The following is a 57,671-nucleotide window of genomic DNA, read 5'->3' as shown; positions in this document are numbered from 1 at the left end:
GAAAGCACCCCATCACTGGCACCAATGACAAACGGTGTTTGTGAATCGATACCAATCTTTTGGGCTAAATCTGGATTGCAGTTGCTAAATATTTGGGTGGTTGGTACGAGTTCAGATAATTGAGCTGGTGTTATACCAGCAATTTTTAAAGCTTCCTCATCCCAATCTAGTGTTTTTAAGTTCATGATACCCATGCATGAGGCGATGGAATGATCAACAACATATTGATCAAAGAATTGTTTGAAGATATATTCTTTGATTCCAATATATTTTTTCGTTCTAATAGCAATTTCCGGATGGTCATTCACAATCCATGTAATTTTACTTAATGGTGACATTGGGTGAATAGGTGTTCCTGTTTGTCTATAAACTTCATGGCCATTCAGTTCATCTTTGATTTTATGTGCCCATGCCTCACTACGATTATCTGCCCAAGTGATACAAGGTGTCAGCGGCTGATCATTTTCATCCATAGCAATGACACTATGCATAGCACTGCTAAATGAAATAAACGATGGTTTTTTATCTGAATGCTGTTTCGTTATATTTGATATCGCTTGTAAAACAGCTTGGAAAATCTCTTCTGGATCTTGTTCCGCTGTGGATATATCCGGTGTGCGAAGTGGATAACCAATATTCTCGGTTTGGATGACTTCGCCTTTTTCAGTAAATAAAACTGCTTTCGTACTTGTTGTACCGATATCTATACCTAACATATAGCTACTCATGTCCTTGCTCTACTCCTTTAGATAACATTTGTTGTGACATCCAGAGATCTTCAACTTTCCCTTGAACATCATCAAAGTTTTGATGTAAGGCCTCAATCATGAGGGCTCGATCTTTTGATTCGATTGCTTTTATATAAAGCTCATGATTTTTAATAACCCGTTCAAAGTCTTCGTACTTTTCCTTGAAACGAGTACGCATTGATAAAAGGATTAAGCTTTCCATAACAGGCTTTAAATTATTCCAAATCATCAGGATGTAGGAATGCTCAATGGTTCGAATAATCGTTTCATGGAATAAGAGATCTTGATAAGAAAACTCATCAGAATCATGATATTTAATGGCGATTTTCATCATTTCCATTATTTTATTTAGTTCTCTTACTAAATCATTTGTGTCCATCTTTACAAGTCGCTCAAAGATAAACGTTTCTATAAGTAAACGAACATCATATATTTCTTCGATTTCTTTCTCGGTTAAACCAATGACAACTGCGCCCATTCTTTCTAAGCGAATAATATTTTCAGAAGCTAGTACTTTTAATGCTTCACGAACGGGTGACCGACTTACAGAAAAATCGGCAGCTAATTTATTTTCCGATAGGATGGTACCGCTTTCAATTTCACCTGCAATAATGCGCATTCTCAGTTCGCTCGCAACACGATCACCTGTAGAAGCTTTTGAAAGCCATTTTTCAGGATAAAGAAATTCCATTGATTTCGTCATAAACTCACCTCGTGTTAATCAAGTATACTTGTATACAAGTATTATAACTCGGATTTTTAATTATGCAAGCGCTTTTATTGTTTGCTTTGGTTGTTTTAGAGGAAAGCCCCATAATTATCAAGCTAACAAATCGAGTCGCCCCAAAAACTATTATTGTTGATGAAGAAGATTTAGGGAATGGAAAACTGAAGAATACGATATCCAAGGACTTACATCAACATATTTAGCACTCGGGTTTACAATTTTTCGAATCAAAAATATAGATGTTAAGAATGTAACAGTAACCGAATTTGAGCATTAAAAACTTTTAAAAATTGAAATTGTATTGTAAAGTAATGATTTTACAAATAGAAGCAGTCTTATATAATTAAAGACAAGTAAAGAGAATTTAAATGATCCACAATAGAACGAGTAAAAATCAACAATTGTGCGGATTATTCAGATAACATTTCAACTTAAAGGTTATGTAGCCAACATATAGCTATGACGTTTCATAGTGTTAGGATTTAAATTATATTGGTTATTAACATTGTTAGGAGGTACTTAAATATGGAAAAAGTATTAGTATTGTTCAGTGATGCCCTCCTACTTGCTGCTCCAATTTATGAAGAAAACAAGCAGTTATGGGCCAAATGGAATAAATACTATAAAGAAGTACAAGAGAATCACGATAAATTAGTAACATCAGCTAATATGTCCCCTTCCTTTTCAACACTTGTTTCTTGGTTAGGTCAGAAACAAGAGCAAGGAATATCGTTGTTGAACATTTATGCCAATCTGGATAAATATAAAATTGAGATTCAAAATGTACTAAATAAGATCATTGAACAAGAATTCGGAGAAAAAGTTGAAGCAGTTGAACCAACTCAAATTTCAATTTTTGAAGATAGTCAGGTAACAGAACATATAGAAGATATATCGGATGATTACTATCCTGTAACCAATGACGCAATGTATTATCAACTACGTGATGGAATAGCAAAAAATCATTTTGAGGAAGATGAAGCAGTAGCAAAACAGGTACTGCCATTAGAAACAAAGAATTCAAGCGGAGTTGCACAACTATCTTCACATAAAGATGAGGATTTGAGATTAGTGAATACAAACGAAGCAGAAAGATGGTCTATATTGGTTGATGGAGTAATTAGTAATATGGATGATCTTACAGCAGACTGTTTGGATACCATTACAATACAATGGTTAAATCAAGCTAAATCTCCAGATGAATTCATAGATTTTAGTTATGAAAATGTATTGGAATTGTGTAATATGCCAAAAGCATCAGCTAACGGTGTAGAGTATTATCGTGCAGAAGATAAGATAAAGGTAGCGCAACGTATTGCAGCGCTGGCTAGTATCTTTATTTATTTGAATGATGATAATGAAGTCGTAGTACTGAATGATCAAGCAGAAACTGGCAAACAATTCGAAATGAAACGTGAAGTAATCAAAAGGCTGTTCGTACTTGATTCTGTAGTGCTATGGAGAGATAAGAATACTAATGAATACATGGGAATAGAATCCTGTAAGATTAAGCCAGGGAGTTTCTTATCAGGCTATTTGTATGGTTCTAATAGTACAACTGCTTTATTGTCAAAAAAAGCATTAGAGTATAATAGTTATAGACACAAGTTTCATAAACGTTTAATACGTTATTTATCCTGGCAGTGGCGAATTCGTCAACAATACAGCACTTTAAAAAGACCATACTCCATTGGTGGAGAAAAAGGTCTACTATCTGTCATCGGTATAAAAACAACTAAGGGTCGCCCAACTCGAATTCGTGAACAACTAGAAAATGTTTTAATTGATTTAGAAAAGGAAAATGTAATTTCACATTGGGCATATGCAGAGGAATTAGATGAAACCAAAATAGGAGAGCGTAATTGGTTTAAGAATTACTATTCAAAATTAGGAATCATTATCTTACCACCAAAAGAATTGATGAATAATATAGATAGTATGGTAAAGAAAAAAGCAATAGGTATGCAAGAGAAGCAGGAGGACCATTATATTGCAGAGACAGTAAAAAAAACTCCTGAAGGATCAGAAGATATGATACGAGAAAAAATTATGTATCAGCATATGCATCAAAACAAAACAATGCGTGAAATAGCGGATGAGATAGATCTATCCCCTGCTACGCTATCAAGATTCTGTAATAAAAAAATGAAGCGTATTTCAAAAAGCGTTAATGAAAAACTGAACAAGTGGTATGAAAGACAAATGATTATAGAGTCTATGTAAAAAGAAGCAGGTACCTTTACAGAGGTACCTGCTTCTTTTTAGTTTGTTCATTTTCTATATGTATTGCTCCATAATCGCGCCCGATTGTGGAATCACTTCTAATGGCTATTCCTAAAATCAGAAACCACTTATTTAATTCCCCCCTTTTAGTTTACGTGAAATTCGTTCAACTACTCGGGGGATACCGAGTGTACTTTTGTACATAATAAGATTGTTAAACGTTTAATTGAGGAGGGTTTGTATGGAACATAATAAAAAAGCTATAGAGAAGTCTGATTCAATTATGAAACCAAATTTTGCAGAAACTGATGCGCAAAAAGTAAAACAAGAAATTCAAAATGATGTAAGAGAAGGACAAGGAGCAATGACTTCCCGAGAAGCTGGGGCAATGCGAGATTAAGAAACCACTCCTTACTGGTTTTTTATTGTTCTTCTTTAAAATTTTAACCAGTAAGGAGTTATTCCGTATTGTTTAAAATTTTTCTTCGTTTCTTCACAAACTCATTTGAATTTTAGCATAAAGAACTAATTGTAAAATGATAATAAAGTTATTTGATTTTAAAAGCTCAAACAAGCATAACCCCGTTCTAAATATAGGACGGGGTTAAAAATATAGTTGCTTAATTTTGATATAAGATATTTCACTACACTAAAAAATATAATAATAAAGTCATTTAAAAATCTAAGTTTTATTCAACAATCGCGCCCGATTGTTGAATATTAAAGAATTCCAAAATAGTTACTCTATTAGTTGCTAAAGTCCCCGTTAGTACAAATAAAAAGGTTCACTTGTAACCAAATGTTACTATTATGACCCAAAATTACTAGAACTCATAAATAACAACCTAAAGAATTAATTAAAGTATAATACATTTATTAAGCAAAAAATTCACATCTTTTTATCATTATTTTATTATCAATTACTTTTTCAAAATAACCAAACTTGATTCGTACGATCCTTACGTTATTGAATCATGATTCCTCTTTTAGTAATAACATAATTCTCTGGTAAGCAATTTATGCCTGGATGATTTTCGCAACGTGAAAAAAGCTCTTTTAAATCTCGTTGAAAATCACTACGTGGACGCTTTGGTTCTGCAATTCCCCATTTATCCATGCACTCTAGAATCAAAGATTGAGCCTCCGGGTATATCCTTGCAGTTTCAAGAAGACAGCCGACCGCCACTGAGCGGGTAGGTTCCTCATATCTTTTCTTCAGTTTACCAACACAGCTTGTAGTCATATGCCAAAGCCATACGTGGTAAGTTAGATTACTATCAGGGATAGGTGTATCAAAGAATCCCCTGCGAATGCATGCCCATAAAGCTAGTATACTATTATTAGTGAGAGTAGAAGATTCTTGGTTATTAACATTGGTGACAAGTGAACTTATATGATTGGATATATTAATGCCTCTTTCAGCCAATCTCCGCCATATACTGCAAATGAACTCTTTTGTCGGTATATCATTTCTATAATAATCCGATAACACTAGCTCTACTACTTCCGGTGGCAACGAAACGTTTAAGGAAATTAATTCATCTAACATTACAGCTGCCCGGTACTGAACATATCGTTCAGAATCTAATTTATCTCGTTCCTTTTTGTCAATATACAATAATCGTGCGATTTGCGTAACGTATGGCTGCAGATCAGCGTCCCTACTCAGACTTTCATAAGCCACTTCTAATAAATCAGCAATTAATTCAGGGTTGTTCATTTGAGTGTAAACACCCTTATCATGCTTGTCATGACATAAGCTCTCGATATAGTTAACTATCCAATTTGCAGCTTTCGACGTTTCACCAGATGACAATATAAAATCAGCAAGGCTAGTCTTCATACTTTGGCGTTGAATAGATTCCCCAGAAACAAATTGCTGCAGCTTATCCAAAATAATATCATCTTTTAACATATCGAATACAGATCCCCCTTCACTGACCAGTAAAATTAGTTTTTTCAGATACTAAACTTATCGCTAGTCTCTCCATCCCTACACATTTTACCTTATTTTAGTAATTATTGCTGGAACAATTAAATAGTAACACATATTGGAACAGTCCTGCCAAACAACCCCATGAGGGATAGCACATCACCCAATGTTTAATTAAGACACTCCCTTGCTAAAACGTCAGTTCTTTTTCGCCAACAATCTGAAAAGATACCATTTTTCTTTCAAACTTTGGTTGATGAGGTTTTTGATGTTTTTTCACATTAAATGTATGTAGATTTAGCCGAAGACTAGTTTGACAAACAGAGACAGCAATCAATTATTCGACATTCATTCCGAAGATTACAAAGTCTTGGATACACAGTTACGTCGCAAGAACCTGAAGCTTCTTAATCTAGTCAACTATAATAATTGATCAATGAATTGGACGCTTTCTTTTTAAAAAAATTGAATGAGCTGCGTCTATTTTAGTTTTGCCTTTTTCCTTTAATTACAGAAGTTTTTTTTCATGTTAGTTTAGATACATTACTTCACAAACCTAATTAGATTTCAGCATGAATATCCAATTATTTCTTATTGAGTGCTATTCCATAAAATGGCCCGATTGTTGAATAAAATGACTTGCATTTTTTTAACAACTTTATTATTTTTTAAACGACTTTATTATAAACTAAACAACTTTTTTATCACTTAACACTAATCTCCTTTAGGAAATATATATATGAAATAATAAGAAGGTATGAGTTTGCAACCCACACCTTCTTATCCATAGAAATATTCAGTATCATATTTTCATAGTACATAGCATTTCAATCCTGATCTATGTCACCTTCGATATATTGACTGAGTTTATCTTTTATCGCTGCACTTTCTGGAGTCACCTCTGCAACTTTTCGTTTGTGAAGTCGTGAACCCCCTCCCATTTCATCTGAAGATAATGTATTTTCATCATCCTGAGAAACAGTAGCGGCCATTTGTTGTTGTAACCATTGCATTGTTAAGTTAGATGTTGTATTTTTACCGTTGATTTCTGCAGTTCGTTGTATTTCCTGTTCCTGCTGATTATGAGTGACAGTAGATGTATAAGCTGGCTCTCTATACTGTGGTGTATGTTTTGTCTTTGGCACTTCTATTGGAATTTCAGTAATAACTGGTGCTTTGTCGTTGAAATCAATAGGTTCTCTATGTGTTCTTGCTACTGTTACATCCTCTTTTTGAGTATTCACCACTTTATTAATTGTTATATGATCTGATGTATTGTTACCAGGAATTAATTCTGTAGTGACCTCTTTTTCCAGTTTAGGAGCAGATTTTCTTGAGTTATCTTGCACAAGTTGATTTTTTGTTAATTCAACTTCATGGTCAATTTCATCCTCGTTACTATAATAATCGTAAGTATCAGGATTTAACGTCGTTAACCAACTTTCAATTGCAGTAGGAGCAGTTGCAGGTGTGCCTAATTCTTCAATTACATTTTTTTCACTATCAACATCTGTATCTGTTACATAGTCATCATATTTAATTTCTGCGTTCAATGACTCTTCTCGAATTTTCAACCAATAAGCAGCTGCTTCTGCATCAACTTGAATTTTAGCTGTTTTAAACTCAATAGAAGGAACAAAGTTTGCATTTACATGTATTCCACCTTGTGGGGCGTTATCTTTTACAATTTTAGCAGCACACTGGAATGCTTTTTGAATTAAGATATCATTTTCAGAAAGAATGGGTACCTCTGTTTTCGAATAAGAGTAGGATGTTCTACGTGTACTTTGTGTTTTCGTTTCAGCTGTTACCATATCAATTTCTTGATCACCTTCACGTGCTTCATAAATTGTTTTCGTACCCATAAGCTTACTAAACAATTTAGCGTCTTCATTAGTAACATCACCATAAACAAGTTTATTACGAAATGTACCTAACAGGATATCCATGAATCTTGGGCCATGTTCAATTGCTAATTGACTAATTGTTTGTGCAATAACAATTAAAGGTGCTTTATATTTACGTGATTGAGCAGGAAAACTTTTAAATGCTTTATAAATGTAATCTGCAAACTCATCGACTAAAACAGGATGGTAAGGAGATACGTTAGGCTTACGACGGAAAACAGCATTCTGCACGGCATACAAACATAATTTACCGAATACATCAGATAGATCAGAAAGTTCCCCTTTCGCTGTATTGATTAAAAGGATACCTCCAAATTCCAAATGCTTTTCAAAGTCAAAATCTGATGGACCACATAATACACGACGGAGCAAAGGTTGAGCTGAAATATCATTTAATGTATTTCGTAAACCACGAACGAAGGTTTCTTGTTTATCAATAATCTTTGGCTGCCCATAGTATTTCCCTTCAGTATGATAAACAACTTCCCCTCCCCCACGACCGCCAGAAATTTCAGGCACATAGTTTAAATCAAACCATTCATCAACTTGTTTCATTATGCGCCAATGATTTCGCTCATCTCTATCAGGTATAGATTCAATATCATTTGGAAGTCGTTCTTTTAACTTGAGATGCATCTCAAAAACGAGATTAGCATCATTATACATATCAATTAAATGTTCAAATCTAGCTTCAAATTTTGAATCATGGAGTTTTAACAAGTAAATATGTTGTTTAAGATGGGAACGCTCAGATTGAACGAAGAAAGGATTTCCTGCTCCATTATCAGAGAGCCCCGTTAATACTGAACATAACATCTCAGCAACTTTATCAACTGGACCACGTACGAAATTTATTGAAGGGGTATCAGGATTTGTTGGATCTAAATAGAAAATAACACTTTCGGGAATCTTGTGTGCCAATACCAAGCTATATACCTTTTCGCAGAAGTCATTAGATGGCTCGATAACTGTAAGACCATTTACCTGCGTTCCTTTTACATCCTCTGAATGATAATCTTTTCTTGCATATAAGATTTTAAAGTTATTAATCATTGAAGCCATATAGTCAAGAATTTGATTAGCAATTGGTAAACCTAGTGCAGCTGATTTACCTGTACCAATGTTACCAATGATCATTATATTAAGTGTTAAAGACTTGCCCTGTATTACTGCCATTTCCCGTGTAGCACTGTTAGGGCCAAGAAAGATATCGGGTTCTGGCAATTTTGATGGATTTTTTTCAATGAAAAATCTGTGTAATGAAGTAGCAAGTTTTCGTTGACGATCATCATTCAAAAAGGAAAGCATCCAACCAGGTATTTTAAATACGTATTCCCATTTTCCGAATTCATCTAAAAGCTGTTTTTTATGTTCATAAAAAATCTTAAAGAGCCATAAGAGTACGAGAATAATAATAATTACAGGTATAGCAAATACAAGGTGCATGATATTACTAAAATTTGAAAGTATAGTATCCTCTAATCCTTTGTCATTTAGTGAAACTTCTCCAGCTTTCGAATGTAAGAATGGAATAAATATCTTAGCTAATGGAACACTAAACGCCCATAAGTACTGGGCAACTATACCAATTAACATCATCGAGAAAATAAACCATCTACGCTTTATCTCCTGATAGGTCTTAACCTTGGTTGATAGTTGCCAAGTATAAATTAAAATCCAAAAGCTAAAAAAGGTTTCAATGTAATAATTAGTTTCAAACGGATTACCGAAGATACTTAAAGTAGGTGATGGAGCACCCATTTGTATTAACCAGAAAGAAGCGTATTTATATATTCCTCTAAAAGCAAAATACCAAGCTAGCAGAAGTAGTAATGTCACAACATAGTAAGATGAGCGGGCTGCCAAACGATATTTCCAGCTTTTTGTAATGTCGATTGTGACTGTATAGGAATTTTTCTTACTCTTTCCAGTTTTAGGATCCTCCCCATTACCTGGTGCATTATTGAGTTCAGTATTCTTTTGAACTGCATTCTCCAAATTCTTGTTTCACCCTCTCTTTTAACGAATAAAAAGCAGCGGTGAAATTAAGCAATTCAGCAGAAGAAGCCAATAAAATATTCTCTGGTGCTATGGAGTTGTGATACAAGTCAGTAAAAATGGCCTGCTGTCCATGCTCTAATTCATCCGCTTCATATATCCCCAATATCTTAATTGGGTTTAGTGTTCGGTGTTGATTCTGCATAGCCAACAATCCTGATAATTGTTGTAATTTAAAGTGTGTGTTAACCTCCCCTACCTTAAGTATTGTTAATATACAAACTATTTCTAAGTAATCTAAAGAATTTTTTTCTTCAGCAGGTGATTTTTTTCGTAATACCAAAATGTCATCTGTTAGCTCAAGCAGTTTAGAATATTGAATTCCTTTCTCTTGCATTTCATTTTTATTAGATATCCACTCTACCGAATAAGAGAAAGAAGAATTTATGTTTAAACGTTCAGTGACTTTTTTGAATAGATGATCTTTGTTTGAACTACTAATTTCGCGAGCTTCTTGAAGTATATTATTTACTACAAGTGCTGAACTACCCATATTACATACATAAACATTTAGGTTGTTTACTACACTTAAACGTGGAATATTACCAAAAGCTTTTTTTAAATTTGTAACACGTGTGGTCCGTTTTTTGTAAGTAGAAATGGTATGGTAGGAATCATCAATAACAGAAAATAAAACGTAATACCGCTTAGATGGGTTAGCAGCAGCGATATCGAGATATTTTTTTAATTTATTTTCTAAAAACGGAATGTTTTCCGATCCTGTATCAACTTCAATATTGATAATAGAATTGTCACAAGTAATAACCCAATCCGGGATTATCAATGGATTTCCCTTTGAATCAGGATAAAATTCTTTAGATGGACGTAATGAATATACGAGTTGAGGTAGATCTGGTAGGAAGGAAACGGGTTGAAGTTCTGGCTGAAAAAATTCGCGGTATTCTTCATCTTCATATAAAAAGTAGACATCTTTTGAATCGGAATACATCAGGTTGGGCAATTGCAAGTTTTGCTTTACAATTGGGCTTAGCGGAAAGAGATAATCCCCATTACCGCCTACAATTGCACCGGCATGTTCATTGTTTGATTCTGCTTCAAGTAAATTTAAAACAAATTGCGTGATTGCTATATTGTGTTCATATTGCCTTTTAGTAACAAATGAGGTACTACAATCAGAAATCAATTTTAATCGATATAATATTTCAGCTCCTTTCAAAGAGATAGAAACAAAATCCAGTGTAAAGCCCCGCTTTTTTCTCACACTTATATTTTCCTTTTTTATTAATTTCATTTTTGTCCACTTAGTTAACTTTGATGAAAATGTAGTTCGACTTATAGGTTCCCCACTTATCAATTCATAAAATTTACGTAACTGAATTTGGGATACTGTTCGCTGTTCATATAAAAATAAAACTGTAAAAATATCAGAACGATTAAAATAAACTCCACGATCATTTTCCCCAACGATATATTTAACAGCATGATCAAATGATTTTTTCAAATTTAAACACTCCCTTGATATGGAAATAATATACGGAAACTTGCATAAAATCGAGTGCAATTATCATGAAAAGAAAGTAATTAATGTTGGATAAAATAAGCAGTTCAGTACATAAAAATGATTAATGCATATTTTAACTGAAATTTGCAAAAAAGTAACCCATTATCCCCTATGAACTCTTGGTTTAAAAACACATATTATTTCGTCAGGTGTGAGTAATAAAATTCAATATTCTCAAGTAGAAATTGGCTATTAGAGTTCGTCATATGTACTTCGACATAGATAAGAGAACATATGACGAACTCTAATGATGAAAAAAAGGGTTCGTCATATGTATTACGTCATATATGTGTAGAGTATCAAAAATAGATAAAATGTACAGTGAATATACTTTTGTATAGATGAAATTAAGTATTAAACAGAATTGCATCTAATTCTGTAGAGGTATTTGTTTATCAGAAGGAAAAATCACATCATAAAAGAAATAAGTAAATAAACATAATAAAGTAAATGAAAATTTTGTATATTTCATATTTTGCATGTTACAATCTGATTTAAGGGGTGAAAAAATGCGGAATTGGAACACAGAATATGGGTTAATAAAAAAGATAATAAAAAGTGAATTTGAAACGGACTTTCTTTATACCAAAGTAATCAACACATTAAGTAACGAACATGAGATAATCCCAATAAAGTTTGCAGCTCTAGATCCTTATAAAACGTATAATACCGCACAAGTCAGTAGAATTTTGAGGATAAAATCTAATCAATTAAGGTATTTAATCAACAAATACGGTGAATACATCCAATTAATAAAAAAAAGAGCTAAATATTCTATTTCATTTAAAGCTTTATACAGGATTTATTTAGTAAACCTATGTTTAACAAAGAAATTAATTAGTTTAGCTGAGTTTAGCAGCATCATGACTTCACATGTTAGTTATAGCGATTATATTGATATGAAATTGACAAGTTATACTGACAAGTTTGTAGAACTTAACTATAAAACTAGCCAATTGAATGAAAATGAATCACAATTTTATGTGTTATTCCTGCAAATATCAGAAATAACTACGGAATTAATAAAAGAAATAAATAAATATAATATGACATTAACAGCCCCTTTCCTTTCTGTTGACAACAGAGAGAGAAATGAGTTGGTAAATAAGAAACGGGATCATGAAGTTCTTTTCAATAAACTAAGTGTTTTATATAAAACTTTATAGTTAGAAGAGTAATACTTTATTAAGTATTACTCTTTTTTTATAGACTTATTTATACACTGTACATATAAGACTTATAAGTAAGACGTATAAAGATTTGTGATGATATTATATTGACATGAAATTAATATAAAAGCACATACAACCTTCATTTATAGGTGTTTTTATATAAGTCTTATATATAGTACGTACATATAGGCTGTATAAGTGTAATAGTGATACTAATAGTATCATATTTTAGGTGTATCATATGTTGAAAATATAAATCTAGATAGAGTTCTACATAAATACTGTCATTTTATTAAGTATCCGATAGTTATTGTTAGTTATATGAAATCTGATATTAACATGTTTTGTTTACTGCGCATATAAACGACTTACATATACGTCTTATATGTAAAGTGTTGATATGTAGGAGGTTAATGCGATTTTATAAAATGAAAATCATATATAAGTCTTGTATATAATGACCTTATACAAGACTTATATATAATGACTTGATATACGTCTTATAATGATGTAATATATTTTTAGGAATAATTAACCAACGTTTTAAGGGGGGGACAACTTGAACGAGGTATTAAGTGAAAAATATAAACAGAACAAATTTACCCATGAAGTTGTAGAAATGTTCGCAGACATTATTGAAGAAGACGAAATACTGTACAATGTATTTCATTACATAGGATCTCAAGTAAACAAACAATACCAAGAGACAAAGTATATGAGAGGTATTTCAATAAATGAGATAGTAGAAAATGTTGTTATTGATAGGAGAGTAAAGAAACCTAAGGGAAAATCCTATTCGCTAGAAATTGAAAGAACAAATATTTCAAGAAGGTCAGCAGAGGGAAGTGTTGGCACTTTAGCTTCTATGTCATTAATAACAGAAAAGATTATGCATCCATATAAGTTCCTGATTTCAACTATAAGAGGACAACAAATTTTAATTGAATTAGAGAGACGTAAAAATAATAAAGGAGAGATGTAAAATGGCAAAAAACTTTCTAAAAAATGAAGTCGCGGTAAAAATGACTATGGTTGGTTTTGGGCAAGCTGGTACTAGAATGGTAGATAAGTTTGCTGAGTATAAGCATACAGATGGTACAGCAGTATATAATTGTCTTGCATTAAATAGTAATGACGGAGATTTAGCTGAACTGAAGCATGTTCCAAAAAGCAATCAGGTTTCACTAAAATTAGGTGGTTTAGGTAAGAATCCTGAGCGTGCTGTAAAGGTTTTAGAATCTAATGATGATGCTAAAGATAAATTAAAGGAATTTATTACAGAACGTGTAAGACCATCTGATGAATTAGTGTTGTTTTTTGCTGGTTTAGGCGGTGGAACAGGTACATCTACAATTATTAAAGCAATTGAAGAATTCTCTGCTTTTCATAATAAGCCTGTTATCGCGGAAGAACTAAAAAGTATGGCAATGAAAATTCCTAGAGAAGAACTAATAGCAAATCAACAAAAGTATGCAAGAATTGCTTTCAATAATGCAATTGAACGTAAAGATTTCATTAAAATGGGTATTGTGGTTACACTTCCAGTTAGAGCAGATGGACCTGATGTACTAAGACAAGTAAATAAGTTCTCACAAGAAATTTGGAAGTTAGCAAATGATCCGGCTAAAGGCGTAGCATTTGTTGTGTTTGCAGATAATCAACATTTTTATGATGAGTTTAAAGGATTAAATGAAAATGAGAAAAAAGGTATTGCAAACTCACGGGACTATGCAAACCAGCGTATTGGAGACATTATTCATGAGTTAAACACAGCTGCAAACGGCTCAGGAACATCTGTAATTTTAGATTCCCAAGACTTTAAACGAATTCTTCTAGAAAGAAGAGGCTGCTTAGTAATTAATAAGGTTTCACGTAACATGAATCAAATTGAAAATAGTAAAGAAATTGTAGATATGTTCTCAGAATCATTGAAAGGAAGCTCATTCCACCATCCAATTGATCTAATGAAGACAAATGAAAATGGAGATTTAGAGGCATCAAAAGTTCATCATTTTGGTATGTTGGCAATTTTAGATGAACAAAAGAACATTGATGATTCATTTATGGATGACGCTAAGGTAGAAGTTACAAACAAACTACCAATCAATGGAACTGTTTTTAATGGATATCTAGTTAGTAAGAATGACTTTATGGGCAGCGTGTATACATTCTATAAAACAGATGCACTACCATCTCGCTTATCTAAAGGATTAGTCGAAGAATACAATGAATTTAAAGAAAAACAAAACCAAATCCAATATAAAAAGTCTCAAATTACAACTATTGAAGAACAAGATTCAGATGATGATTTCAACATTAATTTTGGTGATTACTTTGAAATAGAACCAGCTAAAGATGAAGAACAGAATGCACCAAATGATGAAGAATTAGCTGCATTTATGGATCCAGATAAAATGTTTGGAGCAAAATAAAAAATAAGCCTGGAATTTTCCAGGCTTATTTTTCTGTTTTCATTACATTTTTCATGTATTCAATCATATTCTCATCAATATAGTTTTCTATGAAAAGTTGTTTTTTCGCAAGATCTTCCTCTTTTTTAAACCAGCCAACTTTTTTAATACGAGTTTCTTCTGGTTGTGCGCTCCACTCTCTTTCAGCTTGTTTTCTTAACTCTGTACGCGCTCTATGTTGAATTATCATATTATCTAGTCTTTCTTGTCTTTGACGCTCTTTTACCATTTCAGGGTCTTCTGGTTCAGGTAGCACTGCACGTATAGCATCTTCAAATTTCCCTTGATACTCTAATTCAATGTTTTGTAAATGCATTTGAATCTTTTGCTCGACTATTTTTTCAATAGTCGCTGCAGCTTCCTGCATGTTTAATTGGGTTGAGACTTCACTGGCTTGATTTTCTGGAGAAACTGGTCTTAGTTCAAATTGATGTGGTAAAAGCTCAATAATTGCATCTAGCGACCATTTTTCATCCCTCTTTAGCTTGATAAATAAAGCTATGTCTAAATCCAGTGTGTTATATAGCTTTTCATTTGTATTATTGGTTCTTAATGTTCCGTGTAACCCCTTTTCCTCTAGGATATTGAACCAATTGTATACAGTGTTATGATGTCGGCCTACTAGTTTTGAAAACTCTGTTATTCGCCATGCTTTTTCAAACGCATCTTCATGGCTAGAGTTTGTATTATTTGGCTCAGTATGTTCAGTTGTATTTTGGTTACCTTGTTCAATCATTGTTATACCTCCTTGAAATATAATGGCGACAGTAAAATGGAATTAACATAGAAAGTGAGATTAACATGTTAAGTGTTTTTCGACGATATAAACCTAATTACCTCTATCGATTAACATTGACATGAAATATATCATTGATATGTAAAGTATCACTTATTAACATGACGTTGATAAATAAGGGTTAATAACTAACTATTGTTAATGTCTTGTTAATAATTTGTTAGTCATTAATGGTTATTGTTGCTATGAAATTAACAAATTAGTCTACAATATATTAATGATAAGAAAATATTAGTGATTTGTAAATAAATTATAAGGATATAGAATTAAACTTAAAGATTCAAAAGCTAAAAAGTATGTATAAATGTAAAGCGAAAAGCCCATACTAATAGTAAATAAAGGCCTATATTTACTATAATTTATGATACTCGGTAGTAGAAAACTAAGAACTGTATAGTTAATTGGTTTCAGTAGGTCATTAGAATGCACATGAAGGTTATTATAGGTTATTGAACTACTTTTAATGCGGTTTAATATAAACTCACTTTTTCTAGGGGTCACCGCCCTTTACAAGTGATCTCTATATAATCAAAATTGATTCATACAATGGCTACTTTTAAATCGGAAGTAATAAAAAACGATTTATTGTTTTTGGCTACTATCAAAATGCTTTTAAGAATGATATCTTCTCCGGTTTATCCAGTGAATTTTGCTATAGAAAAAAACATTTTAATAGATGTAGAATCTAAAACCCTATCTGTATGTATATTCTCAATTTTAGAATCGATAATTGTTAATGTCATGTCGATACGGATTGGTGATAGTTGATATGAAACTATCATTAATTGATAACTAGCCCTATTAACATGTCAATCTCAGGTTATATATCAATGATAAATAAAGAGAAAACTGTTGATTTTTTTGTGTTACTAATAAGAAACTGTCAATTGTATGGAGTTCTTGTTAGTTTCTAGCCAGAATTATAGTTCTTTTAGGGTGTTTTTTTAAATTTTATTTTGCAATAGAAATCTGTTGTGGTAGATAAACTTTTAACTAATGCAGATTGTTGATATGACATTAACAATATAGATAGCATTTCTCTATACGTATTGCTTTTAGATTATATATCAATGATAAACAAAGGGTGAAAACCATTGAATTGCTGTCGTCATTTATTATTACGATTAAATTTTAACTATGTTTTGATAGTATCGAAATATTTTCAAGGATAGATCATCACTAGATTCAATTCGAGAAAACCGTCACAGAAGAAAATTTTCACCAATATAGAATTTAAAATCTTGAAAGCTATAAACTCTTTTCCTTTTTTGATACATTATTGTTAATGTTATATCAATATCAACTAGAATAATATTGATAACAAAAGAAAACAAGCGCTTAACATGTTAATCTCAGGTTATATGTCAATGATAAACAAAGGGAAAACTGTTGATTTTTTGGTGTCATTAATAAGAAACTATTAATTGTATGGATTTCTTGTTAGTTTCTAACCACAATTATAGTTCTTTTAAAGTGTTTCCTTTTTATTTTTCAATAGAAATCTGTTGTGGTAGATAAATTTATAACTAATGCAGATATGGAAGACCCAAGATCTGCATCTATGCGTATTTCAACTACTTAATTGTTAATGTCATATTGGTGTTAAATACGAATTATTGATATGAGATTAACAATATAGACAGTATTCTTCTCTATGTGTTGTTTCAGACTATAGGTCAATGATAAACAAAGGGTAAAAATCATTGAATTACTGTCATCATTTATTATCCCGATTAAATTTTTAACTGTGTTTTGATGGTGTCGAAACATTTTCTAGGATAGCTTGTCACTAGATTCACTTCGAGAAAACTGCCACAGGAGAAAAAATCAACCGATATAGATTTTGAAATCTTGAAAGCTATAAACGTTTCTTCTTTTTTGACACCTTATTGTTAATGTTATGTCAATCTTAATCAAAATGATATTGATAACAAAAGAAAACAATCATCTAACATGTTAATATCGGTTGACATATCAATAACAAATAAGAGATTAAAAATCGGTTATCTTTTCATCGGTATCAACATGCGATTGATAGTTTCATGGTGTTTCTTTTTTTATGTATTACTAGCATTGAAACATTTTCAAAGGTAGTTTATTAATTAACTTACTTACTTCCTTCCTTACAATCCGTTGCAATGGACTAATATTCAACTAATATAGATCTTGAGGTTTAGATAGGTACAAACATTTTTGATAAGTACCAGATTGTCAATGTTATGTTAATGTTAATCGATGGATGCCAGTGATAAAGTTGGTGCGCCTTATTTGACATGTTAATCTCAGTTGATATGTCAATGTCAAATGTGGGTGAGATGTATTGATTTTCTGTTGGTATCAACATGAGATTGATAATTATATGACTGTTTTATAGTCCTTGTTCTAAATTGTTTTTAAGTAGGACTAGTTAATTTTGAACAAAATATAATGTTATGATGTTTGTTTACAAGAAATAGATTATGGTCAATAAGAATTCACTTAATAGCGCAATTAATTGGTTAGTAGAGAGTATACTGTACCAAAAAAGGTAAGTAGAAAAACATTAGTGAACGGTTAATAAGGGGTACCCTTATAGCTTGGTAGATATAGATTGCTAAAATAGTATCTAATTCCGAAGAAGTTCTCGCTTCAAAAGGTCCAAAAGGGGTTAAGCAGTGAGTTGCCCATGTATAATTATAGTGTGGAGTTTAATAATATTATAAGATTATTTGATTAAATAAAGAATATTATAATTAACCTCTAGATTAAATAAAGAATTTTTAGTATATTCTTATTATAACTTGTTAATTTTTTTATTTTCTAGTGATTACATAAAGCCCTTCGGGTTACGGATTAAATTACACGTTTGTGTGGTATTTAACCTCCGTATTCCAAAGGGCTTTTTTATTTGATCAAGGGAAAAGGAGATATGTGATGTCAATTGAAAAGTTAGCAGCGAGTAGAATATTAAGGCCAGTGAGAAGCATGAATAAGGGGAGTAATGAGAGATGGTTTGAATATTATAGAACAACGTGCCCTATATGTGGTAAGCAAGGATGGTGCATGGTTAATGATTCTGAAACTAAAATAATATGTGGACGAATTTCATCAGAAACAGTATTCGGGGAAGCAGGCTATTTACATATAATAGCTGAAGATCAAAAAAGGGGATATGACTTTTCTCAAGATCAGATGATTAAGGAACATAGGAAGAAAAATGATTACACCCTTGATATTATTTACACTTTATTCCTAGAATTTTTAGACGTGCGAGATGAACATATTAAAATGTTAATGGGATCAAAACGTAGGATTACAAGAGAAGTAATAAATGTTAGAAATTACAAAAGTTTTCCTATTAAACCTTGGGATACTACGAAAGAGCTAATAAAAAAAGTAGGGGGGAAAACAAGCTATATTGTTGGAATTCCAGGATTTTATGCAAAAGAAACAAAGGATGGAAGATATTTCACGTTTGCAGGAAGGAGAGATTCTTTATTAATACCGCAGAGAAATATATATAATCAGATATGTGGTTTTCAATGTAGAATTGATAATCCTGAATATATGACAGTTGTAAAAAATCATAAACCAAGCTTTAAGGCAGAAGTTATTGAGCAACCCAATACTATAGAGGTGACCTATAAAATCAATGGGAAGATAGAGTCTATATTTAAAGGTAAAATCGATGTTAAAGAATGGTATGAAATTAATTATGAAGGTGAAAAATTAGGTGAAGTACAATTAAAGTTAGAAAGTAAATATATTTGGATCAGCTCAGGTGGGAAATTCCATGGAACAGGAGCTGGGAACCCATTGCCAATACATGTAGCAGTACCTAGTCGAGAGTTGAAAAGTTTGGAACGTGGAGAACTAATAAAAAAGGATAATGTATGGATTTCAGAAGGGAGTCTAAAGTCTGATATTTCTGCTGAAAACCTAGAGGAGCTTCTAACAAATGAGGAAAAAGTAATGTATGGTACCACAGTTGTATCAATACCTGGGGTTAAAGTATGGAGAATATTAATTGAACCATTAAAAAAAATGGGAGTTAAACAGGCGACGTTCGCTTTAGATATGGATATGATTACAAATTCAGATGTTCAGCGGTCGTTATTAGAATGTGCGCAAGCGCTTTATCAAGAAGGGATAAGTATTAATTATGCAAGTTGGGATATTAATCTTGGAAAGGGTCTAGATGATTTACTGTTAAACGATTATATTCCAGCAATAGAGAAAGTGAGATAAACGCTATTTAAATTGTAATAAGTTAAAAAACATATTAATAAGCGATAGAAATGATTAATTACTTTTTTACACCATAACTAGAATGATTGTTTTTTATAAAATCGAAATTTCTATGTTAATTATACAAAAATTATATATGAGATTCGAGGAAATATAAATTTGGAAGCTTTAAAGGTAAATTTATTTTTTACTCTTTCTAAACGGATGTTTTGTATAGAAGAATACAAAACATCCATTATTTTATACGTGTTCTTGATAGTCATCAGGGTTTAAATTGTATATAAACCTTGATGATTATCAAGATTTATATAAATATAATTAGTTTAATCATAAGGAAATGATGGATATTTTAATATCTCAGTAATTTTTAAAATTTTCGGAATAACTTGTTTTACATTTTGTTATAATCCTATATCATATACATACAGGATAAATTTGGAAGAGTTTTAAGGTGAAGTTTCGTATCTATGTAATATCGATAGTAGTTTTAAATGACTAAATAATACTATTCATGTATACGAGGTGAAACAAATGGGGAGACGAGTAAGCGAGAAGAAAACAAAAGAGCAGTTTTTATATGAAAGAAGAAGACAATTAGAAATAATGGAAGGTATTAGTAGCATCTGCAAAGGATGCGATATTTATATAGAATTGAGAAAAACGAAAGCACATAAAGAAGTTGCCAATACATGCGCAAGGAATTGTAAGTTGATTAGTAACGTACAAAAGGAGACAAAGATGTTTTTAGAAACAATTCGTTAAAAATGAGAAGGGAGGAATAGGAATGAATCAATCATATAGCAGCTTGAATCGCGATGAGTCATTAAATAAAACTATAACACAAGATTCTAATGCAAGAAGTATTAAGCCAATGGCTAATCTAGAAGGAAACACTTTTAAAATTAAGGGAATTGGGAATTATAAGGTACTATCAAAACAAGAAAGTTTAAAATTATTTCAGCGGTACAAACATGGTGAAAAGGATCTACGTGATTATTTGTTTCATGTGAATGTAGGACTAGTATTATCTATTGCAAGAAAGTACAAAAACAAGCACCCTGATATAGAGTTTGATGATCTGGTTCAAGAAGGTAATGAGGGAATGTTACGGGCAATGGAAGATTTTAATCCGGCTTTAGGTTATTGCTTTTCCACGTACGCTTTTTGGTGGATACAAAAAAGTATGTTAGGAATTATATGTAAAAAAAAGTCTGGGCCTTTTAAAATCCCTAATTCTGTGAATCAATTTAATTTAAGATATGTCGAGTTAGAAGATAAATATCTACAAATGTACAACAGAACCCCTTCAGTGGAAGAAGTAGTAAAAGAGTTAAATGTAACTAGCGAAACAGTCATTAGGCACAACGTATATTATAAGCGAGCTACTAATATGACTTTGGATATAGATACAATAAATGAAGATATAGGTATATCAAATCCATTCTATGATGATAGTTCAGCAATTCCGTCAACAAATGAGATGGTAATTGAGGACTTAAATTACGAGATATGGTTAATATTTGATGAAGTATTAAACCCAAAGCAAAAGATGGTACTAAATCTATGTTTTGGTCTTCTAGATGGTAAAGTGTATTTGCATAAAGAAATTGCAAAAGCACTTATGATAACAACTGAAAGAGTGTCACAAATAAAGGATGAAGCAATTAACAAATTGAAGAAATGTGACTATAAAGATGAAATTTTTAATCTACTACATGAAAAGTTGAAAGTAATGGATGAACTTAATATGGCGTGAAAATATATATTCATATTTATCGGAATATACAGTATAATGAGCGAATTGTATCTTTTTCTATCTAAAATCTGGATACAAAGTGATGTATTAAGGGTATAACATGCACTTCGAACTACTCACCACTTAACGTCCTTACGGACTGTTTGAAGTGGGAGATTCCTGCGAACACCGATGTATCCACCGGTTATCTTAGCATGCTCTGCCCGTAGTCCCTACGGTGAAAACATAAGTATCTTGTACGTTGACTCACCACGCTTCCTACTTTAGCTTGGTTTTCGCAACTTCGGCAAACGTGGGGCGCAAGAACGTTGAAGATATGAGGTTGGTTGCAACATTTTTCTGCAACCAACCTCATATCTTCAGTTTTCAAAGAGCAATGTGTAAAAGTATATGGTAGCAAACATGTTGGCATATGCCAAGCGACATTCATCTCCCGCCTAAAATTGGTGTTTCACACTTTCACATTTTGAGGAAGTAGTTTTCTGTCGGAAAACGATAAACTCAATAGATGATAAATAAAAAGAAGGATANNTATCCTTCTTTTTATTTATCATGCTTAAAAAAATAATATTATCTCTAATTTCCCTTAGTTTTTCTGTAGAAATATCTCATGATTAAATATGAAGGATGAAAAATTTAATTACTCTCATTAATGAGGTACCAATAGAAAGGAGGCCATTGTTGTTATATGCAAAATAATAGAAAAAGAAACGTAATTAAGGAAAGGATTAGACAAGAAAAAGAACGACGAGAACGATTATTAGCAGAGGAAGAAGAACAATATGAGGATATCTATAAGGATCCTGTAAGTGAGCAAATGTATCAAGAGTATTCAGAACAACCGCTGGACCAACGTGAAGAAAGTGTAAATGTAAAAACACCTAAAAATGAATTTTCAAATAGTAATCCAGCTCTTGATTGGATTACTACAATTCAAAAACAGGCAAGCACTTCTGAAAGCGATTTTAATATAGAACAACCAGAAGCAGAAGAAGGTAGAAAAGCAGAGGAAGAAGCAAGGAAACGTAAAGAAGCGGAAGCACGTAGAAAAGCAGAAGAAGCAAGAGAACGTGAAGAAGCGGAAGCACGTAGAAAAGCAGAGGAAGAAGCAAGAGAACGTGAAGAAGCGGAAGCACGTAGAAAAGCAGAGGAAGAAGCGAGGAAACGTAAAGAAGCGGAAGCGCGTAGGAAGGCGGAAGAAGAAGCAAGAGAACGTAAAGAAACGGAAGCACGTAGAAAGGCGGAGGAAGAAACAAGGAAACGTGAAAAAGCAGAAGCACGTAGAAAGGCCGAGGAACAAACAAGGAAACGTGAAGAGGCAGAAGCACGTAGAAAAGCAGAGGAAGAAGCAAGGGAACGTAAAGAAGGAGAAGCACGTAGAAAGGCCGAGGAAGAAACAAGGAAACGTGAAGAAGCAAGGGAACGTAAAGAAGCGGAAGTACGTAGAAAGGCAGAGGAAGAAGCAAGGGAACAGGCAAAAGCACAACGGAAAGAAGAAGAGAAAAAACTTGAAGAAGTAAGAAAAAGAAGATTAGAGGAAGAAAAGAAAATAGAAGAAGCTCAAAAGAGACAAAAAATAATTGTGGCTAAAAGGGAACCAGAAAGTGATGAAATTAATTTAAATAAGGAAAGAAATCTAGCAAATGTAACTAAATTTGAACAGGATGAGAAAGTAGTAATCGATAAAAAAGGAATCTTAAATAATATGAAAAAATATAAGTACGCTATTATAGGAGTCGCATCAATTGTTTTATTAGTAGTAGCAGGTTTTGCCCTTAGCAATATGAAAAATTCACAGGCTGCATCTGCAAATAATGTAAATAGTTTGGAAGTTAATGCAAATTTAATAAATGGATTAAGGTTATCTGCAGTTCAAAAATATCAAGATGCTGCCTTGGAATTTGATAAAGTCGATTATAAAAAGTTAGGAAAAGAAGATAAAAAGGCAGTTTTATTTACGTATCTATTAAGTGGTAAAGCACAAAAGGCAATTGACTTAGAACAAGATTTTGCAGAATCAGTAGTTTCATATTATATAGCTGTAGATAATTTGAAAAAAGTAAAAGAATTAAAAACAAAAAATCCACTAATTAATTTTGAAATTGCTGCATTAGATAACAAACATGAAGAAGTTATCAAATTAAGAGATCAAGTGCCACTAGATGGCAGAAGAGAAGGAATTATTGTTAATAGTTATTTGAAATTAAATAAATCTGAGGAAGCTAAAAAGTTTGCTCAAAAGGTTGGAAATAAAGATTTATTTGAAAAAATTAACAATTCTGCACCTAATAGCTCTGCTACATCTGTAGCAACTATAAGTGCAGGTTAAGTAATGGGGAGGAATTGATTGTGCCTTTAGATTATTCGAAAATTTTTAAGAAAGTTTTACTTGCAACTACTGCTACTACCTTAAGTGTTGGGGTAGTTTCAGGCTGCTCGCTGTTTTCTTCGGAAAAAGAGAACACCAAAACAGCATCAGTATCTAAAAAGAAAAAAGATAGTGAAAAAGAAAAGAAGAAAGATGAAAGTAAGAATGAAACAACTGAAAATTTAAATACTAATGATTTTGATGAAATCATTGATAATGCAAAACGTAGCTCAGATCAAAATTTAGCCGGAATCATTGAAAATAACAAAACCAAAAAGAAATTTGATGATTTAACTGATTCAATTGCGACCGCGGCTATAAATTCAGATAGAAACTTAGCATCAGTTATTGACGGTGATAAATCAAGTAATCGTTTTTCAGATTTAAATACTTCAATAGCATTAGCAACAAACAATCCTTCTGTCTCGGATAATAAGGATAGTAAGAACTTTGTATTTGGTGGCGATCTAAACATCAATGATGGAGTTGCTATTGCAGATAATTCAATACCTCCAGTTAATAATGATAAAAAGCCACCAGCTTCTGGAGATTCTAGTGGCGGAGGAGATACAAAACCACCAACAGGCAGTGATGGTAATAATGGCGGAGAAAATACAAACCCACCAACAGGCGGCAATGGTAACGATGGTGGAGGAAATACAAAACCACCAACAGGTGGCGATGGTAACGATGGTGGAGGAGGTACAAACCCACCAACAGGCGGCGACGGTAATGATGGTGGAGGAGGTACAGAACCACCAACAGGCGGCGGTAACGATGGTGGTACAACAAAACCAGAAAAACCTGAAAAAGATACTGTGGCACCAGTAATTACAGCGAAGCAAGGTGTGACAGTACATGTCGGAGATAGTCTAAATGCAGGAGACTTAGTAGAAGTAAGAGATAATAAAGACCCGAATCCAATAGTAACAGTGGGAGCGTACGATACAAGTAAGGCAGGAGAAATTCAAGTAACAGTAACGGCAACAGATGCATCAGGAAATAGCTCAAGTACAACAGTAACTGTTAACGTAGTTGAAAAAGAAGAGGAAAAAGATACAGAAGCACCAGTAATTACAGCAAAACAAGGTGTAACAGTACATGTAGGAGATAGCTTAAATGCAGGTGATTTAGTAGAAGTAAGAGATAATAAAGATCCGAATCCAGTAGTAACAGTAGGAGCGTATGATACAAGTAAGGCAGGGGAAATTCAAGTAACAGTAACGGCAACAGATGCATCAGGAAATAGCTCAAGTACAACAGTAACCGTTAAAGTAGTAGAAAAAGATACAGAAGCACCAGTAATTACAGCAAAACAAGGTGTAACCGTAAATGTGGGAGATAAATTAAGTCCAGAAAGTTTAGTAAGTGTAAAAGATAATAAAGATCCAAACCCAGTAGTAACAGTGGGAGCGTATGATACAAGTAAACCAGGCACAATATCAGTTCAAGTAACGGTAACAGATAATGCGGGTAACAGTTCAACTGCAACAGTAACAGTAAAAGTAGTAGAAAAGGAAGAAGAGAAGGATACGGAAGCACCAGTAATAACAGCGAAGCAAGGTGTAACCGTACATGTAGGAGATAAATTAAGTCCAGGAAGTTTAGTGAGTGTAAAAGATAATAAAGATCCAAATCCAGTAGTAACAGTAGGAGCGTATGATACAAGTAAGCCAGGCGCAATATCAGTTCAAGTAACGGCAACCGATAAGGCAGGAAATAGCTCAACTGAAACAGTAAATGTGGTAGTTCTTGAGAAAGAAAAGCCAGAGCAGAAATCAGAGCAAAAGCCAGAGCAAAAGCCAGAACAGAAAACTGCAGGAACAACTTCTAAAGAGCAGGGTAATGGATTACTTGCATCAAATTCTAATGATGTAGCTAAATAAGATTTTAGCGGAAATTTATAATAGCGAAGATTTTAGAAGGTTCATCTATAAGTTTTTGTATCAGTCGAACTTAACTAATCAAAATTATATTGTAAAAAGCTCCGACTGTCCTACAGTTGGAGCTTTTTTATATGTTTAATTAATTGTATTAAAATTTCATAAATTTATCATTTTAGCCAAGAAGACTCCTTCTTCAAGGAACGCGAAGTGAGTAGGTGGGAGATGAATTGGCTTCGGACAAGAGATGGCAGGAAGCCATCTTAATTGTTCGACATACATAAACTGTTACTTCACTATCTATCGAATGTATGTTTGTTGTATAATAGACATATGCCGAACTGGAGGTGAAATGAATGATGATTAATAAAGCATATAAATTTCGTATCTATCCAAATAAAACACAAGCAACCCTAATTAATAAAACAATTGGCTGTTCTCGTTTTGTATTCAATCATTTCCTATCTCTATGGGATAACGCATACAAAGTATGGTACATGCTCTGCCAAACTTCCTGCCATGAAGAAAGAGTTTGTTTGGCTCAAAGAAGTGGATAGTATTGCGATTCAGTCATCTGTTCGCAACCTTGCGGATGCTTATACATGCTTTTTCAAAAAACAAACTAGTGCCCCGCGTTTCAAATCTAAGAAAAACAACGTACAATCTTACACTACAAAACAAACAAATGAAAACATTGCCATTGTAGGAAAAAAGATAAAGTTGCCGAAACTAGGTCTTGTTCGATTTGCCAAGAGTCGCGAAGTAAAGGGACGTATTGTAAATGCTACGGTTAGAAGGAACCCTTCTGACAGATACTTTGTGTCATTGTTAGTTGAAACAGAAGTGCAAGAACTTCCGAAAACACAATCTTACATTGGAATGGATGTGGGACTAAAAGATTTCGCCATTTTGTCAGATGGAACAACCTATAAAAATCCGAAGTTTTTTCGATCATTAGAAGAGAAGTTGGCGAAAGCACAGCGTGTTCTTTCTAGAAGAACAAAAGGATCTTCTCGCTGGAATAAACAGCGAGTAAAAGTGGCTAGAATTCATGAATACATGGCAAATGCTAGAAAAGATTACTTGGACAAAATCTCAACTGAAATCATCAAAAATCACGATGTTATTGGTATAGAGGATTTGCAAGTATCGAATATGTTAAAAAATCATAAGTTAGCAAAAGCAATTAGTGAGGTATCATGGTCACAGTTTCGAAGCATGTTGGAATATAAAGCAAAATGGTACGGCAAACAAGTCCTTGTCGTATCGAAAACATTTGCTTCCAGCCAATTATGTTCTTGTTGTGGATATCAAAACAAAGACGTTAAAAATCTAAACCTACGTAAATGGGACTGCCCTTCTTGTTGTACACACCATGATAGGGATATTAACGCAAGTATAAATCTAAAGAATGAAGCGATAAGGCTTTTAACCGCAAGGACTGTGGAGCTAGCCTAATAAATTAGAGTTCGATAGAACTCTTTACTTAGGAATCCCCCTCTTCTAAACGAAGTGAAAGTGGGGGTAGTTCAATGAATGGTTTATAGCGTAAAATTACCTTACCTTCAATATTATTCAAAGATATAAATCCTATTTCTTTAAATCTGCTGTCTAAGCTTTCTTCACGATTATCCCCTAATACAAAAATTGTATCATTCGGAACCCTTTCGAAACCATAAATATTTTTCAATGAAAAATCAGCTGTTTTACCTTTTGAGTATGCATCTTTTACCTGAAGTCCATTTATATAAAGCTGCTGTGATTTATATTCTATTGTATCTCCAGGTAAACCAACTACTCTTTTTATAATTGTTTTTTTATTAGAAGTGTTTTCTAGGGGGGAATTAACAACAACAACATCAAATCTCTGCAGATCTTCTATTGAATTGGTAAAGTGATTAATCAAAACCTTGTCATTATTAAATAAGGTGTTTTCCATAGAAACTCCAGAAACTTTATATGGAAAAAAAACGAACTGTCTTAGTAACAGTAAGGAAACACCAATTAGAAATATTAATATTGGAAAAACAGAAAGTAGACGTTTTTTCAATTGTAGATCAAACTCCATTCTGAGGGTTTATAGTATTCATCATAACATAAAATTAACAGATTAAATATTCTGAAGATTGTTGTTTTTACAGGTGTAATTTGTTAAAATTAAGTATACCTTTTTTAAATTTCAATTTTTTATATCAATAACTACTGTAGCCCTTTCGGGGTTTCGATTTTCAAAGATAGTTTAAGTTTTTTACTTTTACTTTCTTTTTAAATACAACTCCGAAAAGGGCTTTTTTGCGTTTTTTGGAGAATATCACATTGTGAAAGGATGAAGGTTTTATGAAGATTAAGAGATTATTTTTAGTGTTAGGCGTTTTAGCTATGATGTTTGTTTTTTATAACACCTTTATAAAGGATGAACCTCAAACAGATGCATTAACTCCTGTCAAAGTAGGGGATTTGAAACAAAAAGTTCAATACGATTATTTGTTTGAAGATGAATTATCACAAAATGTGATTAACGACTTAGGAGGGCAATTCAAATTAATATTTGATGATATTGATAAGAACGGCTACTTAACCATTTATCAAAATAAAAAAGAACTAGAAATGTTTTTAGGAAATCATGTAACTACTACAGAATTAGCTGATGAATTTACATCGGACTATTTTAGTACAAATAAGAATTACAAAGTTACTTATAAAAGTAAACCAAGTCTATTTAATTATGAAAGACCAAGAACTGTTACAAAAGTAAAAAAAGGATTGTTTTTGGTAAAACAAAACGACTTAATTCTGGAATTTAAATATGTACCAGAAATAGATGGATTTCGTATTTCTGAGATTACATATTTAAAATAACAAATTACTTGGAGGAATTCACTATGTTACAAATTAGAACTTTGATTGCTGATGCTTTAAGAATTGATGAAGAAGTGAATAGTTTTTTGAAATATTGTAATAATCAAGGGAAAATAGTTAAAGAAATAAAACCAAGTGGGATCATTAATCGTGAATATGATCAAGGCCAACCACTTGTAACCGTTATGGTTGTTTATGAAGGAATAAATTAACTGCAGTTATGAAAAAGGCGAGGATCAATTCCTTGTCTTTTTTATTTTCTAAGAAGGGTGGATATATCGACTATGAAAATAATAAAAAAAGTGGTCGCCTTTAATTACAAATATAAAGACGTAGAGGAAAAACAGGTAGCACTTGAGATACTGGAATTCTATATTCATCAAAATTGTAGTGTGATCTACAGCATAATTGATGACAGATTGAAAAAAATAAATAATAATCAGGCTTTCGAATTATTAGAAAGTGTAAAGGTATCAAAGAATTTGATTTGTTAACTTGAGAAAGTTAAATAAAAGAATTAATTTTCTGAATTGAAAGATAAATTGAGCTTCATTGTGATATAATTTAGTTGCATTTTTTTCTTTTTTATATCACAACTACGTATAACCTTTCGGGTTAATGAAATTACACAAAAAGGAACTTTATGTTGCTTTATTTTATTGTGTAAACATTTCATTTTCCTGGAAGGTTATTTGTTTTTGCCTGAAAGGGGTGATGCTATGTCATAGGAACTAATTATTAAATAGAAACTGCTGCTGCAATGTCAAAAGTTTTTCGAAAAGGGGTGCATATTATGTTGGTTACAGTAATTGTGTCAGTTGTGGCTGGTATGGTCTCAGGATTGGCTAGTCATTACATCACAAACAAAAAGTTTTTGTTGCCTCGTAAGAGCAAGCTTGCATTTCACCCGGGTTTCTTGGGAGAGATGTTTGTAGGCAGTATTGCTTCACTCGTTGGTGTTGCAATGTTTAACCCTGAAACAATGATGGATATTCTTAAGGTGAGTATTCTTGCTGGGATTTCAGGGCAAGCTTTCCTGCTGCACAATCGCTTGGCAACGGAACAAGTAAAAACCGACGAGATTCAGTCGATTTCAAAGAAATTGACCGAACTCGAAAAAAAGAATAAGGAATAAAAGAGGAGTAATCTGGTATAAATAGAAATAGAGAGATGAGGAGATTTGGTTATGTAACGGCCAAATAAAGAGAGTTGAGTTGAGGTGAGCCCGATGTCTCGAAAGGAAGTTTTTGATTATCTAGATGATCAAGAAAAGGAAGATTTAGCAGAATGGACAGAAGAGCTTAAGAATGCTCAATCTACGAAAGCAGTTAAACTTTATTCAGATAAGATAAAGGAACTGCTAGGAAAGATTGAACAACGAATGATTAATTCAGGAGAGGAAGCAGCGACGGTTAGCTTCTAATTGAATAGTAAGAAAAAGAAAAGCTGATGGAGATTTTATTATCCATCAGCTTTTCTTTATTATTTGAAATTCTCTAAGAATAAGAGAACATGGTTGATTAGTTTTAAAAAATTAAGAGGAGTGTTTATAATGAGTACAGATTTATTACAACAACTATTAGAGGTTGATCAAAAAGCAAGAGAACAAGAAAGAGTTCATTTAATGCAAAACTTTTTCAATTTAGGTGTTTCAGTTGAAATCATAGCGGAAGCAACTTCAGTAAGTGTAGAGTATGTAAAAAGATTAGTTAATAATTAAATAATAAATGTTTAAAGTTAAAAAAGTTGTTTAATTCTTTGTTTTAAAAACTAATTAAATATAAGTATTGAGTCAATGTATTCATCTCAAAGCGTAAAAAAGACACAATGGAAAGTGTCTTTTTTTACGTTGACATGCTATGAAAGAAAATGTAGTGATTAATCATAGTTTGTTGGACCCTTCTTGGTTGATATTAGTATAACATTATCATCGGTGATTTTAAATATAAATATGCATATATACGATTTTTATTATGTTATGGTTAGAGTCATGTTTTTTGTTCTTATATATAGTGCATAATTTGAGATTGTATAATGTCTTTCCATAAATCCTCCCTCATTGAAGTAGAAGGAACATCTATACTAGGAGACAAAAAATAAAAAAGGAATATTTTAATAATATAACCAGATTTTATAGTAAAATAGGTCTCATGGTATGAATGTACGTTTTAGATATGAGCTCAATGGACTATATGCTTATAGAATTGAGAAAGAACTTAAAACAAATAGGTTGTATATTTTAAGACAGTAATGCTTCAAGCAGTATAGATGGCAATGTCAATAACTTAAATGATTTAAGATTCACACTATATAAAAGTTAAAGTATACGACTAAGGAAAAGAGGGATTTGCAGTGTGCTGCATATTCAAGAATTAATCTTACGTAGGGAGTGCTTATATGAAAAGCATGAAAAATGTAATATTGCTAGTAGTATGTTTCATATTTTTAAGTGGTTGTAATTCAAAAAATGAAGCTGAGGTACAAGAGTATATAAAAGAAAAGCACGGAATCGATGTTGATATAACAGAATGGGGCTCAATAAACGAGAATAATTTTGGTAACACTTACCATACCGTGCAAGAAAAAGATAACAAATATCTAAAATTCCGAGTAAAGGTACAAGGTTTCCTCTATTCATCTATAGTAGGTGATGAATACAAATATGGGAAAAAAACATATGAGGAATATAAGAAATTCCAACCAACTCTAGAAGAAATTAAAAAATTAGGGTACGTGGAAACTGAAGAGGAAAATGCTCTTCAATATATATTAGATAATGATAATCCAGAAGAAGGAAGCCCGAAAGATGAATTGCTATTAACTTTGAAAATGAGCAACGAGATTGACTTTAGTAAATTGGATTCCGTAGAATTAGATCGTTTATATGCTCTATTTCAACTCATTCAGAAGAATAATAAAAAGATAACAGAACTAGAGATTAAGGATCAAAATGGTAAATCTTTAGGTGGACCTTTTAAAAATGTACAAAATATAATAACAAAAGAAGAATTGTTATTAACAATGAAAACTACGATGTCAGATGCCATAAACAAATATTGGGAAGGTTGGATTAGAACGCACACCAAAGTAGTAGAAAGATTATATGAATTGCAAAACGATCGATTTGCAATTAAAGGTATTACTTATATAAGTTCGGATCATGAGGGACTTCGAAAATATATAGTGATTTTAAAATTTAATAGCGACGGTATATTTGAAAACAATCCTCCTTTAATAGAGGATTTAATCAAAGTAACCACAATACTTAAAGAAGAACTGTATAATAAAAATTATGCCATAGATTTAACCAATAAGACTGGAACATTATATACAGCTTGGTTATCATCAAAAGAAATTAAAGAAGCGAATAACATCGAAGATCTTGTAAAAGAGAGGTTTCCTACGAATTAAATGTAAAATCCTATTCATGTTTGTTATTTGATCTGAAAGCATGATATATCGAAGTCTTAACCTATACCCATCAACTTTAGAATTTTATAACACCTCAGGCTGAAAATCCCGTGTGTTTTTGATAGAAAACGGCTTGTTTTTCGCTTTGGGGTGTTTGCTTTTCTTAGGTTGATGGTGATGTAGTGTTATACTACGCCAATTTTCATGATAATCCTTTTAGAGTAATTATCAATTTTTAAACTGATGTATATAGGAGACCACTCCATATACATCAGTTTAAAAACATAAAACACTTTATTTATCAAGTTAATTTAATTTGCATCCGCATCCGCATAGGAGGGAGTGGGGATTCTAAACACTTGTTAGAATATTAATTACTTCAATCGTATTCCTTCGAATGCATTTATTACCAAGTCATGCACATAGGAATCATCTAACTTTTCACCAGTTACTAGCAACCGATAGAAAATTGGTCCGTAAATGAGATCGATGCTTAAGTCAACATCGAGGTTTTCTTTTAATTCGCCTCTTTTAATTCCCTTCTCCAGAAGTTGCTTTGCTTGCAGGCGACGTGGATGGAAATATCGAGCACGATATTCTTCTGCTAGTTTCGAATCAAATTGACCTTCGCCAACTAACTCAGTAATAATAGTGCCTTCTCGACTTATTAAAAAACTGGCTAAACTTGTGGCGTGAGTTAAGATATCAGTCAATGCTGAACCTGTGTCAGGTACAGGTAATCTGGCAGCAGCAGCAGAAAGAAAACCATCCATTACCACAGCAGCCTTATTTGGCCACCATTTATAAATCGTAGCTTTGCTAACTTTAGCACGGTCTGCAATTTTATCAACTGTGACTGCTTTAAAGCCACTTTCCAGTAATAACTCATAGGATGCAGAAAGGATAGCCTTTTGGGTTTCGATATTACGTGGTCGACCTCTTTTACCTTGCACATTAATCATTCCTTTCAAGAACATAAACTATACGTTTAGTATACTTAATATGAACGGATAATAAAATAGCCTATTTACAAAACTGAACGTTTAGTATATATTTTTAGGTAATTAATAAACTGAACGTTTAGTTTATTAATTATCTAGCATCTTATAATGGTAAGGTCTTTAAACAGGTTTCCAAATCCACAAAGTGAATTACTAAAAAAAAATTTAGAAAAGGAGAATAAAAAAGTGGGAAAATTGGATCTTTTGAAAGAAGAACGGAAAGTAGTTCAGGCTCAATTTAGAATAATGGTAGTGCAGTAGTTCTTGCCAAGGCGATTCAGTAATTTTGAAATAAAAGTATGGGAGGAAATAGATATGTCTAATTTTAAAAAGAAAGCAATTAATAAGGAGATTTCATCGGGTTTAATCATTCTTCTAGCAACTGCATGTGGTATTATTGTGGCTAATCTTTATTATGCCCAGCCTTTAATTGGGGTAATTAGTAATGTAATTGGGCTTTCTAATAGTAGCGCTGGATTAATTGTAACACTAACACAGATTGGATATGTTGTTGGCTTACTATTTCTTGTACCTTTAGGGGATATTGTTGAGAATAGAAAATTGATAATTATATTGTTATTTCTAAGTGCAGTTGCTCTAACTGCCACAGTTTTTGTAAAGAGCGCAATCTTGTTGTTAGTAGCTTCATTCTTTATCGGATTGGGGTCGGTTGCAGCGCAAGTGCTCGTACCTTTTGTATCATATCTTTCATCGGAAGATGCACGCGGTCGTGTAGTTGGTAATGTCATGAGTGGCCTGTTATTAGGTATTATGCTTGCGCGTCCGATATCTAGTCTAGTAGCTGATATCTGGGGATGGAATGCAATATTTGCTTTATCTGCTACTGTAATTATTGTCTTGGCGTTTGTATTATTGAAAGTACTCCCTACTAGGAAACCAACGGAAAAAACAAATTATACTGCCTTACTTAGTTCAATGTGGCAACTACTACGAACTACTCCAATTTTACGCCGTCGCGCAATTTATCATGCTTGTGTATTTGGGGCTTTCAGCTTATTCTGGACCACTGTTCCATTATTATTGTCTAGTCCTGCTTTTCATTTTTCTCAGACTGCCATAGCATTATATACACTTGTCGGAATTACAGGTGCAATAGCCGCTCCAATAGGTGGTCGTTTAGCTGATCTTGGCTGGACACGACCCGCCACTGGAATAGCTCTCACTGTTGTTATTATTTCTTTATTACTACCACTTATTATTCAAAGTAGTTCGCACATCGGAATAGCTGTTTTAGTAATTGCTGCAATTCTGTTGGACATGGGAGTATCTGCAAACCTTGTGCTTAGCCAACGTTTAATTTTCTCGTTGAGTCCAGAAATTCGTAGTCGATTAAACGGGCTATTTATGGCTATTTTCTTTTTAGGAGGTGCTGTTGGATCCTTTATTGGTGGATGGGCATACGCCTTAGGCGGATGGAGTCTAACATTATGGATAGGAATCGCTTTTCCGATCATAGCCCTTCTTTATTATTCTACAGAGAAATAGATTTATAATTGAATTTTAGCAGTCCAGATTTGTTTGAATGCTTATTCATTGGTATGTCCGAGTTTTATAGATTAATGGCGGTTATTTTTTAAGTTTGATTTTTTGTCTCTATCGCTAAAAGAGGATAAAATTCGCCATTTGACACTCCCACTGACGTTAGTCACCTTGTGGCTTTAGCCGTGGGAGTGTCAATTGAATCGTACTTATAGTAAGAGCTATAGGAAAACTAATTTTATTTTTAAATCTATCTTTTACGAATTGAATGAAACTCTGCCCAGGATAGAGTTTCTTAAATAGCAACAAAAAAGCAAAGGTGGAAGACCAAGATGATATACATAGCATTACATCAAAAATCCAAATTGGAAAATCCAATAACTTTATGATTCCTACAAGAAGAAAAAGTGGCCAAAAAATAATATTGGTTAATAAAATAAAACTTACAACTGGTTTTTTCAGTTTTTTATCTCCATTCACATACAATCCCACCTTAAGCTAAATTTAAAAGGTAAAATAATACTGAATTTCCTTTCTATTATAGCAGTATTTTTTAGGAATATTACTAGTCAATTTACAACTCCTAGCTCCTGCTAAGGCCCTTTCTATATTTTATAAATTGCACCATGAGTATAGACATATTATAATAATCCCTAATTACATAAAAGAGGTGTAGAAAATGAATAAAACAGAATTAACAAAAGTAGTGGCGGATAAAGCAGAACTTACACAAAAGGATGCTGCTACAGCGACACAAGCTGTATTAGACGCTATAACAACAGCTCTTGCAAATGAAGAGAAAGTACAGCTTCTTGGATTCGGTACATTTGAAGTACGTGAAAGATCTGCACGAACAGGTCGTAACCCGCAGACAGGTGAAGAAATGCAAATTGCTGCTTCAAAGACACCTGCATTTAAAGCTGGAAAAGAATTGAAAGAGGCAGTGAAATAAGTATACTAAGTGAAAAAGGATCTGATACTCATATCGGATCCTTTTTATTTGTAACACAGCAATTTCTAATTTAAAGTGTAAAAGGACAATAAAGCTATTAAATTTTTAAAACCAAAAACAAGCATAACCCCGTTCTAATTTTAGGACGGGGTTAAAATATAGTTGTTTCTGTAGTGTTTTAAGAAAAGAATGTACTTTTTAATAGTCTACATGCTACTGAATTAAGTCTATACTTCTTTGTGATAATTCAACCTAAAATTCTATTCTTTATTTTTTTTAGTTGCGTAATCACCATAAAAGTAAGTGTCATGTAAATCATCATATTTAGGAGTTGCTATTATGGTATATTCACCATTTTCATCGACTTCAAACAAAGCTACATTATTATATTCCCATCTCACAAAATGATCTGGATTTGAATCATCTACTAACATATCTATGTTGTATATCCCTTTTGTTAATACTCCACTTTTTTGAAAGTCCTCAATTAGATCTTTTGCCTTTGGAATAGGATGTTTATTTTTATTTATATCAAATTTAAATAGAAAATTCACCACACCTACATACCTGCCATTATAATTTTTACGTCGGGGGTCACTTGGTATTAATGTAGGTAAAAGTCCGGTAGTATCAATCTTTTGAGTCTTTTTAAAATTATCAATTAGCTCTTGAGAATCATTTATATTAAACTCAATGTTATCATAAGGAAATATACGAATAGGACCATTTTCTTCTGGGTCTGTTTTATCAGGATATTTTACTAACCCATATTTTTTTATGACCTGTTTCATCACTTGAACTACTTCTGGATGTTGCTCAATATATGCGCCCTTGAATTGTTGGAAATAGATATCGTCACTTTCATCTTCTAAAATTTTAAAGGTATATTTTTCAATCATTAGGAATGGATACGTTCGATATGGCTTTTTAATTTCTACATAAGTTTGATGGCCAATCCCATTAAAAGTATTATCTGTCCGAATAACAGAAAACTCATCTTGTATTCCATAGTTTGTTTTTAAATATTCTTGTATTGGTTGATTCAGATCGTCTTTAGAGAAATTAGAGAAACATCCACTAAGAATTAGGAGTGGTGTACTTACTAAGATGACTTGAATGAATCTTTTAATACTCTTCATTTTTCACCCTGCATTTCTAAAATTTTATTAATATTATAACACTTACATCCGACTAAAATGGCACGTTGGTTTAAGTACACTTCTTTACAGTCTTAGCGAAAAGACCTTATTTTAAATTAAACAACTTTATTATCTCTGTACGGGTAAACAATAAGAATTAAATTTCGGCTATGGTTTCCTTTAGGATTTGTAGTAGTATTTTAGGACTTTGCATACATTATATCAGTTGATTTTTCGATATGTTGGGTAGTTTTGTTATTCAACTAACTGATGCAAAAGTAATTTAAGAGTTGCCATTGTAGTTCTTTTTCTTATGCAGCTAACGGTGCAGTTTAGTGGAAGGAGGATTTTAATTTACTATGATGAAGAATGTAATCAAGATAAAATCTAAGAAGGAGGTTTAAATGCTATAAAAAAAAATTTGTAGAATGAATGTAAGGGAGGAGAGCAGACGTGGAAATCACAACAGAAAGATTAATAATTAGACCTTTTAAGAGTACTGATTTAAAGGATGTATTTGCTATTTATAATAATGATGATACATGTAAGTTTCTATTACATAATAAGTGGACTCATGAAGATATGCAGAAAAAATTTAATAAGAAGCTAGCAAACAATGTACTCACTAAAGAATCACTATTAAGTTTGGCAGTTATATACAAGACTAAAGTAGTTGGTGATTTATCCGTATGGTACACGGATATGAAAGACACTGTTGAGATTGGTTATAGTTTTCTAAATGAAGCAGCTGGGAGAGGTTTGGCAACAGAAGCAGTAAGTAGTTTGGTATATAAATTATTTAATGAATTTAATGTACATCGTATACAAGCTAATCTTGATGCACGTAATACAGCTTCACAAAAATTGTGTGAACGAATAGGCATGAGAAAGGAAGCCCATTTCATACAAGATTTTTGGAATAAAAATGAATGGACAGATAGTATTGTATATGGAATGTTACCCTCCGATTTGTAGTAATAGACTTAGTGATTTTATTATGCTAACGGGTGCGTTAGTTGAATAGCAAAGTGCATAACATATTATATATGACTAATATGTTATGCACTTTAAGTTATTAATCTTTTTTTAATTTAGATCTTAATAATATAAAAAAGGTTAAACTTTATTCAAAATGGTACGACTTTTTTATAAACAGTGTAAAAAGACAATATAGCTATTAAATTTTAAAACCTAAAACAAGCATAACCCCGTTCTAAATTTAGGACGGGGTTAAAATATAGTTGTTTATTTTCGATATAAGTTACTTAACTGTACTCAAAAATATAACAATAAAGTCGTTTATTAGGGGTAGAAAAACATATATTTTAGTCAAATCCAATAAAGTAATTCCACCTAAAGTTCTATTTTATATTTTTTTAGCTGCGTAATCACCATAAAATAAGTGTCACGTAAATCATCATGTTTAGGAGTAGCAATTATGGTATATTTACCATTTTCATCGACTTCAAACAAAGCCATATTATCATATTCCGATCCCACATAGGAGCGTTCAGGATTTGAATCATCTACGCTCATATCGATATTGTATATTCCTTTTGTTAATACTCCACTTTTTTGAAAGTCCTCAATTAAATCTTTGGCCTTTGGAATAGAATGTTTATTCTTATACATGTCAAATTCAAATGAAAAATTCACCACACTTACATATCTCCTGCTATTATATTTTTCACTTTTGGGATCACTTGGTATTAATGTAGGTAAAAGTCCAGTAGTATCTATTTTTGGTTCTGGTGCAAAAATAAACCAAAAGAGAATAAAGCACATATATTCCTAACGGAATCGTATCTTATTTTGCAAGTCCAAACAATTGATGGATGAATTCTTTTTGATTTTGGACAGACTGGTTCCGTAAAGCAATCTGTTCTTTTTTAATCATATGCATGGCTTCTACTCCAGAAAGAATGGATGTAGCTGTGTCAAAAGATTTAAGACCTAGCGTAGAACGGATTTGCTTCTTTATAAAGCGATGATCTTGTTCTACTATGTTATTCAAGTACTTTTGTTGTCTAAGTCGCATACCGTTAGGTATGCTTTTTTCTTTTTTCAACTGTTCAATTGCTATCGGATAAGCTGGGTTCTTATCGACTGTTATCACACGTGGCTTTGAAACATGAAAAGACCGCAAAGCTTTCTTGAAAAAGCGCTTTGCAGCCTTATGATCTCTTGCTTTGCTTAGGCAAAAATCGATTGTGTTTCCGTTCGAATCAACAGCACGATACAGGTACATCCATTGACCTGTTACTTTGATATATGTTTCATCGACTCTCCAAGAGTCATTTATTTGTTTGAGGTAACGTCGGATCCGTTTGTCCAATTCAGGACCATACTGATGAACCCAACGCATAATCGTTGTATGAGAAATGGATAAACCCCGTTCCTCCATCATTTCCACCAAATCACGAAAACTTAGGTTGTACCGTAGGTACCATCTTACCGTTAATAAGATAATATCAGGCTGATAGTGCTTCCATTTGAACCAATTTTTCTTTTCCATACCGATCACACACCTTTTTAGAGTAAAAGTATCAGTATGTCCAAGTTTGATAGACTATTTTCATATACTTCAAAGTTTTTGCACCAGAACCTTTTCGGTAGTTATATAAAAACACCATCCCTTCCTATGATTCTACAGAAAGATTAGCATATTTTTTCATTTTAGGAGGGAACTTTGTTTTGTTAGGTTGATATGGATGGGGCGGGACCTCCTTCTAGTTTTGGATGCTCATTTGCTTTATCTATTGTAAATAATTTTGAGTCCGATAGATCTCTTACTCTTGGCGTAAAATTAAATCCTAATAAATGGGTAAATCCGAAAATCTATACTGTGTAACTGACTGTGTCTGTATACAACAATAGGACTTTACTTGGAGTGATAGGCATGATAGGCTCGTTATTCGGAAAAGATTCCAATTGAGAAAAGCACATCCATAAAGGAGGATTGGTAACTATGAGTGATAAAGTACTTGTTGTGGAAGATGAACGCGAAATTGCCGATTTGGTTGAGCTATACTTGAAAAATGAGAATTATACGGTTTTCAAATACTATACCGCCAAAGAAGCGTTGGAATGTATAGACAAGAATGTGCTTGATCTTGCTATATTGGATATCATGCTTCCCGACGCAAGTGGTCTCACTATCTGTCAAAAAATAAGGGACAAGCACACCTATCCAATTATCATGTTGACGGCGAAAGATACGGAAGTAGATAAAATTACAGGGCTAACAATTGGCGCGGACGATTATATTACAAAGCCCTTTCGCCCACTAGAGTTAATTGCGCGAGTCAAGGCGCAGTTACGCTGATACAAAAAATACAATGGAGTAACGGCACAGAACAAGAATGTTATCGTTCACTCTGGTCTTGTCATTAATATAAGCACGCATGAGTGTTCTCTGAACGAGAAGCCGTTATCTCTCACTCCCACCGAGTTTTCAATCCTGCGCATCCTCTGTGAAAACAAGGGGAATGTGGTTAGCTCTGAGCAGCTGTTTCATGAGATATGGGGTGACGAATATTTCAGCAAGAGCAATAACACCATCACCGTGCATATCCGACATCTGCGCGAAAAAATGAACGACACCATTGATAATCCAAAGTATATAAAAACGGTATGGGGGATTGGCTATAAAATTGAAACATAAAAATAAGAATAAAAAAATTGATTATTCCAAACTAAAACGAAAACTCTATCTGTATATCCTTGGGATTGTTATGGCAGCAGTTATATTTGTGCTGTTTTTGCGTCTATTTATCCAGGGGACACTTGGGGAGTGGATCGTACGTTTTTTGGAAAACAGTTATCACTTAGAGCGCTGGGACGCAATGATAATATATCAGTATACTATACGGAACAATATAGAAATTTTTATTTATGTGGCGGTTGCCATTAGTATTCTTATTCTATGCCGCGTTATGCTTTTAAAATTTGTAAAATACTTTGACGAGATAAATACCGGTATTGATATACTTATTCAGAACGAAGATAAACAAATTGAGCTTTCTGCGGAAATGGAGTTCATGGAACAGAAGCTCAACACATTAAAGCGAACCCTTGAAAAGCGAGAGCATGATGCAAAGCTGGCCGAACAAAGAAAAAATGAAGTTGTTATGTACTTGGCGCACGATATTAAAACGCCTCTTACATCAGTTATCGGTTATTTGATCCTGCTTGACGAGGCACCAGACATGCCGAGAGAGCAAAAGGCAAAGTATGTGCATATCACGTTAGACAAAGCGTATCGCCTGGAACAGCTAATCGACGAGTTTTTTGAGATTACGCGATATAACCTCCAAACGATTACGCTCACGAAAAAGCACATAGACCTATACTATATGCTGGTGCAAATGACTGATGAATTTTATCCCCAGCTTGCCGCGAAGGGCAAACAGGTGGTTATCCATGCTTCCGAAGATTTGACCGTATTTGGTGATCCTGATAAGCTAGCGAGGGTCTTTAACAATATTTTGAAAAACGCCGCTGCATACAGCGAGGACGACAGCGTTATTGACATTACAGCGGGCCTCTCCGAGGATGTGGTATCCATCGTTTTCGAGAACGTCGGAAACATCCCGAAAGATAAACTCGCTACCATATTTGAAAAGTTTTACAGATTGGATGATGCCCGTTCTTCTGATACGGGCGGCGCGGGACTTGGATTGGCGATTGCAAAAGAAATCATTGTTCAGCATGGCGGACAGATTTACGCGGAAAGTAATGATAACTATACGACGTTCACGGTAGAGCTTCCAGCCTTCCAAGACTTGGTTGATAAAGGGAATTCTTAGAAAATAATCATTGTTTCTTAAGAAAATCTTAAGGTCATCTCTACTTTTTCTTAGGAAATTAACAATTTAATATTAAAAAATGGCTCGTTCTTATGCGGTAGACTTAAACCATAAGAACGAGCTTTTTTTGTTTCGTCAAAGAAAGATATGATAAGTTATGCGTGGATTAAAATAGCTCACATGTTTAGAGAAAGAGTGACACAAATATTTCTTTTCCTTTTAGCGAATTGTGTCAAATGAGCAATCGGCTGTTTTGGATGTTCCTGCACACACCACTGAGCAGAGCATCCACATATAGCATCGCTTTGTAGAAAGTAATCGTTAAGAATTACATATCCGAAATTTTTAGCGCTGAATCAGCGTGTCATTATCATCAAGTCACTTACTTAAGGAGGAAGCTGAAAATGAAGAAGTGGTGTTTTTTATTGTTATTTTTATTTTGCTTAGGTTTTGCTTTCATGAATAAAGCACTGTTTTTTCAGAATAAAGTAGAGGTTCAAAAATATGATCAAAATCACAAAGATAACATAGATAATACAGGGACTACCTCAATTATCCAAAAGAAAGAGATTGTAAAAGAACAGATCGATCAAGGGAATCTGCTCTTAATTAACAGTAAATATCCTATTCGCCAAGAGAGTGTGAAATCAGATATCGTAAATTTATCTAAACATAATGAATTGATAAATGGATACGGGTTGCTTAATGCTAATATTTATCTATCAAAAGAAATAGCAAAAAAATTTTCAGAGATGATTAATAATGCTGTAAAGGAAGGTGTTAATCAATTTTTTATTAATAGTGGTTATCGTGACTTTGATGAGCAAAGTGGACTTTACCATGAGATGGGGGCTGATTATGCCTTACCAGCAGGTTATAGTGAACATAATTCAGGTTTATCACTTGATGTAGGATCAGGCTTAACGAAAATGGACCGAGCACCTGAAGGAAAGTGGATAGAAAAAAATGCTTGGAAATACGGTTTTATCTTACGCTATCCCTCGGATAAAACGGATGTTACAGGAATTCAATATGAACCTTGGCATATTCGCTATGTCGGTTTGCCTCACAGTGCGATTATGGAAGAAATGAATTTAGCCTTGGAAGAATACCTGGATTATTTAAAAGAAGAAGAGAGCATTTCAGCAAGTATTGATGGGGAAAAATATACGATTTCATATTATCCCTTTTTTCAAAACAAGACAATTGAAGTTGAAATACCAGTAAATGAATTTTATGAAATATCTGGAAATAATATAGGTGGGGTGATTGTGACCACCCGTTCTTAAATTATATTCTAAAATGACAAAGTTATAGATTAAAATGTAAAGTTAGGAGATTCTATATGCATTCAGGAGTTTTGATTAATTATTTATATACTTATTTTTTTACTATTATTTTTTGTATAGTGTTTCAAATTGGATTTTATTTTAAAACGAAAAAAAATATATCTATTCAGCATTTTCTATGGGTGTATGTTTTTCTATTCTACCTTTCACTAGTGTATAAGGTGACGCAGATAGGGACTATATGGGACATAGGGAGATACGAAACATTAATTCGCGCAAATCAAATTAACTTGATTCCATTTGCTTCTGAAGGTATGACTACTTATGTCTTAAACATTTTACTGTTTATGCCATTAGGTTTTTTATTGCCGACTATTTGGCCGCAGTTTAGAACAATAAAAAATACTGCCTATGCTGGATTCGGTTTTTCATTGGCTATTGAGTTAGGTCAATTGCTAGATAATAGAATTACAGATATTGATGATTTATCTATGAACACCCTGGGAGCAATTATTGGGTATTTATTATATAGAGTATTATTTAAAATGATATATAAAAGAGATGAAAAAAAGATTGATAATAATTTTTCTCTAGTAATAAAATACGAGGCTATTTTTTATTTAGTTTGCTCATTTGTAGGTATGTTGTTAATTTATTATCCAGTTTTATTTAGACGTCCTCTAATCCTTCAATAAGGTGATTAAGATACTGTCAGATAATATAAATATAGTAAATTGATTCTTAAATAATAGGATATCACAGATACCCATTTATATTAAATTCTCACAGAAATCTTTCAACACTATTCTTACTGAAGGTTGAGTGATTATTGAATTGATTTCTATTGCTCCCGTTTTATATCAAAGTACCAGCCTTTAATTAACAATTATATCCATTGCGAAAAAATAAGATAGGCTGTAATATTTACCAGTATTTAAATGCCGAAAATTGTTTAAATCATTTCAACCAGTATTTAAGAGGAGAATACAATGAACAAACTAAAAAGGTTACTAAAACGTAAAACGACTTGGATAATTCTTATCCTATTCGTTTTTGTTTATGTAAATAACAGTTCTTTTTTTGCTAAGAGGGACGATGGAACTCCTCTTCTTCTTGCTCACCGAGGACTTTCGCAAACATTTAGCATGGAAGGGATTGAGGGTGATACATGTACAGCAGAACGTATAAATAAACCTGAACACTCTTATTTAGAAAATACAATTCCATCTATGGAAGCTGCATTTAAAGCTGGAGCTGATCTAGTAGAGTTTGATGTTCAACCAACTAAAGATAATAATTTTGTTATTTTTCATGACTGGACACTTGATTGCCGTACTAATGGTAAAGGCGTTACAAGACATTTTACAACAAAAGAATTACAAGCACTTGATATTGGTTACGGTTATACAGCTGATGGAGGTAAAACATTCCCGTTTCGTGGTAAAGGGATTAATCTTATGCCAACACTTGATGAAGTACTATACCATTTTCCAGATCGTTCTTTTCTTATTCATATTAAAAGTGATGATGAAAATGAAGGAATCCAATTGGCTGCTCACCTTAAGAAATTACCAGCGAAACGCCTTGATCAACTAACTGTATATGGTGGCGATAAACCAATTGCTGCGATAAAAGAGCGTATCCCTAGTTTACGAACAATGTCAAAAGCGACCATGAAAAAAGATCTTATTACTTATATGGCATTAGGGTGGACTGGCTACATACCTTCAAGCCTGAAGCATGGAGAGTTACATATACCAGACGAAGTAGCTCCTTGGCTTTGGGGATGGCCAAATCGTTTTCTTAATCGAATGGATAAAGCAGATACTCGAGTTATCATTGTAGGAGGAAATGGGTTTGGATTTTCAAGTGGATTTGACTCATCTGAAGATATAAAACGTCTTCCTGACGATTTTACAGGTGGGATTTGGACAAATCACATTGATAAAATAGCACCTTTATTTAAGAAATAAGGGATGATATAACAATCGAAGTTTTATATACCGATAAACACCCCTGATTTCCTATACATAATGGAGATCAGGGGTGTTTCTGCATGAATGGAACTTACTGTATTTATATTCGAACAGAAGCACGACAACCATCAAAGAATAACCCGCTAGATATAAAAAAATGAACTGAATCTCCATAAATAACTCACTGTAGAGAAGTGATTTTTTCGTTTTGGGGTACTTTCAAAATATTAGGTTGATGGTGATGTGGCGGGACCCCATCGCTATCAAGCTAAGAAAGAGAAATGCCCCCTAAAATGAAAAAATACTGTAGATTTGAAATAAAGTTTAATTAAAAACTAGCTAAAAAAATTGATTTCATTATAAAAAAATCCCACTTATTTTGAAGACAGATTATTCAAAATAAGTGGGATTAGTTATTCTATACTACAAAATTTTATGAATAAGTTTAATCATTTCTATGATTCATAATTACAACTCGTGATTGAATTAGTCCAAGTTGTTTTCCCTTAGGAATAATATCATTTTCATTACCATTTTCTTCTATCTTTATATATAATTAATTTGTATTTTATATATAAATAGGAGGAAATTTATGACTACAAATAAGGGCTACATTCGTTATATTCGGGAAAAAGTAGGGCACGATTTAATATTTCTTAATTTTGCTGGAGGTATTGTTTATAACGAAAGAAATGAAATTCTTTTACAAAAACGAGGAGATAGAAATGAGTGGGGTCTTCCAGGTGGTGCTATGGAACTTGGAGAATCTCTTGAAGAAACCGCTAAGCGAGAAATACTTGAGGAGACAGGATTAAATGTTGAGGTTGAACATCTTATAGGTGTCTACTCTAAATATTCTGGTGAGTTTCCGAACGGAGATAAAGCTCAGATTATCACTCATTGTTTTCAATGCAAGCCAATTGACGGAGAACTTACTGTAGATGGTATTGAGACTTTAGATTTAAAATACTTCCCAATAGACCAAATACCGAAATTATTCACAAAACAACACGAAGATGCCTTAGAAGATTGGTTTTCCAAAAGAAAAGGTGTATTTAGATAAAAACACTTTCAAATTAATTATCCACAATCTTTAACTAACGGGCGCTTTAATTGAGTAAGAAACTAAAAACTTTTAACTTCTGCTTTCAAAAATTATGTAAATAAGTTGTCCATATGGGCGGCTTATTGTATTTTTATGCTTAACGTGTTTTTCTTCAAAAATGCTGACGGCACCCCTGGGAGCATAAAAAAAGCAACAAAATACTAAACTTTAGAAGTTAAATAAAGGGTAATTAAAAAAAGCATACGGAGCGCGATTCTTTATAATTGTAATACATATTTTCATATTGTTAAAACACTCAAAATTTCTCTTAGGGATGGATATTTTGTATGTTCTATTTACGTAATTTATGTTACGGTTTCATATGTTAATTACCTACAATTATTTTGGGGAAGGGGTATGGGGGTATGAAGGCACTGAAACTAATATCTTTAGCATTTTCACTTATGTTAGTAGCAGGGTTTCAGTTATCAACTTGTAAGGAGCATAATAATGAAGTCAAATAAAATAGTAACTCTTGCAATACCTATTCTATTATTAGTAGGTTGTGGGGTAGGAGATAAAGATTCTACTCCTAAGACTGAGCAAACTAGTAAAGCAATAATGAAAACCGTAATATCTGAAAAACAGTATCCGTATTATATTTGTGAGCAACTGGTAGAGTTTCAATTCAAGAAGGATGAAATATTGTTAAAATTAGGAGAAGCTTCAAAGGACAATAAGAAATATAAAGATGTATTTAAAGCAGCAAACGATATGGATGAAGCCTTGGATCGTATGGAGAACATAACAGTACCTGATAAATACAAAGATATTCATAAACTCGTACTAGAAGGGATAACAGATGCAAGAAAAGGAACAAAGTTAATAAAAGACGCCAATAAAGACGATGGACTGAAGATTCAAGAAGTTGTATTAAAAAGTTCTCCATATATGTCAGGGGTAGATGGAGAACAGTGGAGAGAAGCAATTTATAAGTTAAATCAGGAAACCAAAGATGCCTACGCCAAAGCACTTGATAAGAAAATGGAAGAACATACAAAGTAATAGAGTAACTTGTAACAATACATACAATCATTTGACTTAATAAACGGTAATAGAAAAATGAAAGCAAAGAGACTTGTAATATTTGCTTTACCAATTATGTTATTACCAGCTTGTATATTTGCTGAATGGGGAAATACTTCAACTTTATGGTTTAATACAGACCTCTTGGAGTTAGAAAATGAATCATCTACAGAAGAATTAAAAGCATTATTTATGAATAGTAAAATTTAATACATAATAAGAAAAGCCGACTCAATTAAGAGCCGGTACTTTTTTATTGCCGCTAATAATTATTTGCGTTTTAAAGAAATCTCAATTAATCATTCAATATAAATTAGATGGTTTATTTAGCATTAAATATCATGATAGGCCCTATGCAATGATAAATGATGTGTATCCGAATTTCTTTAAAGAGTGGGAATTCATGATGAAAACTAGAAACTATTGGACAAGAGCGATGGCATTAGAAGCCTTAAAATGGACCATAGAGGAAAAAGAAAAATTGACGAATATACAATATATATATTGGCAATGCATAAATGGTTACGCACATCGTTAGATAGATTTTGGAATAAGAACCCGCGTGCAATGTTAGACGAACTGTATCCAGATTCATATACATAAGACACGATTGCTTTAGATAAATCAAAATTACATACAATATGTAGCACGTAAAAGGAGTATGTACGGGGGTGTAAATTCTTTACAATGTAAGCGATTTCCGTTATAATAAATATGGGTTGGATGACACGAGTGGTCGTCATGGTATTTGGCGTAGGTGGGGCCAATACTAGTTTGGTATAAACAAACAACTTATTAAAAGCGGGAACAAGTTCTCCTCAAATATTGATATGCTAGAAGACAAAGGGGTCACTTATTTATATATTTTTAGACGTTCGCGCTCTGGTCCAATTTTAAATTACAGATACATATACGAGGATTGTTGTTGGATCATTCATTTCGTTGTTTGTATATACAATTATATATTTTCATAGAAACAAGCAGGTATGAGAATATACGTGCTTGTTTTTTTATGATATACCAAGATTCATTTAAAACGGTATTAGGGAAAAAAGGGAAACAATCTTACACTAATCCTCTCCCATCTTTGAAAAATATAAAAAATTATTTTATTTCATCAAATGTATCCAACTTTTTAAGTACATTCGTTTTTTTTTATCTTCCTAGAAATAATAAGCAAAGCTAGGTTAACCAAAGCTAAAAAGATATCTATACAAATGACCCAAATTTCATTTTTTATATAAGAATTAGCTAAAAGCAATAGAAATAAACTAATTCCTGCTATTAAACCCACTTTGTTTTGAATTATTTTTAACATACCCTCATCTCCTGCTGTCTATTTTGCACCATTCGTAATGCGGAAAATATAAATATTAAAAAGAATTTTAGTAGTTAATTGAATGAAAATATACAGTAAAAAGCAACTTTAAAATGCTATTTCATAACAAATTATATCCTGAAAATGTAAATTCGTATATAGTGATATTCAAGGTAGAGGTGATTATCATGCAAAGTTTAAAGTTCGTAAAATTCAACATGTTTATATTTGCTAAATTATGTATTTTGAATTTGATTCAATTTTTTTCTAATCTTTACACAGAACATACAATTCAATGGCTGAAAGGCTTCTCAGCCATTGAGCTTAATAAATCTGAATTCCTTATAATTTTCCCCCTAAAGTGTTGTGATGAAATTTCACGTACCATACTTTCACTATATTTTTATAAAATAAGGTGATAAAGGAATTAAAGTACTCTCATGGAAAGTAATATCAATAAGAATTTCACACTTAATTACGTAAAACAATACACGGGCAAATATATTTTTATATGTTTGCCCGTGTATTGTTTTCATTTCATATAGTTCAATTGTCTCGACATAATAACAACAATGTGTACATTCTTTTAAGTGTAAATCTAATTGTAGGCTGGATAATTATTTTTATATAAATAACTACATCAAATTGTATTAGTTTTTTATATAAAAAAGTTAGAGAATTATCTTAGTTATTAAATAGATTCTGCCTATACTTTAAGTAGAGCCCAATTTATTAAATTTAAATAGTTTATATGTTTATATATAGAATTTTGAAGGGGGTATATTGTAAATGATTCCAACGTCAACATACGTGGCTAAATGGGTATTAGATGACTTAACACTTGCATCAAGACCAAATCAGGGGATCAAACTAAGTACATTTAAAAAGTTAGAAAAACTTTATGTAGAATTCAGAGAAATGATTGAGGGAGATACTAGCTTTGAAATCACCCATTATTTGCTAGAGTTTATCAATCCGCATAATCTCTTTGTAGTAAGAGAGGGTTACTATATATTTGATAATAAAACGATGAAATTTATTAAAGTATCGGATGACATCCATTTTTCAAATCAAAGCTTAGCGTACTGTAATAATGGAGTTGCAGTGGATTTAATAAACGGAAAAATGAATTTTTTAGAAGGGCATTATTATAAAGTTAAGACCTCATATGTTGATTTATTAAAAGGAGAAACTATCCCTGTAATGGTACTAAGTCATTTAGATAATAATGTTGGAGTATCAGTTCCTTTGACAATGTTTAATGAGGAAAGAACTTTTAAAATTTCAGAGAGTTATATAGTGGATCTTACCTCAAAGAATTGTAACAATGAGAGTGAATTTAGTGAAAAGGGAAACGTATTACGATTTCTAAAACCTTCTATTGTGTAGTTAAGTATATATGCAAATTAAATTCATAATGAATTTAAGAGGGTGAAAAAATTGTCTTTTGAAATGTATACAGCCTTTCGAGGTAAAGTAATTATAAAGGATGAATATAAAGAATTGGTGGAATTAATAAATACAGAAAACTGGGAAGAAGCAGCTTTAAAGTTTCCATTTGTTAAAGAATATATAAAAGTTAATCAAAGTAAAGACATTCCATTTACAAAGGAACAGATAGATGAAGCATTAGCAGAAGATGATTTTCTATATATGAGGTGGCACGTAGGCAACTGGGAAGAAGAGAATGACTATTATACAAATTTAAAAGGTTATGAATGGTCATTTATAGCCAATCTAAAGAATTACAGAGATAAAGAACATAACGTGACACCTATTACATTATTTATGAATGTGATATTAAAAGAAGTAGCAGAACATATTATAAAGCTGGAAGCTTGGTATGGTGAAGCTGATGAACCAGAAGAATATGTTTTTATTAATAATGAATTTATTAAGAAGTTCTAGCAGTAATGAAATATTGCTGCTTTTTTATTTCTTTATACACTAAAATTATTGTTGTTGGCTTCATATATATTCATTTATAATAGAATGTGGAAAATTTTACACTGCAATAATAAAGATTTTTAGTATACAAGAGCTGGGAGCAGCTCTTTTTATTTTGCTCAGGGGGAGTGTGAAAGAAAAAAGTTTATGTTAGTGACGAAGTTAAATGATCTAATAGAAAATAAAAAATTAGAATTAGTAGAACTGGTAAATAAACATGGCTTTAGTCATACGAAAGTCCTCCATTTAAGCCAGGAAATTGATAAATTAATTAATAAATATATGATTATAAAAAAGGAACCCTATTATAGTAGGGTTCAAAGGGAACAGATACATAAAATAAATAAAGAGAATAATTTAATTATATAAGAAATTTCATACTGTAATATTGAGAAAGTGTAAAACATTAATTAATTATTTTCGTTTGAAAAGTGATGTGATTACTATTTTAAAATTAAGAACAGAGTTAATAGATAAAGCTGTTTAACGAATTAAGTTAACAGAAGACAATATGTTTTAGTAAACAGAGAGCGGAACTTACATTAAATTTTATATAAAAAGTTACTAGAAATGAATGAACCTGGGCAATTTAGGTGGTGTGATAATTGAACAAGTTAGAAAAATTCTCTAAAGTCTTTGTAATCTTTTTTATTTTGTATGTGATATTACTTATATTTTCTCCAAGTAGAATAGTAGGGAGGTCAGCTATCCAAAAAGATGACATAAAATTACACGTATACGCACAAGCCACTACGGGAGTACCTCAAAAAATAAGTAAAAGTGATTTAGCTATATTAAAAGAAAAAGTTAAAGATACATATCCTAATGTAAAATCTACGGACATTGAGCTTGAAGGTGATACACCTTTCCTTCATGTTGATGATCCAGCTTATATAGGAGAATTTACTGTATACGGAAAAGTTATAGGTACAAAATTAAATGAAATATCGAGAGAAAATACAGTTGCAGTTTTAAAAGTTTCATATTGGGATATGCCTATGATTCGATACTTGTTTTATGAAGACTCTGTCGTAAGGCTATCTATTATAATTTTGTTACCTATATTTTTTGTTGCACTTTGCATCCTTTGTTTATGTTCTAAAAAAAGAGACCGATCGTAATAGGCGGTCTTTTTACGTTTACACATAGAATTGTGGGATGGAAAAGAAGCCCAATTAGGAGTTCAACAACATAGTACAGGATAAAGCTTGCTGCACAGGTGCAAAGACATATATTGAAGAAAAAGAAGGCAGCAACGAAAGAATAAGCGCAACATTTTGTTAATGAATTAATCAAAAAAGATTAAATGCATCTTACTGCTAGATCTTGATTTCGCAAAAAATTCCGCTTCATTTCCTCCATCCACAAAGCCACCAATATTTCTAAAAACTCCACATTCACCGGGGCCTAAATATCGTACTCCTACATAATCATTATAGCTATCAGGATCGTACTCCCATAATTCAACCTTTAACTTACTAGTTGAACCTACTTCAGCAGCTCGACAAATCTTATAATCTCCACCAGTAGAAGCATATACATCACTTTCAGCACCATTAGAATATAGCGTTTGTTCTCCTAAGTAATCCCATCCAGAACTAAAAGGCTCTATTGTGTTTGCAAATGTAGAAGAAGGGACCAACAATACTAACAACGTCGTTACGAATGCCATCATACTTATTTTAAATTTTTTCATTCTTATTCCTCCCTTGTTTTTAATTAAAAATTTTTGTTCTTCACATAATACATAAAATATTTTGTTTTGTTCCAAATAAATGAATGCTTTAAAATAATGTTGTTTGAAAACACTTCTATCCATATGTCAGAGCAAATAAAAAAACATTTTTTAAATAGTCTCATTAAAAATCAATTGAATTTCATTAATTGAAAGAGAGGGAAACACTACGATTTTTTTCAAATCAATGCATAAGACATACAATTACCTAATAGAAAAAGCGTAGCAACATATTTATATTAATTTTCTATCTCTCCCGCTTTATATCAAAGTACGAATCTTTAATTGCCAATGATATCCATTGCATTGTAATAAGATAGGTTGTAACATTTACCGGTATTTAAATGACAAACGTTGTTTAAATCATTTCAACAAATAGTTAAGAGGAGAATACAATGATTAAAATAAAAAGGTTACTGAAACGTAAAACGACTTGGATAATTCTTATCCTATTCGTATTTGTTTATGTAAATAACAGTTCTTTTTTTGCTAAGAGGGATGAGGGGGCTCCTATTCTTCTTGCTCACCGAGGACTTTCACAAACATTTAGCATGGATGGGATTGAGGGTGATACATGTACAGCAGAACGCATAAATAAACCTGAATATCCTTATTTAGAAAATACAATTCTATCTATGGAAGCGGCATTTAAAGCTGGAGCTGATCTAGTAGAGTTTGATGTTCAACCTACTAAAGATAATAATTTTGTTATTTTCCATGATTGGACACTTGATTGCCGTACTAATGGTAAAGGTGTTACAAGAGATTTTACAACAAAAGAATTACAAGCACTTGATATTGGATACGGTTATACAGCTGATGGGGGGAAAACATTCCCGTTCCGTGGTAAAGGGATTAATCTTATGCCAACACTCGATGAAGTACTTAACCATTTTCCAGATCGTTCTTTTCTTATTCATATCAAAAGTGATGATGAAAATGACGGAATCCAATTGGCTGATTATCTCAAGAAACTACCAGCAAAACGCCTTGAGCAACTAACTGTATATGGTGGTGATAAACCAATAGCTGCGATTGAAGAGCGTATCCCTAGTTTACGAACAATGTCAAAAGCAACTATGAAAAAGGATCTTCTTACTTATATTGCGTTAGGATGGACTGGTTACATGCCTTCAAGCCTGAAGCATGGTGAGTTGCATATACCAGACAAAGTAGCTCCTTGGCTTTGGGGATGGCCAAATCGTTTTCTTAATCGAATGGATAAAGCGGATACTCGAGTTATCATTGTAGGAGGAAATGGATTTGGATTTTCAAGTGGATTTGATTCACCTGAAGATATAAAACGTCTTCCCGAGGAATATACAGGTGGAATTTGGACAAATCGCATTGATAAAATAGCACCTTTATTTAAGAAATAAGGGGTGATTTAATAATCGAAGTGTTTATATGGTTGCAGTATTACTTTAAGTTCCCAGAATTGTTGTTGTAGAATTGATAGAATTAAATATTTAACAAAAAAGATGAACTTATGATATATTTTTAAAGTAGTGCACAAGTGCAAAATCACAAAAAGATCACCTGTTAAATTTTATAGGTGGTCTTTTAATGTTTATTAAATAATCTTTTGATTGAAATAGTGCAGAGGTTTTTTACTTATTTTCAATAGATAAAACTACATGAAAATAAGTAAAAAAGTGGAGAGTTATTTGTCTAAATATATAGAATTTTTAACAAAAATTCATAATTATGTTATATAATGATGTTAATAAACCATATTTTAGGCATTACCCCCGATTGTGCAGAATAAATATTTTTTTGATGAGCTAAAGTATTTGGCTAAAAGAACTTGTAGCGGGGCCTGCTACAAGTTCTTTTATTTTTTCAGTATAGGAAAATAAGAAAAAAGGAGGGAATACAAGTATGACAAGAAATTTAAAGAAAGCAGCTCTTAATTCGTTAGATGGTAAATGGGGGGGAGGAATAGGAGTATCAGCGTTAAACTATTTTGTACCTACTCTTAGTGCATCAGCAATCGCGACATTCATGTATTTAATAGTTGGCCTGTTTATTGGGGTAATTGGTTTGGATGTAATCTTTATTTATTCAATTAGTGGGCAACCCCAAGTAGACCCTACTGCACTAGTTTTACTTATTCTAAGTTATATTTTTTTAGGACTTATTTGTTTCTTAATTTACAGTTCCATACAAGGCATCTTTAATTATGGATATTCTGCTTTTACCTTACATTTAGGGGAAAATGAAGATGCTAAAGTGGACGATGTATTTCTAGGATTTAAAAAAAGCAATTTGTTTAGATCAGTAAAATTGGCCCTGTTGCAAGCTATTTTTCTTTTTTTATGGAGTCTCTTATTAATTGTTCCAGGTATTATTAAATATTTTTCTTATTCCATGTCGTATTACATATTAGTAGAGAATCCTGATTATACAGCAAGTGAAGCATTGAGAGAAAGTAAAAGAATAATGAGAGGACAAAAACTAAAGTTATTTGTTCTTTGGTTATCATTTATTGGTTGGTTTTTATTGGCCGCATTTATAGGAATGTTTACATTTAATCTATCATTTATTTTCATTTCTCCTTATTACAACACAACTGTCTCACATTTTTACTTAGATTTAATTAAAAAACAGGGTGTTGGAGAAGCCAAGATAAGTATATAAATAGGAAGAAAGTATGTATAAGGTGAAATATATACTTTCTTGACAGTGGATATGCGATTAAGCATATCCATTTTTTAATATTATATTAAAAGACATAAGCTGCTGGATATATCATATTTATTATGATTTGAGCAAGGTCACCGTAAACGTGTTGCAAGTTGGATTGAATAGGGAAAGGATACCGCAAACATGTTACAAGTTGGATTGAAAAGGGCAAGAATACCGTAAACGTGTTGTAAGTTGGATTGAAAAGGGCAAGAATACCGTAAACGTGTTGCAAGTTGGATTGAAAAGGGCAAGGATACCGCAAACATGTTGCAATTTAGAAGAAATAGGGTAAGGATTATACAAAGATTGGAGTACTGATTATCGAATGGATTTTGTTGTTTACCAAGGGAAATATCCTTTATTTGTTATTGAATATAATGGTATACAACATTATAAATATATGAAATCTGAGTATTTTGGGGGTTTTAAGGGGTCAAGAAAGCGAATGTTACGAGACAAAATAAAACGAAATTTTTGTTGGGGGCTTGGATTACCTGTTGTAGATATTCCCTATAGTGAGACCAATAATCAAATAGAAGAAACTATTTTATATTTTCTAAAGTTATATGAGCTAATTTAATGGTAGCACCACATCCATCAAGCTACAGTTATGAAGTCCCTTTAAACAAAAATTTTTATCTCTTTACAATTATTTATGATCATTTAGCTCATTTTTGTCGTTTGGAGAACAACCAATTTTTAATATAGATATTTAATTATATTACTGTCCTTTGGTTCAGCTTCATGAATCATAAAATTACCTATCTTTTGCATTTAATATATCATGGTAAAGACAAAAATCGATTATGGCTATAAGTCTATATAGACTTTTTCTCCACCTGGAATCTTAAATTTATTTACATCATATTCTTTAATTATATATACCTTTATAGCTTCAAAATCTTTACCAAAAGTAAGAGATGGATTTTTAAAGAAATATATTATTTCTTCCTCGTCATAAATTCGGGCTTTAATTATTTCTTTGTTCGAGTGAAACGATAAATTGACTCCTTTGTAAAAATATTCGTAGTATCCTTCTTCATCCTGCTCACTCTTATCTTCAAAAGGAACAGATTCAATATGATATATATTCCCATTTACATTTATTGATTTCATACAGCATTACGCCCTTTTCAAGAATATCCATAAGAAATTAAATAGTCTCTGTTTATCATACCAAAAATAGGGGATTTACTTTTGGAATTTATAAAAAATATATAGGATTAAATTAAAACCTTTATATTATTTTTCATATTACTTTATTATCTCTGTACAATTGTGCAATGTGTCATAGAAGTAGACGTATTGTAATGAGATGTAATGAAGATTAATGGCCCTTAAGAATATAAAATAAGAAGATCAACCTAGAAAAAATATCTAGTTTGATCTTCTATTATCAGATTTTTAATCAATGCATTTTTACTCTTAAAAGGGGTCCTACCACATCGCTATCAAGCTAATAAAACAAAATCCCCCCTAAAATGAAAAAATACGCTATTCTTTCTGTAGAATCATAGGAAAGGATGGCGTTTTTGTATGTCTATTTCTGTATCCGATGAATTACGACTATTTGCTCAAGAGATTCAAAGCTTTTTATCTCCAAATATCTTACGAAATCTTGCTAGAGATGTTGGTTTTGTACAACGAACCAGTAAGTATCAAGCAAAGGATTTAGTCGCTTTATGTGTATGGGTGAGCCAAAATGTCGCTACGACTTCTTTAACTCAGTTATCTAGCTGTTTGGAAGCATCAACAGAAGTGCTCATCAGTCCTGAGGGACTGAATCAACGATTTAATAAAGCGGCCGTCCAATTTTTACAACACATATTAGCTGAACTACTAAACCAAAAATTGGTCTCGTCTATGCCGATTTCTTCTCCATATACTTCTGTTTTCAAGCGTATTCGTATTTTAGATTCAACTGCATTTCAACTTCCAGATCCCTTTGCATTCATTTATCCAGGGGCAGGAGGATGCAGCCATACGGCGGGGATAAAGATCCAACTTGAGTATGATCTATTAAGTGGACAGTTCCTACATATTCATACAGGTCCAGGTAAACAACATGATCGAACCTACGGTTCTCTGTGTGCCCCAACTGTAACGGCGAATGATTTATGTATCCGAGATTTAGGTTATTTTCATTTGAAAGATCTTCAACATATACAAGATAAAAAGGCTTACTATATCTCTCGTATCAAGTCGAATACACGTATTTATCAAAAAAATCCCAATCCCGATTATTTTCAAGATGGAAGAATCAAGAAAGGTACAGAGTATATACAGATAGATATGGAGATCTTAATGAACTCTCTTCAACCAGGACAAACATGTGAAATATCCACCGCTTATGTAGGAATGACTGATAAAGTACCAACTCGTGTGATTGTTCATCGACTTACAGAAGAACAACAAAAAAAACGTCTACAAGATCAAGCTGTTCGAGAGAAAAAGAAAGGAATGAAGTATTCTTCTCGTAGTAAACGACTCAGTGGTATCAATGTATATATGACAAACACCCCTACAGATATTGTCCCGATGGGACAAGTACATGATTGGTATTCTTTACGTTGGCAAATCGAGATTTTATTTAAAACATGGAAATCATTCTTTCATATTCATCATTGTAAAAAGATAAAACGAGAACGATTGGAATGCCATTTGTATGGACGACTGATTGCCATCCTACTCTGTTCTTCTACCATGTTTCAAATGCGGCAATTACTTCTTATGAAGAAGAAACGAGAACTGAGTGAATATAAGGCCATATATATGATTAAAGATTATTTTCTTCTTCTTTTCCAAGCTATACAGAAAGACACCCAAGAGCTATCAAAGATTTTAATTCGCCTGTTCAACCTCTTACAGCAAAACGGGAGAAAATCTCATCGATATGAGAAGAAAACAGTCTTTGATATATTAGGTGTCGTTTACAATTATACCATGTCTGATAATCAAGCCGCTTAATTCAAAAAAGTGAAACCCGTTAGGGTTTATTTCGTATGCAAATCTTTCAATCATCTACACTTGCCCTTTAGAAAAAAGAAACAATCCCGCCTGAAATTGACTTTGCATAAGCTTAGCTTGATAGCGATGGGGTCCTACCACACATCCATCAACTTAAG

The 57,671-nt window shown here is 32.5% G+C and carries 48 protein-coding genes and 6 pseudogenes (1 of these 54 cut by a window edge); 38 read left to right on the top strand and 16 right to left on the bottom strand.

The features are described from left to right. Both gntK and gntR read right to left on the bottom strand, forming a co-directional pair. Positions 1-728 carry the 5' portion of a gluconokinase gene (gene gntK / locus B5P42_RS27065; RefSeq protein WP_113735671.1) on the bottom strand. Its footprint begins 808 nt before the window's first position, so 728 of the gene's 1,536 nt are visible here — the first part of the coding sequence; it begins with the start codon at positions 726-728; its stop codon lies off the left edge, out of view. After that, the gene (gene gntR / locus B5P42_RS27060; RefSeq protein WP_000167473.1) at positions 721-1,452 is read right to left on the bottom strand and encodes a gluconate operon transcriptional repressor GntR; all 732 of its coding nucleotides are present in this window, start codon (positions 1,450-1,452) and stop codon (positions 721-723) included. The genes gntK and gntR overlap by 8 nt, the downstream gene beginning before the upstream one ends. A gap of 549 nt (positions 1,453-2,001) precedes the next feature. On the opposite strand from gntR, the gene B5P42_RS27055 reads away from it, so the two are divergent. Together B5P42_RS27055 and B5P42_RS32150 are read left to right on the top strand one after the other, a co-directional pair. Further along, entirely contained in the window at positions 2,002-3,699 is a 1,698-nt protein-coding gene (locus B5P42_RS27055) for an XRE family transcriptional regulator (RefSeq protein ID WP_113735670.1), read from the top strand. 241 nt (positions 3,700-3,940) lie between these two features. Continuing rightward, entirely contained in the window at positions 3,941-4,099 is a 159-nt protein-coding gene (locus B5P42_RS32150) for a hypothetical protein (RefSeq protein WP_181458837.1), read from the top strand. A 564-nt stretch (positions 4,100-4,663) separates the two neighbouring features. Here the strand turns inward: B5P42_RS32150 and B5P42_RS27050 are convergent. The 3 genes from B5P42_RS27050 to B5P42_RS27035 all read right to left on the bottom strand — a co-directional run bounded on the left by B5P42_RS27050 (position 4,664) and on the right by B5P42_RS27035 (position 11,059). Then, the gene (locus B5P42_RS27050) at positions 4,664-5,614 is read right to left on the bottom strand and encodes a hypothetical protein (RefSeq protein ID WP_113735669.1); all 951 of its coding nucleotides are present in this window, start codon (positions 5,612-5,614) and stop codon (positions 4,664-4,666) included. Positions 5,615-6,459: 845 nt separating this feature from the next. After that, the gene (locus tag B5P42_RS27040) at positions 6,460-9,537 is read right to left on the bottom strand and encodes a type IV secretory system conjugative DNA transfer family protein (RefSeq protein ID WP_113735668.1); all 3,078 of its coding nucleotides are present in this window, start codon (positions 9,535-9,537) and stop codon (positions 6,460-6,462) included. Continuing rightward, positions 9,509-11,059, bottom strand: a complete 1,551-nt coding sequence (locus tag B5P42_RS27035; RefSeq protein ID WP_113735667.1) for a replication-relaxation family protein — start codon at positions 11,057-11,059, stop codon at positions 9,509-9,511. The genes B5P42_RS27040 and B5P42_RS27035 overlap by 29 nt, the downstream gene beginning before the upstream one ends. A 539-nt stretch (positions 11,060-11,598) precedes the next feature. On the opposite strand from B5P42_RS27035, the gene B5P42_RS27030 reads away from it, so the two are divergent. From B5P42_RS27030 to B5P42_RS27020, 3 genes are all read left to right on the top strand, one after another. Continuing rightward, positions 11,599-12,285 carry a hypothetical protein gene (locus tag B5P42_RS27030; RefSeq protein ID WP_113735666.1) on the top strand — a complete coding sequence of 229 codons (687 nt, stop codon included), beginning with the start codon at positions 11,599-11,601 and terminating at the stop codon, positions 12,283-12,285. A gap of 565 nt (positions 12,286-12,850) precedes the next feature. Next, a complete protein-coding gene (locus tag B5P42_RS27025; RefSeq protein ID WP_002187393.1) occupies positions 12,851-13,273 on the top strand; it encodes a hypothetical protein in 423 nt (140 codons plus the stop codon). Position 13,274: 1 nt separating this feature from the next. Next, positions 13,275-14,723 carry an FtsZ/tubulin family protein gene (locus B5P42_RS27020; protein ID WP_002187392.1) on the top strand — a complete coding sequence of 483 codons (1,449 nt, stop codon included), beginning with the start codon at positions 13,275-13,277 and terminating at the stop codon, positions 14,721-14,723. A gap of 25 nt (positions 14,724-14,748) precedes the next feature. On the opposite strand, the gene B5P42_RS27015 is transcribed toward B5P42_RS27020, so the two are convergent. Further along, the gene (locus B5P42_RS27015) at positions 14,749-15,498 is read right to left on the bottom strand and encodes a MerR family transcriptional regulator (protein ID WP_113735665.1); all 750 of its coding nucleotides are present in this window, start codon (positions 15,496-15,498) and stop codon (positions 14,749-14,751) included. Positions 15,499-18,471: 2,973 nt separating this feature from the next. Here B5P42_RS27015 and B5P42_RS27005 point away from each other — a divergent pair. The 6 genes and pseudogenes from B5P42_RS27005 to tnpB all read left to right on the top strand — a co-directional run bounded on the left by B5P42_RS27005 (position 18,472) and on the right by tnpB (position 27,250). Then, positions 18,472-19,785 (top strand): DUF3854 domain-containing protein, encoded by a 1,314-nt coding sequence (locus B5P42_RS27005; RefSeq protein WP_113735663.1) that lies wholly within the window; start codon positions 18,472-18,474, stop codon positions 19,783-19,785. A gap of 531 nt (positions 19,786-20,316) precedes the next feature. Further along, positions 20,317-20,547 (top strand): hypothetical protein, encoded by a 231-nt coding sequence (locus tag B5P42_RS27000; RefSeq protein ID WP_000533697.1) that lies wholly within the window; start codon positions 20,317-20,319, stop codon positions 20,545-20,547. A gap of 22 nt (positions 20,548-20,569) precedes the next feature. Then, positions 20,570-21,541 carry a sigma-70 family RNA polymerase sigma factor gene (locus B5P42_RS26995; RefSeq protein ID WP_113735662.1) on the top strand — a complete coding sequence of 324 codons (972 nt, stop codon included), beginning with the start codon at positions 20,570-20,572 and terminating at the stop codon, positions 21,539-21,541. Positions 21,542-22,229: 688 nt separating this feature from the next. Then, on the top strand, positions 22,230-23,870 hold the full coding sequence (locus B5P42_RS26980; protein WP_113735660.1) for a hypothetical protein: 1,641 nt from the start codon (positions 22,230-22,232) through the stop codon (positions 23,868-23,870). Positions 23,871-23,890: 20 nt separating this feature from the next. Further along, positions 23,891-25,795: an adhesin gene (locus tag B5P42_RS26975; protein ID WP_113735659.1), complete on the top strand. Its 1,905-nt coding sequence runs from the start codon at positions 23,891-23,893 to the stop codon at positions 25,793-25,795. Between the two features lie 353 nt (positions 25,796-26,148). Beyond that, positions 26,149-27,250: pseudogene (tnpB, locus tag B5P42_RS26970) on the top strand (IS200/IS605 family element RNA-guided endonuclease TnpB). A 28-nt stretch (positions 27,251-27,278) separates the two neighbouring features. Here the strand turns inward: tnpB and lepB are convergent. Then, positions 27,279-27,842 carry a signal peptidase I gene (lepB, locus tag B5P42_RS26965; RefSeq protein WP_258397548.1) on the bottom strand — a complete coding sequence of 188 codons (564 nt, stop codon included), beginning with the start codon at positions 27,840-27,842 and terminating at the stop codon, positions 27,279-27,281. Positions 27,843-28,129: 287 nt separating this feature from the next. Between lepB and B5P42_RS26960 the strand changes: the two genes are divergently transcribed. The 6 genes from B5P42_RS26960 (at position 28,130) to B5P42_RS26935 (ending at position 32,062) form a co-directional block, all read left to right on the top strand. Then, complete coding sequence (locus B5P42_RS26960; RefSeq protein ID WP_113735657.1) at positions 28,130-28,651, top strand: peptide ABC transporter ATP-binding protein; 522 nt, start codon at positions 28,130-28,132, stop codon at positions 28,649-28,651. Positions 28,652-28,674: 23 nt separating this feature from the next. Continuing rightward, entirely contained in the window at positions 28,675-28,863 is a 189-nt protein-coding gene (locus tag B5P42_RS26955; protein ID WP_000939326.1) for a hypothetical protein, read from the top strand. 581 nt (positions 28,864-29,444) lie between these two features. Next, positions 29,445-29,786, top strand: a complete 342-nt coding sequence (locus B5P42_RS26945; RefSeq protein ID WP_000961795.1) for a DUF4257 domain-containing protein — start codon at positions 29,445-29,447, stop codon at positions 29,784-29,786. A gap of 93 nt (positions 29,787-29,879) precedes the next feature. Further along, a complete protein-coding gene (locus B5P42_RS26940) occupies positions 29,880-30,074 on the top strand; it encodes a hypothetical protein (RefSeq protein ID WP_000087397.1) in 195 nt (64 codons plus the stop codon). 129 nt (positions 30,075-30,203) lie between these two features. Continuing rightward, positions 30,204-30,371 carry a hypothetical protein gene (locus B5P42_RS32145; protein ID WP_181458836.1) on the top strand — a complete coding sequence of 56 codons (168 nt, stop codon included), beginning with the start codon at positions 30,204-30,206 and terminating at the stop codon, positions 30,369-30,371. 677 nt (positions 30,372-31,048) lie between these two features. Continuing rightward, positions 31,049-32,062 carry a hypothetical protein gene (locus B5P42_RS26935; RefSeq protein ID WP_113735655.1) on the top strand — a complete coding sequence of 338 codons (1,014 nt, stop codon included), beginning with the start codon at positions 31,049-31,051 and terminating at the stop codon, positions 32,060-32,062. A gap of 374 nt (positions 32,063-32,436) precedes the next feature. Here the strand turns inward: B5P42_RS26935 and B5P42_RS26930 are convergent, their stop codons facing one another. Next, positions 32,437-33,024 carry a TetR/AcrR family transcriptional regulator gene (locus B5P42_RS26930; protein WP_081086050.1) on the bottom strand — a complete coding sequence of 196 codons (588 nt, stop codon included), beginning with the start codon at positions 33,022-33,024 and terminating at the stop codon, positions 32,437-32,439. A 354-nt stretch (positions 33,025-33,378) separates the two neighbouring features. Here B5P42_RS26930 and B5P42_RS26925 point away from each other — a divergent pair, with 354 nt between their 5' ends. Beyond that, positions 33,379-34,569, top strand: coding sequence for an MFS transporter (locus B5P42_RS26925; RefSeq protein ID WP_113735654.1), 1,191 nt, complete (start codon positions 33,379-33,381; stop codon positions 34,567-34,569). 183 nt (positions 34,570-34,752) lie between these two features. Here the strand turns inward: B5P42_RS26925 and B5P42_RS26920 are convergent. Beyond that, positions 34,753-35,043, bottom strand: a pseudogene (locus tag B5P42_RS26920) (CPBP family intramembrane glutamate endopeptidase); the annotation flags it as partial. Between the two features lie 199 nt (positions 35,044-35,242). On the opposite strand from B5P42_RS26920, the gene B5P42_RS26915 reads away from it, so the two are divergent. Continuing rightward, positions 35,243-35,515, top strand: coding sequence for an HU family DNA-binding protein (locus tag B5P42_RS26915; RefSeq protein WP_113735653.1), 273 nt, complete (start codon positions 35,243-35,245; stop codon positions 35,513-35,515). 260 nt (positions 35,516-35,775) lie between these two features. Here the strand turns inward: B5P42_RS26915 and B5P42_RS26910 are convergent, their stop codons facing one another. Continuing rightward, complete coding sequence (locus B5P42_RS26910; RefSeq protein WP_113735652.1) at positions 35,776-36,654, bottom strand: hypothetical protein; 879 nt, start codon at positions 36,652-36,654, stop codon at positions 35,776-35,778. 453 nt (positions 36,655-37,107) lie between these two features. Between B5P42_RS26910 and B5P42_RS26905 the strand changes: the two genes are divergently transcribed. After that, positions 37,108-37,629, top strand: coding sequence for a GNAT family N-acetyltransferase (locus B5P42_RS26905; protein WP_113735651.1), 522 nt, complete (start codon positions 37,108-37,110; stop codon positions 37,627-37,629). Between the two features lie 391 nt (positions 37,630-38,020). Here the strand turns inward: B5P42_RS26905 and B5P42_RS26900 are convergent. The 3 genes and pseudogenes from B5P42_RS26900 to B5P42_RS26890 form a co-directional block, all read right to left on the bottom strand. Continuing rightward, positions 38,021-38,412 (bottom strand): annotated as a pseudogene (locus B5P42_RS26900) (hypothetical protein); the annotation flags it as partial. A 49-nt stretch (positions 38,413-38,461) separates the two neighbouring features. Next, a complete protein-coding gene (locus B5P42_RS26895) occupies positions 38,462-39,169 on the bottom strand; it encodes an IS6 family transposase (RefSeq protein ID WP_113735650.1) in 708 nt (235 codons plus the stop codon). A gap of 212 nt (positions 39,170-39,381) precedes the next feature. Next, positions 39,382-39,522: pseudogene (locus B5P42_RS26890) on the bottom strand (Tn3 family transposase); the annotation flags it as partial. A gap of 100 nt (positions 39,523-39,622) precedes the next feature. Between B5P42_RS26890 and vanR-A the strand changes: the two are divergent. The 10 genes and pseudogenes from vanR-A (at position 39,623) to B5P42_RS32295 (ending at position 47,461) form a co-directional block, all read left to right on the top strand. Further along, positions 39,623-40,318 (top strand): annotated as a pseudogene (gene vanR-A / locus B5P42_RS26885) (vancomycin resistance response regulator transcription factor VanR-A). Continuing rightward, positions 40,308-41,462, top strand: a complete 1,155-nt coding sequence (vanS, locus tag B5P42_RS26880) for a vancomycin resistance histidine kinase VanS (protein ID WP_113735688.1) — start codon at positions 40,308-40,310, stop codon at positions 41,460-41,462. Before vanR-A ends, vanS begins: the two are co-directional and overlap by 11 nt. Positions 41,463-41,866: 404 nt before the next feature. Continuing rightward, entirely contained in the window at positions 41,867-42,751 is an 885-nt protein-coding gene (gene vanY, locus B5P42_RS26875) for a VanY-A/VanY-F/VanY-M family D-Ala-D-Ala carboxypeptidase (RefSeq protein ID WP_113735649.1), read from the top strand. A 56-nt stretch (positions 42,752-42,807) separates the two neighbouring features. After that, positions 42,808-43,446 (top strand): VanZ family protein, encoded by a 639-nt coding sequence (locus B5P42_RS26870; RefSeq protein ID WP_113735648.1) that lies wholly within the window; start codon positions 42,808-42,810, stop codon positions 43,444-43,446. A 294-nt stretch (positions 43,447-43,740) separates the two neighbouring features. Continuing rightward, positions 43,741-44,724 (top strand): glycerophosphodiester phosphodiesterase family protein, encoded by a 984-nt coding sequence (locus B5P42_RS26865; protein WP_113735647.1) that lies wholly within the window; start codon positions 43,741-43,743, stop codon positions 44,722-44,724. Positions 44,725-45,319: 595 nt separating this feature from the next. After that, complete coding sequence (locus tag B5P42_RS26860) at positions 45,320-45,790, top strand: NUDIX hydrolase (protein WP_113735646.1); 471 nt, start codon at positions 45,320-45,322, stop codon at positions 45,788-45,790. A gap of 492 nt (positions 45,791-46,282) precedes the next feature. Beyond that, positions 46,283-46,837, top strand: a complete 555-nt coding sequence (locus B5P42_RS26855; RefSeq protein WP_113735645.1) for a hypothetical protein — start codon at positions 46,283-46,285, stop codon at positions 46,835-46,837. A 57-nt stretch (positions 46,838-46,894) separates the two neighbouring features. After that, a complete protein-coding gene (locus tag B5P42_RS32140; protein WP_181458835.1) occupies positions 46,895-47,068 on the top strand; it encodes a hypothetical protein in 174 nt (57 codons plus the stop codon). 76 nt (positions 47,069-47,144) lie between these two features. Continuing rightward, positions 47,145-47,346, top strand: a pseudogene (locus B5P42_RS33440) (hypothetical protein); the annotation flags it as partial. After that, entirely contained in the window at positions 47,315-47,461 is a 147-nt protein-coding gene (locus tag B5P42_RS32295; protein ID WP_220089406.1) for a hypothetical protein, read from the top strand. The pseudogene B5P42_RS33440 and the gene B5P42_RS32295, both read left to right, overlap by 32 nt. A gap of 532 nt (positions 47,462-47,993) precedes the next feature. Here the strand turns inward: B5P42_RS32295 and B5P42_RS26845 are convergent. Beyond that, entirely contained in the window at positions 47,994-48,176 is a 183-nt protein-coding gene (locus B5P42_RS26845; protein ID WP_234785709.1) for a hypothetical protein, read from the bottom strand. Positions 48,177-48,965: 789 nt separating this feature from the next. Between B5P42_RS26845 and B5P42_RS26835 the strand changes: the two genes are divergently transcribed. The 4 genes from B5P42_RS26835 (at position 48,966) to B5P42_RS26820 (ending at position 51,244) form a co-directional block, all read left to right on the top strand. Further along, positions 48,966-49,565, top strand: coding sequence for a hypothetical protein (locus tag B5P42_RS26835; protein ID WP_113735642.1), 600 nt, complete (start codon positions 48,966-48,968; stop codon positions 49,563-49,565). Positions 49,566-49,628: 63 nt separating this feature from the next. Continuing rightward, entirely contained in the window at positions 49,629-50,084 is a 456-nt protein-coding gene (locus B5P42_RS26830) for a hypothetical protein (RefSeq protein WP_113735687.1), read from the top strand. 186 nt (positions 50,085-50,270) lie between these two features. After that, positions 50,271-50,492, top strand: a complete 222-nt coding sequence (locus tag B5P42_RS26825) for an aspartyl-phosphate phosphatase Spo0E family protein (protein WP_113735641.1) — start codon at positions 50,271-50,273, stop codon at positions 50,490-50,492. A gap of 236 nt (positions 50,493-50,728) precedes the next feature. Further along, positions 50,729-51,244: a transposase gene (locus tag B5P42_RS26820; RefSeq protein WP_113735640.1), complete on the top strand. Its 516-nt coding sequence runs from the start codon at positions 50,729-50,731 to the stop codon at positions 51,242-51,244. A 167-nt stretch (positions 51,245-51,411) separates the two neighbouring features. Here the strand turns inward: B5P42_RS26820 and B5P42_RS26815 are convergent, their stop codons facing one another. Continuing rightward, positions 51,412-51,819 carry a hypothetical protein gene (locus B5P42_RS26815; protein ID WP_060751924.1) on the bottom strand — a complete coding sequence of 136 codons (408 nt, stop codon included), beginning with the start codon at positions 51,817-51,819 and terminating at the stop codon, positions 51,412-51,414. Between the two features lie 434 nt (positions 51,820-52,253). Here B5P42_RS26815 and B5P42_RS26810 point away from each other — a divergent pair, with 434 nt between their 5' ends. From B5P42_RS26810 to B5P42_RS26800, 3 genes are all read left to right on the top strand, one after another. Further along, the gene (locus B5P42_RS26810; protein ID WP_113735639.1) at positions 52,254-53,237 is read left to right on the top strand and encodes a glycerophosphodiester phosphodiesterase family protein; all 984 of its coding nucleotides are present in this window, start codon (positions 52,254-52,256) and stop codon (positions 53,235-53,237) included. 502 nt (positions 53,238-53,739) lie between these two features. Further along, a complete protein-coding gene (locus tag B5P42_RS26805) occupies positions 53,740-54,498 on the top strand; it encodes a DUF975 family protein (RefSeq protein WP_113735638.1) in 759 nt (252 codons plus the stop codon). A gap of 373 nt (positions 54,499-54,871) precedes the next feature. Next, positions 54,872-55,126 carry a PDDEXK family nuclease gene (locus B5P42_RS26800; RefSeq protein ID WP_258397547.1) on the top strand — a complete coding sequence of 85 codons (255 nt, stop codon included), beginning with the start codon at positions 54,872-54,874 and terminating at the stop codon, positions 55,124-55,126. Positions 55,127-55,356: 230 nt separating this feature from the next. Here the strand turns inward: B5P42_RS26800 and B5P42_RS26790 are convergent, their stop codons facing one another. Continuing rightward, positions 55,357-55,662, bottom strand: a complete 306-nt coding sequence (locus tag B5P42_RS26790) for a hypothetical protein (protein WP_113735637.1) — start codon at positions 55,660-55,662, stop codon at positions 55,357-55,359. A 420-nt stretch (positions 55,663-56,082) separates the two neighbouring features. Between B5P42_RS26790 and B5P42_RS26785 the strand changes: the two genes are divergently transcribed. Next, positions 56,083-57,513: an IS4 family transposase gene (locus tag B5P42_RS26785; RefSeq protein ID WP_113735636.1), complete on the top strand. Its 1,431-nt coding sequence runs from the start codon at positions 56,083-56,085 to the stop codon at positions 57,511-57,513. The last annotated feature ends 158 nt before the right edge of the window (positions 57,514-57,671 follow it).

This window comes from Bacillus sp. SRB_331 (genome assembly GCF_003264175.1).
Taxonomy (GTDB): Bacteria; Bacillota; Bacilli; order Bacillales; family Bacillaceae_G; genus Bacillus_A; species Bacillus_A mycoides.
This window is presented reverse-complemented; position numbering and strand designations above follow the sequence as displayed.

Excerpts from the sequence above, each read along its gene's own strand:
- B5P42_RS26860 (WP_113735646.1), top strand. The coding sequence starts at position 45,320 with ATGACTACAAATAAGGGCTACATTCGTTATATTCGGGAAAAAGTAGGG.
- B5P42_RS26845 (WP_234785709.1), bottom strand. The coding sequence starts at position 48,176 with ATGTTAAAAATAATTCAAAACAAAGTGGGTTTAATAGCAGGAATTAGT.
- B5P42_RS26785 (WP_113735636.1), top strand. The coding sequence starts at position 56,083 with ATGTCTATTTCTGTATCCGATGAATTACGACTATTTGCTCAAGAGATT.
- B5P42_RS26855 (WP_113735645.1), top strand. The coding sequence starts at position 46,283 with ATGAAGTCAAATAAAATAGTAACTCTTGCAATACCTATTCTATTATTA.
- B5P42_RS27000 (WP_000533697.1), top strand. The coding sequence starts at position 20,317 with ATGGGGAGACGAGTAAGCGAGAAGAAAACAAAAGAGCAGTTTTTATAT.
- B5P42_RS26800 (WP_258397547.1), top strand. The coding sequence starts at position 54,872 with ATGGATTTTGTTGTTTACCAAGGGAAATATCCTTTATTTGTTATTGAA.
- B5P42_RS27015 (WP_113735665.1), bottom strand. The coding sequence starts at position 15,498 with ATGATTGAACAAGGTAACCAAAATACAACTGAACATACTGAGCCAAAT.
- B5P42_RS32295 (WP_220089406.1), top strand. The coding sequence starts at position 47,315 with ATGGACCATAGAGGAAAAAGAAAAATTGACGAATATACAATATATATA.
- B5P42_RS26925 (WP_113735654.1), top strand. The coding sequence starts at position 33,379 with ATGTCTAATTTTAAAAAGAAAGCAATTAATAAGGAGATTTCATCGGGT.
- B5P42_RS26935 (WP_113735655.1), top strand. The coding sequence starts at position 31,049 with ATGAAAAGCATGAAAAATGTAATATTGCTAGTAGTATGTTTCATATTT.
- vanY (WP_113735649.1), top strand. The coding sequence starts at position 41,867 with ATGAAGAAGTGGTGTTTTTTATTGTTATTTTTATTTTGCTTAGGTTTT.
- B5P42_RS27030 (WP_113735666.1), top strand. The coding sequence starts at position 11,599 with ATGTTACAATCTGATTTAAGGGGTGAAAAAATGCGGAATTGGAACACA.
- B5P42_RS26960 (WP_113735657.1), top strand. The coding sequence starts at position 28,130 with ATGAAGATTAAGAGATTATTTTTAGTGTTAGGCGTTTTAGCTATGATG.
- B5P42_RS26955 (WP_000939326.1), top strand. The coding sequence starts at position 28,675 with ATGTTACAAATTAGAACTTTGATTGCTGATGCTTTAAGAATTGATGAA.
- B5P42_RS26815 (WP_060751924.1), bottom strand. The coding sequence starts at position 51,819 with ATGAAAAAATTTAAAATAAGTATGATGGCATTCGTAACGACGTTGTTA.
- B5P42_RS26895 (WP_113735650.1), bottom strand. The coding sequence starts at position 39,169 with ATGGAAAAGAAAAATTGGTTCAAATGGAAGCACTATCAGCCTGATATT.
- B5P42_RS26995 (WP_113735662.1), top strand. The coding sequence starts at position 20,570 with ATGAATCAATCATATAGCAGCTTGAATCGCGATGAGTCATTAAATAAA.
- B5P42_RS27005 (WP_113735663.1), top strand. The coding sequence starts at position 18,472 with ATGTCAATTGAAAAGTTAGCAGCGAGTAGAATATTAAGGCCAGTGAGA.
- B5P42_RS27055 (WP_113735670.1), top strand. The coding sequence starts at position 2,002 with ATGGAAAAAGTATTAGTATTGTTCAGTGATGCCCTCCTACTTGCTGCT.
- B5P42_RS26830 (WP_113735687.1), top strand. The coding sequence starts at position 49,629 with ATGTATACAGCCTTTCGAGGTAAAGTAATTATAAAGGATGAATATAAA.
- B5P42_RS27050 (WP_113735669.1), bottom strand. The coding sequence starts at position 5,614 with ATGTTAAAAGATGATATTATTTTGGATAAGCTGCAGCAATTTGTTTCT.
- B5P42_RS26835 (WP_113735642.1), top strand. The coding sequence starts at position 48,966 with ATGATTCCAACGTCAACATACGTGGCTAAATGGGTATTAGATGACTTA.
- B5P42_RS26930 (WP_081086050.1), bottom strand. The coding sequence starts at position 33,024 with ATGATTAATGTGCAAGGTAAAAGAGGTCGACCACGTAATATCGAAACC.
- B5P42_RS26945 (WP_000961795.1), top strand. The coding sequence starts at position 29,445 with ATGTTGGTTACAGTAATTGTGTCAGTTGTGGCTGGTATGGTCTCAGGA.
- B5P42_RS26825 (WP_113735641.1), top strand. The coding sequence starts at position 50,271 with ATGTTAGTGACGAAGTTAAATGATCTAATAGAAAATAAAAAATTAGAA.
- B5P42_RS26805 (WP_113735638.1), top strand. The coding sequence starts at position 53,740 with ATGACAAGAAATTTAAAGAAAGCAGCTCTTAATTCGTTAGATGGTAAA.
- B5P42_RS32140 (WP_181458835.1), top strand. The coding sequence starts at position 46,895 with ATGAAAGCAAAGAGACTTGTAATATTTGCTTTACCAATTATGTTATTA.
- B5P42_RS26915 (WP_113735653.1), top strand. The coding sequence starts at position 35,243 with ATGAATAAAACAGAATTAACAAAAGTAGTGGCGGATAAAGCAGAACTT.
- B5P42_RS26870 (WP_113735648.1), top strand. The coding sequence starts at position 42,808 with ATGCATTCAGGAGTTTTGATTAATTATTTATATACTTATTTTTTTACT.
- gntR (WP_000167473.1), bottom strand. The coding sequence starts at position 1,452 with ATGACGAAATCAATGGAATTTCTTTATCCTGAAAAATGGCTTTCAAAA.
- B5P42_RS26865 (WP_113735647.1), top strand. The coding sequence starts at position 43,741 with ATGAACAAACTAAAAAGGTTACTAAAACGTAAAACGACTTGGATAATT.
- B5P42_RS26790 (WP_113735637.1), bottom strand. The coding sequence starts at position 55,662 with ATGAAATCAATAAATGTAAATGGGAATATATATCATATTGAATCTGTT.
- B5P42_RS26910 (WP_113735652.1), bottom strand. The coding sequence starts at position 36,654 with ATGAAGAGTATTAAAAGATTCATTCAAGTCATCTTAGTAAGTACACCA.
- B5P42_RS27020 (WP_002187392.1), top strand. The coding sequence starts at position 13,275 with ATGGCAAAAAACTTTCTAAAAAATGAAGTCGCGGTAAAAATGACTATG.
- B5P42_RS26940 (WP_000087397.1), top strand. The coding sequence starts at position 29,880 with ATGTCTCGAAAGGAAGTTTTTGATTATCTAGATGATCAAGAAAAGGAA.
- B5P42_RS26810 (WP_113735639.1), top strand. The coding sequence starts at position 52,254 with ATGATTAAAATAAAAAGGTTACTGAAACGTAAAACGACTTGGATAATT.
- B5P42_RS32145 (WP_181458836.1), top strand. The coding sequence starts at position 30,204 with ATGAGTACAGATTTATTACAACAACTATTAGAGGTTGATCAAAAAGCA.
- B5P42_RS32150 (WP_181458837.1), top strand. The coding sequence starts at position 3,941 with ATGGAACATAATAAAAAAGCTATAGAGAAGTCTGATTCAATTATGAAA.
- B5P42_RS26980 (WP_113735660.1), top strand. The coding sequence starts at position 22,230 with ATGCAAAATAATAGAAAAAGAAACGTAATTAAGGAAAGGATTAGACAA.